Origin of the sequence: Staphylococcus gallinarum (genome assembly GCF_029774255.1) — a bacterium.
Classification (GTDB): domain Bacteria; phylum Bacillota; class Bacilli; order Staphylococcales; family Staphylococcaceae; genus Staphylococcus; species Staphylococcus gallinarum.
Map to the genome: position 1 here is coordinate 1,038,086 of NZ_CP069082.1, position 57,671 is coordinate 1,095,756.

Sequence of the window (57,671 nt, forward strand, 5' to 3'; positions counted from 1 at the left end):
AAAAGTTTAAGGTCACCTGTTAGAAATGAAACAGATATCTATAATATCGCTTATAGCCTGTATGCTGAGTTGAAGGACCCTGAAGTACCAATTCGATTAGTTGGTGTAACTGTAGGTAATTTAGAACGCTCAACATACGAAAATATGACTATTTATGACTATATTTAAATTACATTAATGTAAATATAAACAGGCACGAAGCAAATTTTTGCTTCGTGCCTGTTCTGCATATTAATAAACTAATCTTTATCAGTTAAATCTTTTCCATAAATTTTTAACATGCTATCTAAATTTTCATAGTGTTGTAATAATCTGAATGTTATCATAGCGCATGCTTTCGCATCATTTAATGCATCATGATGACCATGGAAATCTAAATTGTAATATTGCATCATATAATTTAGTCCATAGCGATGGTGATTGATTGTTCTTCTGGATAATTGCAATGAACAAAAGTATCTCATACTAGGTGTTTGTTGACCTATTGCCTTTATACTTTCATGCAATACATTCATATCAAACGCAGCATTATGCGCAACAACAGGTAAATTACCAATAAAATCCAACATATGTGGATAGACAAATGCAAAGTCAGGTGCATTTTGAACATCATCTGGTTGAATACCGTGTACTGCTATGTTTTGTTGAGAAAAATAGTCATTCGGATTTACTAATGTGTAAAATGTTTCAGTGATTTGATGATTGACTACTTTAACCATACCAACTGAACAAATGCTTGTGCGTTTACCATTTGCAGTTTCAAAGTCCAAGGCAATAAATGCGTCGTCTTTCATTGTGCAAGTTCCTTTCAAAGTAAAAATATATCGTTTAAATTACTAGCTTCAATTATAAATAATATCCATATTGTTAGTAATATTATTATACACTATATAGTAATATTCATGGCACAACTTGCATAATTAATAGCAGTGATAAAATATAAAAAACCCATTCTTAAATGTGAATGGGTGAGCCGTTATGGAACGATTGAACTTAAGTTTAAAAAATATAGACTGAATTATGAACCTTATTCTTCATTAAATGTACGTGCTGCAAGTTCTTTTTCGTATAAATAAAGTGTATTGCTATCATCACCGATACGTTTCAAGTAATCGATGTGTGTTTCAAACATTGATTCTTCTTCAACTTGTTCATCTAGGAACCAATTTAAAAATGAAATTGTTGCATAATCTTTATCTTTATTTGCTAATTCTGATAAATTATAGAAACGACGTGTAACATCTTGTTCTTGTGCAAGTCCATCTTCAAATGTTTCTAAAATATTTTTGAAATCAGATTTTGGTGCTGAAATAGCTGAGAACACTGCTTTTTCACCACGGTCATTAATGTAATCATAAATTTTTTGACCATGAAATCTTTCTTCTTTAGCTTGTTGGATATAAAAGTTAGCAAAACCTTCATATGAACCATTGTCACAGTATGCTGCCATTGCCATGTATGCATGGGCTGCGTAAAATTCATGGTTCATTTGTTCATTTAATGCGTCTAACAATTCTTTGTTTAACATAAGTAATAGCCTCCATATATCATTTTTTTTAGTATAACAAATCTATTCTCATTAGTAAATAATAATTATTATAATCTAGAGATTGGGTATGATAATTCTTAATGAGAATTGTTTGGAATACAACTTAATCATGTTATAATATTTTAAGTGAAGAAGTAGAGGAGGAACGACATGAGACGTTGGACTGCGACACGACTAGCAAAAGTAGCAAGGCAAGCGAGCAGAGCTGCAGGGAAAAAGGGCACTGACTTGCCAGGTCAAATTGCTAGAAGAGTAGATAAAAATATATTAAGAAAATTAGCTTCTCAAGTGGATGAAATTGTATTTATAAGTGGTACAAATGGGAAAACAACCACTTCAAATTTAATAGGTCATACTTTAAGAGCCAATGATATTAAAATCATACATAATAATGAAGGTGCGAACATGGCAGCTGGCATCACTTCGGCATTCATTTTACAAATCAAACCAGCAACAAAGATTGCTGTTATTGAGATTGATGAAGGATCGATACCAAGAGTGCTAAATGAAGTAACGCCGACAATGATGGTATTCACAAACTTCTTCCGAGACCAAATGGACCGCTTTGGTGAAATTGATATTATGGTTAACAATATTGCTAATGCTATTAGTAATAAAGGTATAAAGTTGTTACTAAATGCTGATGATCCATTTGTAAGTAGATTGAAGATTGCAAGTGATACAGTTGAATATTACGGTATGAAAGCTCATGCACATGAATTTGAACAAAGTACAATGAATGAGAGCAAGTATTGTCCTAATTGCGGACAACTATTACATTATGATTATATCCATTATAACCAAATTGGGCATTATCATTGTAATTGTGGCTTTAAGCGTGAAGCAACGAAATACGAAGTATCTCACTTTGATTTAACCCCTTTTATTAATATATCCATTGAAAATGAAATGTTTAATATGAAAATTGCAGGCGATTTTAATGCTTATAATACAATTGCAGCATATACAGTTCTGAGAGAATTAGGATTAAATAATGATGCGATACGAAGAGGATTTGAAACATACACATCAAATAATGGACGTATGCAATATTTCAGAAAAGATAGTAAAGAAGCAATGATAAACCTAGCTAAAAATCCTGCCGGTATGAATGCGAGTCTTTCAGTAGGTGAACAATTAGAAGGACGTAAAGTATATCTAATGAGTTTAAATGACAATGCTGCTGATGGAAAGGACACATCCTGGATTTATGATGCCGACTTTGAAAAGCTAACACGTCAGGATATTGAAGCGATAATCGTTACAGGGACTCGTGCGGAAGAGTTACAATTGAGATTGAAATTGGCTGAAGTAAATGTACCAATCATATTAGAGAAAGACATTTATAAGGCCACTGCTAAGTCAATGGAGTTTAAAGAGAGTTTTACTGTGGCGATACCAAACTATACTTCATTAACGCCAATGCTTAGTCAGTTAAACCACTCTTTTGAGGAGGGGAAAGATAAATGAACGAATTAACGGTTTATCACTTTATGCCAGATAAATTAAACCTTTATAGTGATATAGGGAATATCATTGCATTAAAGCAACGTGCCAAGCTGAGAAACATTAAATTAAATGTCAGAAATGTAAATGAAACTGAAGGTGTAACATTAGATGACTGTGATATTTTCTTTATCGGTGGTGGTAGTGATAGAGAACAATCATTAGCTACTAAAGAACTAAGTAAAATTAAAGAAAAATTAAAAACTGCAATTGAAGACGGTATGCCAGGCTTAACAATTTGTGGCGGTTATCAGTTTTTAGGCAGTAAATATATTACACCTGATGGTACAGAATTAGCAGGTTTAAACATTTTAGACTTTTATACTAAATCACAAACTGACCGACTGACTGGTGATATAGTAATTGAAAGTGAGACATTTGGTACAATTGTTGGTTTTGAGAACCATGGTGGAAGAACGTATCATAATTTTGGTACGCTAGGTAAAGTCGTGCATGGTTTTGGTAATAATGATGACGATGCAAAAGAAGGGATTCATTATAAAAATTTATTAGGTACTTATTTACATGGGCCAATTTTACCTAAAAATCATGAAATAACGGATTATTTATTGGAGAAGGCATGTGAGAGAAAGAATATTCCATTCGAGCCGAAACAATTAGATAATACGGAAGAAGAAGCGGCAAAGCAAGTTATTGTCGACCGTGTTTCAAAGTAACAGGTATAGCATAATCCTATTCTTATAGGTTTAATAAAGATATAACTAAAACTGCCAATACAGTGCGTGCACTGTATTGGCAGTTTTTATATGGAAATATTCTGTTTTGATTTGATGATTTCTTAGAAACAATCATTTAACCAGTGACTAAACGAGGTCTATCACGTTATCAGGTACTTTAGCAATGTACTAAATATAATAAACAAAGTCTAGACAATTACCAATAAAGACTTTAAATGAACCTTGGTTTGAAACTGTATGACAAGAAGAGTAAAGTGTTTAAAATCGATTGTAACCATTTAGGCAAATCGATGATCTAATATACGATAGATTAATAATATTTCGTAAATAATATGGCTCTTTATTTGATTGTCATCAAATTCATCTAACCCTTTAACAGATGCTTTTAACACGGAAGCAGCACGTTGTTGTCTTTCGAAATGTCCGGTTTTATGAATTTCACTAATACTATGTGCAATATTAAGTATTGCAAGGCGTTCCTCGCAAGTAAACACTTCATATGTATCCTTAGGTAAATAAACAAGGTTAGAAAGATGTGTGATAAATAATCTGTTAGTGTGTGAGCGTGTCGTTAATGATTTAAGTCTGATCCATTCATCGTCATGGTGTTTATGGTAACTGAGTTCGTCTTTTTGATAGGATAGCAGTGTTTCTACCTTTTGGTTTAAATCTAACAATGCGTTCAATTGATTGAAGGGTGCTCCTTTAGTAAACTTCCCAAGTAACAGTTGTTTCATGCGTGTGTTGAATAAATCATACATCAAAGATTCCGTTAAATTAATATTGTCTTCAAGTTGATCATAATACTTGGGTGGTAAGACGATGAAGTTGACTAACCCAGCAGTGACCAATCCGATAATGGCAGTCAATAAACGCGAAAAGAAATTGAAATAGTATGCTTCATGTATACCTGGAATCATCGCCATCGCTGTAAGCGTTGCTACCGTGGTACCAACATGTAAATTAAGTTTAGTACATAAAATAATAGTAAATGTTGCACTAAAGGCGTATGAAAATGGCGACTGGTCACCAAAGATAAAGGTGAATACAACAGAAAATAATGCACCAATTACAGTTGCAGGCAAACGTTTGTAGCCTTTTTTTAATGATGCTTTAGCAGTTGGTTCTATTGTTACGATAGCTGTTAATATTGCGAAAATAGGATTTAAATCTAAGGCTAAACAAAAAAATGCAGTTAAAAATGTAGCTAAACCTGTTTTAATTGTTCTTGCACCGATAATGCGTTTATACCAATTATCATTCATTAACAAAACTCCTAGTAGATTAAAAAATCAAACGTAGTATATAAACAAAAGTTGCCGTATGATTCATTCAAGTATAGTGTTAAACTGTACTTGTTGAATTTTTCTAATTTATTATATCAAAAAAAATCTGCTATAATAAGAAAGAATATAAATTTTAAAAAGGAACGGGATAAAATGATTGTAAAAACAGAAGAAGAATTAATTGCGTTAAAAGACATTGGTTACATCTGTGCTTTAGTTCGCGACAAAATGCAAGCTGCTACAGTACCTGGTATCACAACTAAAGAATTAGATGATATTGCAAAGGATTTATTTGAAGAACATGGTGCAATTTCTGCACCTATCCATGATGAAAACTTCCCAGGGCAAACATGTATTAGTGTAAATGAAGAAGTTGCTCATGGTATCCCTGGTAAACGCACAATTAAAGAAGGCGACTTGGTAAATATAGATGTTTCTGCATTAAAGAATGGTTATTATGCAGATACTGGAATTTCATTTGTAGTCGGAGAATCAGATAATCCATTAAAGCAAAAGGTATGCGATGTGGCTTTAGAAGCATTTGAAGCGGCAATGACTAAGGTGAAACCAGGTACTAAATTAAGTCAAATCGGGAAGGCTGTACACGCAACAGCACGTAAAAATGATTTGACAGTAATCAAAAACCTAACGGGGCATGGTGTTGGCCAATCATTACACGAAGCACCAAACCACGTAATGAATTATTATGATCCAAAAGATAAAACATTATTAAAAGAGGGCACTGTAATAGCAGTAGAGCCGTTTATTTCAACAAATGCTACATTCGTTACAGAAGGTAAAAATGAATGGGCATTTGAAACAAATGATAAAAGTTTTGTTGCACAAATTGAACACACAGTGATTGTGACAAAAGATGGACCTGTTTTAACTACTAAAATAGATTAAAAGGTGTTTCGGTCTAAAGTCCTAATATAAGATGGTTCCGGAGCCTATTACAATGGCTCCGGATATTTTTTATAATAGAATCTAATCAAGCATGAGGTGATTCTATGAATTATATTACGTTATATTTAGAAAAAGTTACGAGAAATACATTTTATAGCAGTTTAGTAGAATACAGAGATGCATTAGATAAAAAATTAAGAAGCATCGAATTATATATCAAATACTTAATTGAAAGAAAAGCATATTTAGAAGAATTAATTGACAGTTTAACTTTAACCTTAGAGAATAAATATATCGATAAAATAGAGGAAAAACATATTTATTGCGCTAAGGAAATCGATGATAATGAAATTGAAAATATTAAAAATAAATTAAATGGAATGGAAGCAGACTACGCGAGAATTGAAGCCGATTTATCACATCAAGCTACAGAGAAAGCGAATGTAGAAACAGAATGTGATTTAATCGAACGTATTAGTTTAGTCGCTTGAAGAAAGGTGGCGAAACATGACTCATAAATATATATCAACTGAAATGTTGATCATATTTACAGCTTTAATGATCATAGCCAATTTTTATTACATTTTCTTTGAAAAGATTGGCTTCTTATTAGTGTTATTACTAGGGTGCATTTTAGTTTATGTAGGTTACTTATATTTTCATAAAGTAAGAGGACTATTGTCTTTTTGGATAGGAACATTATTAATTGCCTTTACATTACTCTCTAATAAATACACTATTATAATTTTATTTATCTTTTTAATTGTCTTAATTGTGAGATATATTATTTATAGATTTAAACCATTAAAAGTTGTTGCAACGGACGAAGATGTAGAGTCACCCGAGTTTATTAAGCAAAAATGGTTTGGTGAACAACGTACACCAGTTTATGTATATAAATGGGAAGATTTACAGGTTCAACACGGCATTGGTGATGTCCATATAGATATGTCAAAAGCAGCAAATATTAAGGAAAATAATACAGTTGTTGTGAGACATATTTTAGGTAAAGTACAAATCATTGTTCCGCTTAATTATAATATTAAATTAAATTTCACCACTTTATATGGTAATGCTTATATTAATGATAAGTCTTACAAAGTGGAAAACAATAATATAAAGGTTGAAGAACAGACTAAAGCTGAAAATTATGCTGTGAATATCTTTGTTTCAACATTCTTAGGTGATGTTGAGGTGATTTATAAGTGAATCACTATATAAGAGCGATTGGCTCGATGTTAATATTAGTTTATAGTACATTTTTTGCAATCTTTTTTATAGATAAAGTGTTTGTAAATATCATGTATTTCCAGGGCATGTTTTACACACAAATATTTGGTATTCCAGTATTACTTTTTCTAAATTTACTAGTAATATTGTTATGTATCATTGTGGGTTCTGTTTTAGCTTATAAAATAAATCAACAAAATCATTGGTTACAAAACCAAATAGAACGCTCAATTGAAGGTCAAACAGTAGGGATTAATGACCAAAATATTGAACTGTACAATGAAACGATAGAATTGTACCAAACGTTAGTGCCACTTAATCAAGAGGTACATAAACTGCGTATGAAGACGCAAAATTTAACAAATGAGTCATACAATATTAATGACGTTAAGGTTAAAAAAATAATAGAAGATGAAAGACAAAGGTTAGCTAGAGAATTACATGATTCTGTAAGTCAGCAATTGTTCGCTGCGAGTATGATGCTTTCAGCTATTAAAGAATCGAACTTGGAGCCACCTTTAAACCAACAAATTCCAGTCCTAGAAAAAATGATTCAAGATTCACAACTAGAAATGCGTGCTTTACTCTTACATTTGAGACCAATTGGTTTAAAAGATAAATCATTAGGTGAAGGTATTAAAGATTTAGTCGTTGATTTACAAAAGAAAGTACCTATGAAGGTTGTACATGATATTGAAGAATTTAAAGTACCTAAAGGTATCGAGGATCATTTGTTTAGAATAACGCAAGAAGCTATTTCTAATACATTAAGACATTCTAAGGGAACTAAAGTTACGATTGAATTATTTAATAAAGAAGATTATCTTTTATTACGTATTCAAGATGATGGGAAAGGCTTTAATGTTGACGATAAATTAGAGCAAAGTTATGGGTTGAAAAATATGCGAGAACGTGCACTTGAAATTGGCGCGACTTTCCATATTGTATCGTTACCTGATGCAGGTACAAGAATTGAAGTGAAAGCACCGTTAAATAAGGAGGAGTCTAATGACGATTAAAGTATTATTTGTTGATGATCATGAAATGGTTAGAATAGGAATTTCAAGTTATTTATCAACACAGTCAGATATTGATGTGGTAGGAGAAGGTAAATCAGGAAAAGAAGCTATTGAAAAGGCACATGAACTACAACCAGATTTAATCTTGATGGATTTACTCATGGATGACATGGACGGTGTCGAAGCTACCGAGCAAGTTAAAAAGGACTTACCTCAAATCAAAGTAGTTATGTTAACAAGTTATATAGAAGATAACGAAGTATATCGAGCACTAGATTCAGGGGTTGATAGTTATATTCTAAAGACAACAAGTGCAAGTGATATTGCTGAAGCAATTAGGAAAACACATGCTGGTGAATCTGTTTTTGAAGCAGAAGTACTAGTGAAAATGCGTAATAGAATGAAACAACGTGCAGAATTATATGAAATGTTAACAGAGCGTGAAATGGAAATCTTATTACTTATAGCTAAAGGTTATTCAAATCAAGAAATCGCGAGCGCATCACATATAACAATTAAGACCGTTAAGACACATGTTAGTAATATATTGAGTAAACTTGAAGTTCAAGATAGAACACAGGCTGTTATCTATGCCTTTCAACATAATTTAATTCAATAATAAAAAGGACAATCGATTATTTCGATTGTCCTTTTTATTATTAATTTTATATTTATATATTCTGTTGATTATTGATTTCTGCTAATGTTTGTTCTTCTGGTGTTTTACCGGCGATTACTTTTCGTTGATGCATAATTGCATTAATTTCAGCGCCAATAATGATAATAAAACCAGTAATGTATAACCAAAGCATTAATATGATAACCCCGGCGATACTACCATATGTTTTAGAATAGTTGGCAAAATTAGAAATATAAATACTAAATAGGTAAGTCCCACCTAAAAATACAATTGTTGCAAAAATAGCACCAGGTATAACAGATTTCATTTTAATCTTCACATTAGGTGCTAATGTGTACAATACAACAAAAGCTATAAACACAATAATGAGAGGTAAAATAAATCTCACTAAGTTAAAAATAATCTTAACTTGTTCACCAAGACCGAGTGGACCAAATAGCAGTGCACCAATTTGCTGGCCAAATGTTGGTAAAATCATTGCAATTGGGAAGATAATAACCATTGCTAGTGTGAAAAGTACACTGAGTAATTTAGAGACGATAAAGTTCCTACTGTCTTCAACATCGTATGCAACGTTAAATGAATTCATGATTGCGGTCATACCATTAGAAGCTGACCACAATGCCATTATTAAACCGATTGAAAGTAAGCCACTACTTGCGTTGCCCATGATATCTCCAATTATAGATGATACTTGGGGTGCGTAATCTGGTGGTACATGTTCTTTAATCATAGAACGAATCGTCGACTGTTTTATACCTACCATAGGAACTATAGACAATAAGAATAGTAACATTGGAAAAAGTGATAGCATAAAGTAATATGATAATTGTGCAGATAGACCTGATGCATCATCTTTACCAATACGATAAATTAAATATGAGAAAAAATTAGAATCCTTGGTATACTTTACAGGTTTATTAATGCGAGATACAAAAAATGTTTGATTTTCTTTCTTTGCTGACTTTGATTTGAATTGATCAGGTGTGATATAAGTTCGATCACGTTTCGATTTACTTTTATGTTCATTTTGAGTATGTGTTTCTTGTTCTTCCTCTTTAATTTCATTAAGGAATTCAGAAGTACTTCGTTTTTGTTTAGACATATCAAAGCTCCTTATGTATTATATTTTCATATACCACTTTAATATACTGTAAAAATTGTTTTTGGTAAATATGTGTTACGTGATTCTTTCTATAAAACTCTAATTTATCTTTTTTAAAAATATTGTTTAGACTTTTGATTGTATAAAAAAACAATACCAGAGCAAATGCACTCTAGTATTGTTTGCAAAGTGGTTAAATAAAGTTAACCATTTAAACGATTATTTTTACGGTCTACAAATGTATCCTTTGCATCCTTTAATGAACGTTCTAATTCAGGATTGTTGCGTCTAATTTCTTCAACTACATCTTTCCAGTAAAGTACTTCATCTTTAATATTCCCAATTTTTGAAGGTTTTTGTGAACGATTACCTTCTTTAGCATCTTTAATTGATTGTTTTAATGATTGGCGTGTTGATTTATCTGCTAAAGTTATAGTGCCTCCAATCACGGCACCTAATAAAATTCCCGGTATTAATTTGTTTTGCATGTCGTGTTACCCCTCTCCTAAATTTGAATCTTTAAGTATAAAATCAATTAAATTATCACAAGATGATTGTACCATTTTATATACACCTTCGAAATTATTTGTATAGTATGGATCAGGGACATCTGTTTCCTCCATATCACTAAACTCTAATAGTTTAAACAATTGTCCTTTGATATTTGGGTTGATGTTACGTATGTTTTCAACATTACTTTGATCCATTGCAATGATATAATCGAAATCATCTGTAGATGTGAATAACTCACTAATCATTCCATCAATCGAAATATTATTTCGTGATAGTATGTCTTGCGTACCTTCATGTGGTGGTTCACCGAGATTCCATTTACCTGTACCTCGTGAATACACCTTTATGTCGGTAATGTTGCGTTCTTGTAATCTTTGTCTCATGATGCCTTCAGCCATAGGTGAACGACAAATATTTCCAAGACAAACAAATGCTACTGAAATCATTGTGTACCTCCAAATTGTATAATCCTAATTCCCATTTTAAAGCTTTTTTAATCATTTCTAAAGGGCATTTATGATAAAAGTTTAACAAGATAGGTAATTTTGATAAAATAAAACGTAAAAAGAGGTGAGTACTGTGACAACAAGAAATGAACAAATGATTGAAGAAATTCGTGAAAAATTAAACTTGGTTAATCAAAGTTTAATTGATCCAGAAAAATATAAGACTGCGAATGAAGAAGAAGTGCAAGAAATCCATGAGTATGTTACTTCTAAAGATTCTTTTACTCCAAGTGAAACAGCGGCTATTGCAGATGCACTTGGACAACTTCGCAAATAAACAAAGGAGCGTGTTAATATGACAAATTTACAAGATAAGTTACAGCAATATGCGCAATTACTCGTAAATGTAGGTATGAATGTACAAAAAGGGCAACCGGTATTTATTCGTTCAAGTGTAGACGCATTAGAATTGACACATTACATAGTTGAAGCTGCTTATGAAAGAGGAGCTTCAGATGTTAAGGTTGAATATAGTGATGATAGGTTAACACGTTTGAAATTTGAACATGAATCGTTAGACCATTTTGAGAATAATGAAGTTAAAGCATATGAAGTAGAAAAAAGAATGGATTATGTTAATAGAGGTGCAGCAAACCTTGCGTTAATCACTCAAGATCCAGACTTATTGAACGGAATTGATAATGATAAATTAGGAACTTTCCAACGCGCATATTCAATTGCGTATAAAGGCTATATGGAAAAAAGTCAGAAAAATGAATTTCCATGGTGTGTTGCCGCATATCCTTCTAAAGCTTGGGCGAAACGTGTATACCCTGAGTTAAATGAGGGTGATGCATATGAGAAATTTATTGATGAAGTGTTAGATATTGTTCGTGTAGATGGCAATGATCCGGTTGAAAATTGGAAAAATCATGTTGCTAACTTAAGTAAACATGCAGAAAAATTACAAAGTAAACAATATAAAGCGTTACAATATATCTCTGAAGGTACAGATTTAGAAATAGGATTACCTGATGGCCATATCTGGGAAGATGCGACAAGCTATACAAGTAAAGGACAAAAATTTGTTGCCAATATTCCTACTGAAGAAGTGTTTACTGCACCACATAGAGCGAAAGTAAATGGTTATGTAACGAATAAATTGCCATTAAGCCATAATGGTAATATTATAGATGGCTTTAAACTTACGTTCAAAGATGGTGAAGTTATAGATTTTGAAGCAGCTCAAGGAGAAGCGGTATTAAGAGATTTATTAAATACCGATGATGGTGCCAAACGTTTAGGTGAAGTTGCATTAGTACCTGATGATTCCCCAATTTCAAATAGAAATACGATTTTCTATAATACGTTATTTGATGAAAATGCATCATGTCATGTTGCATTAGGTGCTGCATATGCATTTAACCTTCAAGGTGGTACAGAAATGACTACTGAAGAGAAAATAGAGAATGGACTAAATGATTCATTAATACATGTTGACTTTATGATTGGAAGTTCGGACTTAACAATATATGGCATTACACAAGATGGTAAAAAGGAATTAGTATTTGAAAATGGTAATTGGGCATAAATTCTAATAACTGAGATATAAACGATGATGAAAATTATAATGGGAAAAATTGAATTAAATCTTGTTTGTATAAATAATTTACAGATAGGTCATACGACTTAAAGAGGGGATATGAGTATATATGGGAAATCGAAAGAGTAAGCCAATGTCAGAAGGACGAAGTGTGAAGGCGTTACAAGTTTTTCCACAAGACACTAACCACCATCACACAATGTTTGGTGGAACTATGATGGCTAATATTGATCAAATTGCTGCTATTACAGCTATGAAACATAGTAATGCACAAGTGGTGACAGCGTCTACGGATTCTGTAGACTTCTTGAAGCCAATAAAAACAGGAGATGTTGTATCTTACGAAGCGATGGTCACATTTGCAGGCACATCATCTATGGAAGTATGTGTACAAATTATAATTGAAGATGTATTGAATAATGAACGTCATTTAGCAGCACTTAGTTTTTTAACATTTGTTGCATTGGATGATCAAGGTAAGCCTGTTGGAGTCCCAGACGTATATCCTGAATCTGAAACTGAAAAATGGTTCCATGATACGGCGCCTGCTCGCGTTAAACGACGTAAAGAACGTCGAACAGAGAGTAAAAACACAATAGAATTTTTGTCGAATGTACAAAAAATAGAATAAAGTATAGGTGTTAAATTCTTAAATGATGAAACTATCTACAGAACATTATTGTTTTGTAGGTAGTTTTTTTATATGTTGTGTTGTAAATCATTGTTTCGTAAAGCTCATCAAAGATTTTTGATCTTTAATGGGCTTGTTATTGATCGCTTATCTAGGGGGGGATGGGTCGAGCATTGGTCTTGGCACTCATCCTAATCCCTCAGGTGTCTCGAAAACAAGACGAAGTGCATATATGTCATTTCTACAAAAAAGAAGACACTTCGTATAATTTAATAAACATACTAAACTAAATTAACGAGGTGTCTTATGTATAAAAATTTTAAATATATCTCAATTAACTCTACCAATGGAAACTGTAATACTTATACCTAAAACCGACATCGCACCTATTGAATATCATTTAGGAGAAACAATTCCACAAAAATGTATGCAACCATTTCTATGGTGCTTCTTTTTATCATCCTAAAAGGATGTTAAAAGTCATCGAATTTATTTTAATCTGTAAGACGAATGTCTAGGCTCATGTAATATATTCACTTATAAATACTTATTACATATGATTTTATGTCATTGAATATATACGGTGCATTTGACGTTCTTTTTCTTTAAAGTCAGTGTTAGGGTAATACATATTTTTTACTAATACATTTGGACCCAAACAATTAAATTCTGAACAATGACAATTTAATGATTGTGCTAAAGGTGTTTGTAACCATTGATTAAAGACATCTGGTAATTTATCTGATTTGATATTAGAAATAGTTCCATTTTCATCACCAAAGTCAGTCACAATGACATTACCAGTAAACACATTGACATTTAATCTGTTTCGTCCGTCAGGATCATTTCTCATAGTAACATTTTCAGTATCACGTAATCGTTGAAGTAATGCTTGGTCTTGTTCATCATTGATACAAGGGTAAATAGGCAATGTACCAAATAACATCCAAGTATTAGGATCACGAAAGTCTAATAAATGATGAATTGCTTTTTTCATATCAGCTAATGGTAAGACTTCTAATTGACTGGCAAAATCAGCAGGATACATCGGATGTATTTCATGGCGACTACATTTCATATCATTTACAATTTCTTGATGTATTTTTTCTAAATGGGGTAAGGTACTTTGGTTTAACATTGTTTCTGCAGATATAAACATACCTTGTTCAGACAATGTACGTGCATTAGTAATCATTTGATCGTATAACTTTAATTTAGCTTTGATTGGTGGTTGTTTTTCCATTGCTCCAAAGCCAACATCGGTGAATGTATCAATTGTTCCCCAATTGTGAGAGATGTGCATTACATCAATATATTCTGCAATGTCTAAATATCTATCTAATGGCAATGTTAAGTTTGAGTTCATTTGGACATAGATGCCACGATCGTAGGCATATTTTAACAATGGTTTAACAACATTTCTTATAGATTTTTTAGAGAACATTGGCTCTCCACCAGTAATTGACATCGTTTTTAGGTGTGGGATTTCATCTAATCTGCGATAAATCAAATCCATTGGTAATGGGTCAGGGTCCGTTGTTTGTAATGTATAGCCTACAGCACAATGACTGCAACGCATATTACATAAATTAGTTGTCGTAAATTCTATATTACTCAACGTCAATTGATTATGTGCCTGAATATCGTTATATGCCTCCCAAGGGTCGTTAGTGATCGTGATAGGTTTTTTAGTATTCACACTATAGGTGTTTAGCATTATTAAAACTTCCTTCTTTTTGCTTTTCTATATTTAAATGAATTGATTAGCGGTTATCATGTACAGATTGAACATTTATCATTACTAATAGCTACTTATAATGAATTAAATTTTATGTAGTAATCATTATAGGTATATAAATGATTATGATAATAGTACTAATTCTTCTATTTTACTATAAATATTATTCAGACTATACCTATTTTTGTCAAATTCATGTTAGGATTAACATATCTTAAATAAAGGAGTTCCTTACAAAATGAATGAAAACCAAACAATTGATCAAATTAAAACAAGATTAGAAAAATTCATTGATGACATTGATCATGTAAACCCTGATGAAGTTAGAGTGGAAGATATTGATGAATGGATCGGACTTTTAGATCAATTAGAGGAAAAAGTTAAAACAGTATCTAAATCAAATGATCAATAGTATCTATAGGTATTCAGATTTGTTTAATAATGTTTAAATCACTTTACTTTTGTCTATATAAAATATAGAACATAAAAGAGAAAGGTGATATTACATGGCTAAAAAAGTAGCAGTTATTGTAACTGATGAATTTGAAGATATTGAATTAACAAGTCCACAAGAAGCAATTGAAGAGGCAGGTCATGAAGTCGTTATTATTGGTGATGAAGCAAATAGTGAAGTCGTTGGGAAACATGGCGCAAAAGCCACTGTTGATTTAAGTATTGCCGATGCAAAACCAGAAGACTATGATGGTTTATTAATCCCAGGTGGTTTCTCACCAGACCATTTACGTGGTGATTCTGAAGGTAGATACGGTACATTTGCTAAGTACTTCACTAAAAATGACGTGCCAACATTTGCTATATGCCATGGTCCACAAATCTTAATTGACACAGATGATTTAAATGGTCGTACACTTACTGCTGTATTAAATGTACGTAAAGACTTATCTAACGCTGGTGCGCAAGTAGTCGATGAATCAGTAGTAGTTGATAAAAATATCGTAACAAGCCGTACACCAGACGATTTAGACGATTTCAATAGAGAAATCGTTAATCAACTAAATGACTAGTTATAACGTAAACACAGTGTTTGATAATTATTTAAGTCATCACTTTTAAATCAATTTGAGTCTGGGACATAAATGCCCAGCATTAAGCTCATCAAAGATTTTTAATCTTTGATGGGCTTGTTATTGCTTGCATACCTTGATAACTTGGGGCTGGGTCAATCCTCGGTCTCGACACGCATCCTACTACCTCAGGTATCTCGCAAACAATACGCAGTTCTTATATGTTGTTACTACAAAAAATAAGACACTTTATATTGAAGTAATTGAGACAGAAATTATCACTGAGATAAACTAAGTATTGAAAAAACGAGTTAAGTAATGAAGAATTAAGTAAAATTACAAATCATTTAACAGTAAAAATTATCGATTTTAATTTAGTCTGAAAGACTAATGTCCTAGACTGTTTTATTAATTAATTTGATTAAAGCAAAAATGTTATTTTCTATTAAATAGTAGAGAGTGACATTTTTTTATTTGCTCACTAAGTAAAAATAACTATTTATTTGAAGTAAATCTATTCATTTGAAAGCTTTTTAAAACTTGATATTGAGATATTCATACACCTTGCGACTGATTTTTGTACTTTCTTGTAGATAAACGTTTAAACTCTTGTTAAACTCACTTATAATATAGTGAGAGCAATATAAAGGAGCTGCCGCATGAAAAGAAGCGATCGTTACAAGCAATCCACAATGCAGTCAAAAGAGAAAAATTATAATCAGCCCTATCACAACACTTATGTTCAACCGGTGAGTAAACCGCAGAAAAAGAAAAAAGGTAGGGGTTTAATATTCAAAATATTATTACCAATCGTATTAATCTTCGCAATTTTTATAGGTGTTATGTATGCCTTATCTTTGCAAGCAAATGTTGATGACTTAAAGAGTATAGAAGATAAATCAAGTTATGTATCTGCTGCAGACATGCCTGACTACACTAAAGGTGCATTTGTAGCAATGGAAGATGAACGCTTTTACAAACACCATGGCTTTGATTTCAAAGGTACTTCTCGAGCATTATTTTCAACTTTAAGTGACAATAATGTTCAAGGTGGTAGTACATTAACACAACAAGTTGTTAAAAATTATTTTTATGATAACGAACAATCCATCACACGTAAAATTAAAGAATTGTTTGTAGCGCATAGAGTTGAAAAGACATATGATAAGGATCAAATTTTAAGTTTTTACGTAAATAATATTTACTTTGGAAGTAATCAATATACAGTTGAATCAGCCGCTAATCATTATTTTGGCACAACAACGAATAAGAATAATTCAAATTTACCGCAAATTACTGTGTTACAAAGTGCAATGTTAGCCAGCAAGGTGAATGCACCTAGCGTATATGATTTAAATGATATGTCAGATAATTTTATTAATAGAGTTAAAGTTAATTTAGAAAAAATGAAACAGCAAAACTATATTACTGAAGAGCAATATCGTACAGCTATTGAACAATTAGGTGTATAAGTAGAAACTCAACATCTCACGTAGGTGTTGAGTTTTTTGTATCAATAATTTCAATATATAAAATTGTAATTTATAATAGGAAAGGTGGGACAGTATATATAGCTAATGAGGTAATATTTTTTTGAAATAAAGCTTAAAAAAACATTATAATAGTCACTATAATTCCATTCATATGTGATATAAGTTATTCTTATTAAGTGGAGTGAGTAAAATGCCGAAAATCACAAAAATAGAAGTGCAAAAAAACAATAAAGAACGATTCAATTTATACTTAGATGAAGCATTTGAAATGGGAATAGATGTTGATACTTTTGTCCAATTCAATTTGAAAAAAGGTCAAATCTTAGAAGCGAGTGATATGGAAAAGATTCAAAAATACGAGTCATATCGACAGGCTTTAAATGCAGCAATACAATACCTTTCTTATAGAAAAAGAACTGAATTTGAAGTACAACAATATCTAGTTAAGAAAGAATTTTCTGAAATGGTAATAGCTAAAGTAATTGATTATTGTCATAAAGAAAAGCTAATTGATCATAATGATTTTGCAAATAGTTTAAAAAATACAATGATTTTGACTACTGACAAAGGTCCTGGGGTATATAAACAGAAGTTGCATCAATCTGGTATTGAAAAATCAATTATAGATGAATACGGCCAACTATATGAAGCGGAACAACCTTTGGAAGATATTCTGAAATTAGCTAATAAAATTTGGAATCAAAAAAAGGGACCAAGTATTAAAAGAAAAGAAAAATTAACGCAATCACTATTACAAAAAGGCTATTCCTTTGAAAAGATAAAAGAAGTTATGTCTGAAATGGATTTTTCACAATCTGAAGAAGAGGTTGATCTATTAATACAGAAAGATTTAGAAAAAGTTTATAATAAAAATACGAGAAAATATACGGGTAGTCAATTGATCAATAAGACAATAGAAGGTCTTATGAGAAAAGGTTATACCTATGATAAAATCAAGTCAAAGTTAGAAGAGAGTGGTATCAATAGTGGAACAGAAGAAATTGAGTGAGATGAGTGAAATTGAATTAAGACATGAAATTCAAGGTTATAAAGAAAAAATGAGAAAAGCTGAGATGAATGGCATTTTAAATGAATATGACGTCTATCAAAGTAAAGTCATTGTGGCCGAAAGCTATTTAGTTGATAGAACTAAAATAGAAATAGGTAAAATTTATAAATTAAATGATGGTACAGATAGTTATTTTAAGGTGGAACGTCTAAAGGGCATATTTGCATGGGGATTTAGAATTAATAGTTCAGAACCTGAAGAAGGATTGCCAGTAGCATTATTAAAATTGTAGAAGGATGACGATAGAATGGGTAGTTCAATTATTTTAAAGTTACTTAATGTAACGCATTATTATAGAAATAAACAATCTAAAAAATGGTATCTACCTTTTGGTTATGATGCTGAAGATATAGAATTGAATAATATTAACCTACATATCTATCAAGGTGAGGCTTTAGGTATTATTGGTGAACCAGAATCTTCTAAAGAACGTGTCGGTCGTATTTTGAGTGGTGAAATTAAACCTGATAAAGGTAAGGTTGTAAGAAAGACTGATTTATTTTATGCAGATATGCAAGATAGGTCGATGCAAGATAATACTGTACTTGATTATGTGAAAAATGCGGTATTATTATTTCCATATAAAGCATCTGAACATAAAGTGGAACAGATTTTAAAATATGCTCATTTAACAGAAGCGGAAACGACGAAGATAAATGAATTAACGGATGAAGCATATGCGCGTCTATTATTTACGTTGGCGCGTACATCTAATGCTAGTATTCTTATCTTTAACCAAGTTATCACACATTTGGATGAGACATTTTTTGAGCGTGCAATTGAATTAACGGATGAATACATAAGCAAGAGTTTAACTATGGTCATGATAGAGGATGATGTCGAGCGTGTTGCAAGAACGAGTAATTATATAGCTTGGTTCTCACATGGTCAATTAAGAAAGGAAGGCTCACTGAAACAAGTCCTACCGCTTTATAGAGATCATGAAATTGATCGTACTTCTTTAGAGACAGCTGAGGAAAAAGAAAATTTTGATGTGGACTGGAAAAAATCTAGGGCACGTATACCTGAATTAACATATAACTTTAGACGCGTTGAACGTTATAATCATGTAAGACCACCAGTTTCGTTTTATAGATTTTGGAGTTTAATCAGTATATTTTTTATAGGGCTGATCATAATGGCTCTTTTAATGTTCAATGACATTGGTAAATTAAATATTAACCAAAATATTGATCAGTCTACAATTCAAAACCAACATAAAAACCCATATGAAGAAAAGCTAGCGTATGGAATTGTACTTGCTGATTCTGTGAAATTAGATAGCATGCAGAATACTGCTGCAAAGACAGTTGCTAAATATGGATTTGTTACGATAACAGGAGAAAATACAAAATATTACCGTGTGGTAGTAGATAACAAGAATTATAGAATTGCGAAAAACAAATTACGTTATTTTGATCCAGCAGGTTTGTTTGAATCACATAGTTTTAAAAGTATAGCACCATATATGCATAAAAATTATAGTAACTATAATGAATTTTTTAACAGTCACTTACATAAAAAGCATGGCAAAGTGACAGATTCGTTAGTACCAGAAACTGATAAAGATAATCGATTTGTTGTACCAATTGTACAACAGCCAATAGCAATGATTTTCAATGATCAAAATAAATTAACAGGCTTTACTATTCCGATAAAGGATAAAGATAAATTGAAAAAGAAATTTGATATTGAAGGTGACTTCTGGATTACTAAATCAGGTGACGGTTACTATATGGCAGATTTAAAAAATAATAAATGGTTATATATTGAATTGTAGGTGTGAATAATGATAGATAGTTTGATTAATTTTTATAAAAATATACCATATCTGTTAAAACATGTTTTGGTACGTTTTAAAGAAAGATGGATATGGTTTGTTGCGCCATTCGTTGCTAGCATTATTATCTTATTAATTATGATGTTGGTATTTAAAATGAATAACACAGAAGAAATAAAACAAGCGCGTGCGTATTATCGATTAGCAGCACTTACAAGCTTTTCTTTTATGTGGATAACGATTTACCAAGTTTATTTGATTTATAAGAAAGATTACTTCATTAGTAAGTTATATAATATAAATCCGATTTTCCAAAATATTATTATTACTATAGCGTCTAGTATCTTAATGTTTATTTCACTTATTATTATCATTTTTGCGACGCCAGTTAATATAGAAAGCTCTGTTATTTCTACATTATATTATGTGATAATGGCTTTAATATTCATGGTTGTTGTATCAACTATTATGGGTTTAATTTCTATATTAACGACGAAATTAAATTTAATATATTACATTATTTCAGCGATAACATTTTTTATTGTGCCAATTATTTTTATTCCAACTACAAATGAAGGTATTGTGACACATATTTTAATGTTAAACCCGGTATATTATCTTATTGAGGGCGTTTCCCAGTCAGTCGTTTTAGGCGCGTTGAGTTTAAATAATTTACCATATCATATTTACTTCTATTTATTTATTGGATTGTTATGTGTCATTATATATGCTTTGTATCGTACAATTGCTAATAAAAAATATATATTTTTTACACGTAAACAACAAAAAATATCTAGCCAAACTGAAATTAATGATGAAGATTCTGAAGTAGTTCAAAATTCAAATCCTTCTTAATAGATACGTAATTAAAAAAATAACCCTTAGCTATCATTGTCAACGACTTAGACAAGATAGTTAAGGGTTATTTTAATTGCAAAATCTAACTTAGCATTCTAAAACAAATAGCAAATTGTTATTTTGCAAAAAGTTTTTTTTGCAGTTTATCTTCACTAAATACCCAACCAATATAGGAATGATCGATATTATTTTCCGAATCTAGATGTGCAATGGCAACAAAAGAATAATGTCCGTTTTTTAAATAACGTAAATCAATCAAACGAATTTCAGTAGTACCATCATCATTTGTAGTCGCTTGCCAACGATAAATAGAAGAAAAGTTTAAAAAAGTTTTAATGTTTTTATCGTTTTTTACATAGTCCATTAAATCGTCACTTGGAAAAGGATGACGTTTTGATTTATCACTAAATACAATGTTTCTACTAAAACTTCGACCAACGTAATCATATGACTCTGTTTGAATAGCCACGCGCCACTCAAAAAATTTCATGGTAGGTGCAACGAATACTTTGACCGGTTGATGCTCTTGTTGTATTTGTTGCAGTGCACGTTTTTTAATAATTGCTTGCATTCGAAACCGAATTATATAATATATAACAAGTACGCCAATTAAAGGGAAAAACACAGCAAAAGGATGTAATCCAATTACCCAAAGTGCAATGCCAATACACCATATTACAAAAATAATTGGATCGAATGTATTAATGACGCTAAGTTGAATCCATTTATTCGTAATAGGTCTCAATGCCTGTGTACCATATGAGTTGAATATATCTACAAATACATGTAAAAAAACTGCGAGTTGCGCCCATAACCATATGTGAGTGATATCAACATTTTTAAAGAATGTGAAGATAAATAATGCTATTAATAGAGGCCATAATATTGTAAAAGGGATTGAATGTGTGATACCTCTATGATTTGATATATAAGTTGCATTATCTTTTAGCTTTAGCACTGTATCACCGTCAGGGATGAGGGAGCCGACTACTAAAGTTGTTGCAGTTGCTGCAAAAGACCCAGCCATTGCAGGATCTTGAGTTGCTAAAGCGGTTAAGCCTATGCCCATGACAATATGTGTAGCTGTGTCCATAATGTTTCACTCATTTCGTATCAATGTTACATTTATTATAATCGAATTTTTAAAATAATAAAAATATCCCAACTAATTACAAGAAAAAAATTACGTGAAAAATAGAAAGAGATGTGTGTGATGTTTAAAGAAAATGAATTTAAAACGAATTTAGTTACATGGTTTGATGAAAATCAACGTGAAATGCCTTGGAGAGAAACATCCAATCCATATTATATATGGTTGAGCGAAGTGATGTTACAACAAACACAAGTAAAAACAGTTATAGATTATTATCTTAGATTTACGAAAAGGTTTCCCACAATTGAAGATTTAAGTAACGCACATGAAGATGATGTATTAAAATACTGGGAAGGATTGGGCTACTATAGTAGGGCTAGAAATTTTCATACAGCAATTAAAGAAGTCGCTGATAAATTTCAGGGGAAAGTGCCTGATGACCCACAACAATTTGCCGATTTAAAAGGTGTAGGACCATATACACAAGCTGCGGTTATGAGCATTGCATTTAACCAACCATTGGCGACGGTTGATGGAAATGTCTTTAGAGTTTGGTCTAGGTTAAATAATGACTACAGGGATACCAAATTACAGTCAACAAGAAAAGCATTTGAACAAGAATTATTACCATATGTACAAAATGAATCTGGTACATTTAATCAAGCGATGATGGAATTAGGGGCACTCATTTGTACACCTAAAGCGCCTCTCTGTCTATTTTGTCCGGTTCAAACACAGTGTGAAGCATTTGAGAAAGGGACTGTATTGGAATTACCTGTCAAAACAACAAAAGTAAAGAAAAGACATATAAAGCAACATGTTTATATCGTAAAAAATGAAAATAATGAATATTTAATTGAACAACGAACACAAAAATTACTTAATCAAATGTGGGAATTTCCAATGTATGAGGCTGAAAGTAATGAAAGTATACAGCAAACGTTAGGACAGGAAATTTCATTTAATGAAAAACCTGTATATACATTAAAACATCAATTCACTCACATTACATGGGATATATCAGTGTTTGTTGCAGAATCAACGATAACGAAAAATTCACTTGTATTACCTGAAAATATGACCTGGATGAAACTTACAGATAAAGCATCATATAACTTTCCAGTAAGTATGACTAAAATTTATAATCATATTTGTCAGTCAGAGTAGGTCTAAACTCGTTGCAAGAAACAAAGATATGTTATAATTTAACTTGTGAAATCTAAGAAAAGGTGGTGTGGAGCATGGTTAAAGAATCCATACCTAAAGAAGGACAGACGATAAAGATTCAAAGTTATAAACATGATGGTAATATTCATCGTGTGTGGTCTGAAACTACTATATTAAAAGGTACGGATCATGTTGTTATCGGTGGAAATGATCATACTTTGGTCACTGAAAGCGATAGTAGAACATGGATAACGAGAGAACCAGCGATTGTTTATTTTCATTCTGAATATTGGTTTAATGTGATATGTATGTTTAGAGAAGATGGTGTATATTACTATTGCAATCTTTCGTCACCCTTTGTGTGTGATGAAGAAGCGTTAAAATATATCGATTATGATTTAGACATAAAGGTTTATCCAAATGGCAAATATCATTTGCTAGATGAAGATGAATATGAACAACATATGAAACAAATGAATTATTCATCTGATATTGATGAAATATTAAGACGTAATGTCGATATTTTACAACAATGGATAGAACAAAAGAAAGGGCCTTTTGCTCCCGACTTTATCAAAGTGTGGCGTGAAAGATATAAGAAAGTAAGAAATTATTAAGCATATTTAATGAGATAAGTTAGATAATCATTTATAGTAATATAGGTATGTCTTACAAAATGTAGTTATGCTATATTTTGTGAAAAATATAACTGTAATCGCTAGCGTAATGATTAACTAACTAAGATAATGCGTTTACAACAGCCTTAGTTGAATTTCAACTTGGGCTGTTTCATTTGTAATAATATTTTTGGGGGGAAATGTATTATGATTCGCAGATATTTAAAGTTTGTGCAACCATATAAATGGCGAATCATTGCTACAATTATTATTGGTATTATTAAATTTGGTATCCCTATGTTAATTCCGTTATTAATTAAATTTGTTATTGATGATGTAATAAATAACGGTGACATATCGACACCAGAAAAATTCACAAGATTATCTATTGCTCTGGGTATAGCAGCATTTATTTTTGTGATTGTCAGACCACCAATAGAATTTTTAAGGCAATATTTGGCACAATGGACAAGTAACAAAATTTTGTACGATATTAGAAAGAAATTATATAACCATTTACAAGCATTGAGCGCTCGTTTTTATGCTAATAACCAAGCAGGGCAAGTTATTTCAAGGGTGATTAATGATGTAGAACAGACAAAAGATTTTATACTTACTGGCTTAATGAATATCTGGCTAGACTGTATAACAATTGTGATTGCACTCAGTATTATGATGTTTTTAGATGTGAAATTGACATTGGCAGCAATCGTAATCTTCCCGTTCTATATTTTAACTGTTTATTTTTTCTTTGGCCGTTTGAGAAAGTTAACACGTAAGAGATCTCAAGCACTAGCAGAGGTTCAAGGATTTTTACATGAACGAGTTCAAGGAATGTCTGTCATTAAGAGTTTTGCTATTGAAGATAATGAAGAGAAAAATTTCGATAGACATAATAGACACTTTTTAGATCGTGCGTTTAAACATACTAGATGGAATGCCTACTCATTTTCAGCAATTAATACTGTGACAGATATTGGTCCAATTATCGTAATCGGCGTGGGTGCGTATTTTGCGATTACAGGAAATATTACAGTTGGTACTTTGGCTGCATTTGTGAGTTACTTAGAACAACTATTTGGACCGCTCCGTCGATTAGTTTCTTCATTTACAACATTAACTCAAAGTTTCGCGTCTATGGATCGTGTATTTCAATTAATGGATGAAGGATACGATATAAAAAATAAAAAAGGCGCATTACCAATTGAAATTAAAAAAGGTCATATCGAACTAGATCATGTTAGTTTCAAATATAACAGTGATGAATCTACTATATTAAACAATATAAACCTTGATATTAAACAAGGTGAAACAGTAGCATTTGTTGGTATGAGTGGTGGAGGTAAATCAACCTTAATTAATTTGATACCGAGATTCTATGATGTTTCTGATGGTGAAATCCGCATTGATGGTACAAATATTAAGTCTTATCTTACGGGTAGTTTAAGAAACCAAATTGGTTTAGTGCAACAAGATAATATATTATTTTCTGATACAATCAAAGAAAATATTTTACTTGGGCGACCAGATGCAACTGATGAAGAAGTGATAGCAGCAGCTAAAATGGCGAATGCTCACGACTTTATCATGGATTTATCTGAAGGATATGACACTGAAGTTGGTGAAAGAGGCGTAAAATTATCAGGTGGTCAGAAGCAAAGAGTTTCAATTGCACGTATATTCTTGAATAATCCACCAATTATTATTCTAGATGAAGCGACAAGTGCATTAGATTTAGAAAGTGAAGCCATTATTCAAGATGCGTTAAACGTATTAAGTAAAGATCGTACAACGTTAATTGTGGCTCATAGATTATCTACCATTACACATGCTGATAAAATTGTGGTTATTGAAAATGGAGAAATTGTTGAAGTTGGTAATCACGAAACCTTATTGAGTAAAAAAGGTGCGTATGAACATTTATACAGTATACAAAATCTTTAACAATATATAGAAGAAACCCCAAACACTAATAGTTAAGTTAGTGTTTGGGGTTCTTTTGTTATAAGTCAAAATCTTCTGCCTCAATATCAATTTCATTGTCATTACGATGATAAGAAAAGAAACTGATACGCAATCGGTCGAGATGTTCGAGTATATATCGGTATTCTTCGATTGCTGCAATGATTTGCATTATATTTGCATATGAATATTCTGTTTGATAAGGCGATTTAATAATTTCCTTCTGAAAGGCATCCATTAAATCTTTCTTTTGTGGATTTTCAATTTGACTATCTAATTGACCTACATCATATCTTGCTCTTTTGGATAGACTGACAAATATTTGCTCATGATATGCAATAAGCGTATCAATTTCTAACTTTATTTGTAGTAATAATTCGTGGTTGAGATTGTGCAAGTCATTTTGATAGCGATTCATTCTCTTTAATACTTCATACGCTTGTCTAGTACTACGAACGACTTCTTTAAATAGTATCTTCTTCCTATTTTGCGAAAAGACTTGCTTCTTGGTCCATGGATTTTCCTCTTCGTAATAACCAAATACCTGTTCTAATCTATTGATACGCTTACTAATCAATCCTCTATCTTCTTTAATGTTCTGATATTCAGAAGTATCATTCAAGACTAATTTAAACCACACGAATATGTCAGAGCATATGTTTTGAGAATTATAGTATATTTTCGATTCAAACTTTGGTGGTAAAAATAACAGATTAACAACAGATGAACTTAAGACGCCAATCATAACAAGTACGAAACGATAAAATGCAGATATATAAAAGTTTCCAGTGTGCTGTCCCATAATTATCAATGCTGTCACACTCGCTAAAGTCGCCACATGTGCGAGGTTAAATCGGAATAATATAGCTATTAATAAGATGACAGTGACTCCTAATATGACTACGTTATTACCAAACACTGTAACCATAGCTACAGCTAATAAAGCTCCTACTACATTACCAAGTGCTTGTTCTGATACAATCTTTAGCGATCGATAGACACTTGGTTGCATTGCGACTACTGCACTGACTCCAGCAATTGCTTTTAATCCAGCTTCATTAGGTAGTAGAGAAGCGATAAACAAAGCAAGTATAATAGCTATACCTGTTTTGAGAATACGAGCTCCTAATTTCAAATGTACCGCTCCTTCATCATAAAATATTATTTTTTATTTATACTTGTTATACAACGATTGTCGATAAAATTCAAGTTTATTTCATTTGGCTAAATGCATAGTCAGCAGCAGCTAAAGTTTGGTCAATTTCTTTTTCAGTATGTTCTGTAGTTAAGAACCATGCCTCAAATTTGGAAGGTGCTAAATTAATCCCTTGATTCAACATTAATTTAAAGAATTTTGCAAAGGCTTCTCCATCTGAATTCTCTGCTTGATCATAGTGTGTTACTTTTTCATCTGTAAAATAGAGTGTCAATGCGCCATAGACTCTATTTACTGTTGCAGTAATGTTATGTTTACTAATTAATTCATTTAATCCATCTTCTAATCTTTTACCTAAATTATCAAGGTGTTCATAAACACCATCTTGTTCAAGAACTTCTAATAAAGCTATGCCAGCTTTCATTGAAAGAGGGTTACCTGCCATTGTACCAGCTTGATAAGCAGGGCCTAAAGGTGCAACTTGCTCCATAATGTCTTGTTTACCACCATATCCGCCGATAGGAAGTCCGCCTCCGATGATTTTTCCAAAAGCAGTTAAATCAGGATAAACTTTATATAAATCTTGGGCACCGCCGTAATGGAATCTAAATGCTGTGATAACTTCATCATAAATTACTAAACTACCATTATTATGTGTAAGTTCATTAACTTGTTCTAGAAAACCTGGTTTTGGTTCCACCATACCAAAGTTTCCTACTATTGGTTCAACTAATACACAAGCTATATCATCTCCCCAATATTCCAATGCTTCTTTATATGATTCAATATCATTGTAAGGAACTGTAATTACTTCCTTTGCAACACTTTCAGGAACACCTGCAGAGTCAGGGGAACCTAATTGGGATGGCCCACTACCAGCAGCTACTAATACTAGATCTGAATGTCCATGATATTGACCAGCAAATTTCACAATTTTATTACGCTTAGTATATGCTCGAGCTACTCTGATTGTGGTCATCACAGCTTCTGTTCCAGAATTAACAAATCTTATTTTTTCTAAAGAAGGAATTGCATCGCGTAATTTTTTAGCAAAATCAATTTCTAGTTCTGTAGGGGTACCATATAACACACCAGAAGCAGCCTGTTCTTGAATTGCTTTAGTAATATGTGGATGTGCATGACCAGTAATGATAGGTCCGTATGCCTGTAGATAGTCAATATATTTATTTCCATCAACATCAAATAAGAAAGGACCTTGTCCAGAACGCATCATTACAGGAGCGCCACCTCCAACGGCTTTATATGAGCGAGAAGGTGAGTTCACCCCTCCTAATATATATTCATTAGATGCTTGTTGAAGTCTTTCACTTTCAGTAAAATTCATTAATATCAACCTCTTTTAATTTAATATTTTCGCCTATTATCGTATCATAAAATTAATAATAAACAGAATAGGGTGAGTTTGATGTTGAAAAAAGGCGATATATTTCCACAATTTAACTTAGAAAATCAAAATGGTGAAGTTATTTCTAATGAAACAATTAAAGGTAATAAGACAGTACTTTACTTCTATCCGAGAGATAATACACCTACTTGTACTACGGAGGCTTGTGACTTTAGAGATAACTTGGCTAGCTTTAATGAACTAGGTGTTAATGTATTTGGTATTAGTGGTGATAGTAAGAAAAAACACCAAAACTTTATTGAAAAATTAGGGTTAAATTTTGATTTGCTAGTTGATGAAGATTTCCAATTATCCAAAGCTACAGGTGTTTATCAATTGAAGAAATCATTCGGTAAAGAATCTATGGGAATTGTTCGAACAACATTTATATTAGATGAAGAAGGAAAAGTCATAGATGTTATTGAAAAAGTAAAAGTAAAAACACAGATGGAAACACTTAAGAATATTTTGGGGTGATGTTAGGTGAAAGTCGTAAGTTTGAAAAGATTAGGAGATTTGGAACAAGAGCTGACAAATCGGTTTCCAGATGTCGAATTTCTTTTTACTAAAGGTGTAAATGAAATTGCTAAATCTGATAGATCAACGCTCGATATTTTAATTGGCTATGATAGCAACTTAGATGAAAGCTTTTTAACTGAATGTCCAAACTTAAAATGGATAGCATGGTATGCAACGGGTGTTAATAAACTGCCGTTAAATTATATAGCTAATCAAAATATTTTACTGACAAATGGTAAAGGAATTCATGCAAAACAAATGGCAGAGTTTATTACTGCCTTCATCTTAGATGATTATAAAAAAATGAGAACTTCATATATAAACCAACAAAATAAAGTATATGATTCCAAACTAACAGCTGATAGAGTGGGTAAACAAACCGTACTTTTTTTAGGTACAGGAACAATTGCTCAAAGAACAGCGCATGTGTTACAAGCTTTAGATATGAATATCCTAGGTATTAATACTACAGGGCATAAAGTAAATGGCATTAATAAGACCTATGCATTAAAGGAGTTATTGAGTGTATTACCGGAAGCGGATATAGTAGTTAACACATTGCCAGAAACAGCGAACACGATTCATCTATTAACAAGTGAGCATTTCTCACAAATGAAAAATACAGCATTATTTATAAATGTTGGTAGAGGATCCATTGTTAAAGAAGATATATTGATTAAAGTGTTAAAGGATAGCGTAATAAGACATGCTTATCTGGATGTTTTTGAGAAAGAGCCTTTAACGCAACAAAATGAGCTGTTTAATTTATCAAATGTAACTATAACTGCTCATATAACAGGCAATGGAAAGGAAAACTTCCAAGAAGCTACAGATTTATTTACAAAGAATCTAACTCATTTTCTCAATAACAACCATCTAATTGAGAATGAAGTTGATGCGAAACAAGGTTATTAATGGATTATAATGTTTGTATATTGACATATTCCTTAATTAGAAGTTATATTTATATTAAGTAATAATAATTATTAAATAGAAAGATGGTGAACGATATGAGTGCAGAGATGGACACAATTGAACATGAGTTAGAAGATTCAATAGCATCTTTAAGAAATGCAGGGATTAGAATCACACCTCAAAGACAAGCAATATTAAAGTATCTTATTGCATCAGAGACACATCCTACTGCTGACGAAATTTATCAAGCACTTTCACCTGATTTTCCAAATATTAGTGTTGCGACAATATATAATAACTTACGTGTCTTTAAGGATATTGGACTCGTTAAAGAATTGCCTTATGGTGATTCCTCTAGCCGATTTGACTTTAATACACATAATCACTACCATGTGATCTGTGAGAGTTGTGGTAAGATTGTAGACTTCCATTATCCACAGTTAGATGAAGTGGAACAATTAGCACAACATGTAACAGACTTTAATGTTACGCATCACCGAATGGAAATTTATGGACTATGCAAAGATTGCCAAGATAAAAAGTAAGAGTAACATCGTTATAAATAACTAATTATAGAAGAAACACGTCTCAATTTGATTGATTCGTGTTTTTTTTTAATTTCAAAATTTATAGCAATTAAAGTTGCTGCTGAATTAAACAGGGTAGTGATTTTGAATATTTATAATACGAAAATTAAAACCTTTTTAAAATAATGATGCTTAAAATCATGAAAATGAGGTAAAATATAAGCAATATAGCCACAAATATTTACACTATTTTAAATCTATGTACATATTATCGATAATTAGTAATTACAAAGGTGAAATTAAACCTAAAAATATTGATAAATATGATTGACGATTACGAATTCTCTTGATATTATATAAAAGTCGTCAAAACAAGGCGGCGAACGAATTTAACTTCTCAAACAAATATTTAAAAAGTGTAAATTTGACACTTGTTAATGTGATTGAAAGGTTATACAATATTAAATGTTGAGTTAACAAACGCAACAAACTTAATAAAATAAAAAAAGAAATTTATTCTTGACTTAATAAAAACTTAATGTTAAAATAAATTCTTGTAACACATTAATGAACATTGAAAACTGAATCGCAATATGTCAACGTTAATTCCGAACACAACGATAATCGTTGGTTCAAAAAACGTGTTAATGATAACACAAATTAGTATTTTATGAGCTAATCAAACATCATAATTTTTTATGGAGAGTTTGATCCTGGCTCAGGATGAACGCTGGCGGCGTGCCTAATACATGCAAGTCGAGCGAACAGATAAGGAGCTTGCTCCTTTGACGTTAGCGGCGGACGGGTGAGTAACACGTGGGTAACCTACCTATAAGACTGGAATAACTCCGGGAAACCGGGGCTAATGCCGGATAACATATAGAACCGCATGGTTCTATAGTGAAAGATGGTTTTGCTATCACTTATAGATGGACCCGCGCCGTATTAGCTAGTTGGTAAGGTAATGGCTTACCAAGGCGACGATACGTAGCCGACCTGAGAGGGTGATCGGCCACACTGGAACTGAGACACGGTCCAGACTCCTACGGGAGGCAGCAGTAGGGAATCTTCCGCAATGGGCGAAAGCCTGACGGAGCAACGCCGCGTGAGTGATGAAGGGTTTCGGCTCGTAAAACTCTGTTATTAGGGAAGAACATATGTGTAAGTAACTGTGCACATCTTGACGGTACCTAATCAGAAAGCCACGGCTAACTACGTGCCAGCAGCCGCGGTAATACGTAGGTGGCAAGCGTTATCCGGAATTATTGGGCGTAAAGCGCGCGTAGGCGGTTTCTTAAGTCTGATGTGAAAGCCCACGGCTCAACCGTGGAGGGTCATTGGAAACTGGGAAACTTGAGTGCAGAAGAGGAAAGTGGAATTCCATGTGTAGCGGTGAAATGCGCAGAGATATGGAGGAACACCAGTGGCGAAGGCGACTTTCTGGTCTGTAACTGACGCTGATGTGCGAAAGCGTGGGGATCAAACAGGATTAGATACCCTGGTAGTCCACGCCGTAAACGATGAGTGCTAAGTGTTAGGGGGTTTCCGCCCCTTAGTGCTGCAGCTAACGCATTAAGCACTCCGCCTGGGGAGTACGACCGCAAGGTTGAAACTCAAAGGAATTGACGGGGACCCGCACAAGCGGTGGAGCATGTGGTTTAATTCGAAGCAACGCGAAGAACCTTACCAAATCTTGACATCCTTTGACCACTCTAGAGATAGAGCTTTCCCCTTCGGGGGACAAAGTGACAGGTGGTGCATGGTTGTCGTCAGCTCGTGTCGTGAGATGTTGGGTTAAGTCCCGCAACGAGCGCAACCCTTAAGCTTAGTTGCCATCATTAAGTTGGGCACTCTAGGTTGACTGCCGGTGACAAACCGGAGGAAGGTGGGGATGACGTCAAATCATCATGCCCCTTATGATTTGGGCTACACACGTGCTACAATGGACAATACAAAGGGCAGCTAAACCGCGAGGTCATGCAAATCCCATAAAGTTGTTCTCAGTTCGGATTGTAGTCTGCAACTCGACTACATGAAGCTGGAATCGCTAGTAATCGTAGATCAGCATGCTACGGTGAATACGTTCCCGGGTCTTGTACACACCGCCCGTCACACCACGAGAGTTTGTAACACCCGAAGCCGGTGGAGTAACCATTTATGGAGCTAGCCGTCGAAGGTGGGACAAATGATTGGGGTGAAGTCGTAACAAGGTAGCCGTATCGGAAGGTGCGGCTGGATCACCTCCTTTCTAAGGATATATTCGGAACATCTTCTTTAGAAGATGATAAGAGGAATAACATTGACATATTGTATTCAGTTTTGAATGCTCATTAAAGTATTCATTTTCGAAATGGGCCTATAGCTCAGCTGGTTAGAGCGCACGCCTGATAAGCGTGAGGTCGGTGGTTCGAGTCCACTTAGGCCCACCATTTCAAATTTAATATTGGGGGCTTAGCTCAGATGGGAGAGCGCCTGCTTTGCACGCAGGAGGTCAGCGGTTCGATCCCGCTAGTCTCCACCATGTTTAAATTTTGTACATTGAAAACTAGATAAGTAAGTAAAATATATAGATTTTACCAAGCAAAACCGAGTGAATTAGAGTTTTAAAAAAGCTTGAATTCAAAAAGAAATAATCGCTAGTGTTCGAAAGAACACTCACAGATTAATAACATTTTGGGTTTTCAAACAACGACGTTGTATTGGAAAACAAAAAGATTAAGTTATTAAGGGCGCACGGTGGATGCCTTGGCACTAGAAGCCGATGAAGGACGTTACTAACGACGATATGCTTTGGGGAGCTGTAAGTAAGCTTTGATCCAGAGATTTCCGAATGGGGAAACCCAGCACGAGTTATGTCGTGTTATCGATATGTGAATACATAGCATATCTGAAGGCAGACGCGGAGAACTGAAACATCTTAGTACCCGCAGGAAGAGAAAGAAAAATCGATTCCCTGAGTAGCGGCGAGCGAAACGGGAACAGCCCAAACCAACGAGCTTGCTTGTTGGGGTTGTAGGACACTCTATACGGAGTTACAAAGGAATAAATTAGACGAATCATTTGGAAAGATGAATCATAGAAGGTAATAATCCTGTAGTCGAAAGTTTATTCTCTCTTGAGTGGATCCTGAGTACGACGGAGCACGTGAAATTCCGTCGGAATCTGGGAGGACCATCTCCTAAGGCTAAATACTCTCTAGTGACCGATAGTGAACCAGTACCGTGAGGGAAAGGTGAAAAGTACCCCGGAAGGGGAGTGAAATAGAACTTGAAACCGTGTGCTTACAAGTAGTCAGAGCCCGTTAATGGGTGATGGCGTGCCTTTTGTAGAATGAACCGGCGAGTTACGATTTGATGCAAGGTTAAGCAGTGAATGTGGAGCCGTAGCGAAAGCGAGTCTGAATAGGGCGTTGAGTATTTGGTCGTAGACCCGAAACCAGGTGATCTACCCATGACCAGGCTGAAGTTCAGGTAACACTGAATGGAGGGCCGAACCGACTTACGTTGAAAAGTGAGCGGATGAGTTGTGGGTAGCGGAGAAATTCCAATCGAACCTGGAGATAGCTGGTTCTCTCCGAAATAGCTTTAGGGCTAGCCTCAAGTGATGATTATTGGAGGTAGAGCACTGTTTGGACGAGGGGCCCTTCTCGGGTTACCGAATTCAGACAAACTCCGAATGCCAATCAATTTAACTTGGGAGTCAGAACGCGGGTGATAAGGTCCGTGTTCGAAAGGGAAACAGCCCAGACCACCAGCTAAGGTCCCAAAATATATGTTAAGTGGAAAAGGATGTGGCGTTGCCCAGACAACTAGGATGTTGGCTTAGAAGCAGCCATCATTTAAAGAGTGCGTAATAGCTCACTAGTCGAGTGACACTGCGCCGAAAATGTACCGGGGCTAAACATATTACCGAAGCTGTGGATTGTCCGTAGGACAATGGTAGGAGAGCGTTCTAAGGGCGTTGAAGCATGATCGCAAGGACATGTGGAGCGCTTAGAAGTGAGAATGCCGGTGTGAGTAGCGAAAGACGGGTGAGAATCCCGTCCACCGATTGACTAAGGTTTCCAGAGGAAGGCTCGTCCGCTCTGGGTTAGTCGGGTCCTAAGCTGAGGCCGACAGGCGTAGGCGATGGATAACAGGTTGATATTCCTGTACCACCATAATTCGTTTTAAGCGATGGGGGGACGCAGTAGGATAGGCGAAGCGTGCTGTTGGAGTGCACGTCCAAGCAATGAGACTGAGTATTAGGCAAATCCGGTACTCTTAAGGTCAAGTTGTGATGGGGAGAGGAAATTGTTTCCTCGAGTCGTTGATTTCACACTGCCAAGAAAAGCCTCTAGCTAGAAGTGTGGTGCCCGTACCGCAAACCGACACAGGTAGTCAAGATGAGAATTCTAAGGTGAGCGAGCGAACTCTCGTTAAGGAACTCGGCAAAATGACCCCGTAACTTCGGGAGAAGGGGTGCTCTTTAGGGTTAACGCCCAGGAGAGCCGCAGTGAATAGGCCCAAGCGACTGTTTATCAAAAACACAGGTCTCTGCTAAACCGTAAGGTGATGTATAGGGGCTGACGCCTGCCCGGTGCTGGAAGGTTAAGAGGAGTGGTTAGCTTCTGCGAAGCTACGAATCGAAGCCCCAGTAAACGGCGGCCGTAACTATAACGGTCCTAAGGTAGCGAAATTCCTTGTCGGGTAAGTTCCGACCCGCACGAAAGGCGTAACGATTTGGGCACTGTCTCAACGAGAGACTCGGTGAAATCATAGTACCTGTGAAGATGCAGGTTACCCGCGACAGGACGGAAAGACCCCGTGGAGCTTTACTGTAGTCTGATATTGAAATTCGTCACAGCTTGTACAGGATAGGTAGGAGCCGTTGATACGTGAGCGCTAGCTTACGTGGAGGCGTTGGTGGGATACTACCCTCGCTGTGTTGGATTTCTAACCCGCACCATTTATCATGGTGGGAGACAGTGTCAGATGGGCAGTTTGACTGGGGCGGTCGCCTCCTAAAGAGTAACGGAGGCGCTCAAAGGTTTCCTCAGAATGGTTGGAAATCATTCATAGAGTGTAAAGGCATAAGGAAGCTTGACTGCGAGACCTACAAGTCGAGCAGGGTCGAAAGACGGACTTAGTGATCCGGTGGTTCCGCATGGAAGGGCCATCGCTCAACGGATAAAAGCTACCCCGGGGATAACAGGCTTATCTCCCCCAAGAGTTCACATCGACGGGGAGGTTTGGCACCTCGATGTCGGCTCATCGCATCCTGGGGCTGTAGTCGGTCCCAAGGGTTGGGCTGTTCGCCCATTAAAGCGGTACGCGAGCTGGGTTCAGAACGTCGTGAGACAGTTCGGTCCCTATCCGTCGTGGGCGTAGGAAATTTGAGAGGAGCTGTCCTTAGTACGAGAGGACCGGGATGGACATACCTCTGGTGTACCAGTTGTCGTGCCAACGGCATCGCTGGGTAGCTATGTATGGACGGGATAAGTGCTGAAAGCATCTAAGCATGAAGCCCCCCTCAAGATGAGATTTCCCAACTTCGGTTATAAGATCCCTCAAAGATGATGAGGTTAATAGGTTCGAGGTGGAAGCGTAGCGATACGTGGAGCTGACGAATACTAATCGATCGAAGACTTAATCAATTTTATAAACCGTTTTGATTGGTAATTATATTTTACTTACTATCTAGTTTTGAATGTATAATTTAATACATTTCATTGTCTGGTGACAATGGCAAGGAGGTCACACCTGTTCCCATGCCGAACACAGAAGTTAAGCTCCTTAGCGCCGATGGTAGTCGGACTTACGTTCCGCAAGAGTAGGACGTTGCCAGGCAGTTATATTCGGAGGATTAGCTCAGCTGGGAGAGCATCTGCCTTACAAGCAGAGGGTCGGCGGTTCGAACCCGTCATCCTCCACCATCTTAATAAGCCGGCCTAGCTCAATTGGTAGAGCAACTGACTTGTAATCAGTAGGTTGGGGGTTCAAGTCCTCTGGCCGGCACCATTATTTAAGAGCCATTAGCTCAGTTGGTAGAGCATCTGACTTTTAATCAGAGGGTCAGAGGTTCGAATCCTCTATGGCTCACCATTTTAATCATATATCGCGGGTGTGGCGGAATTGGCAGACGCACTAGACTTAGGATCTAGCGCCTTACGGCGTGGGGGTTCGACTCCCTTCACCCGCATATGCAGAAGTAGTTCAGCGGTAGAATACGACCTTGCCAAGGTCGGGGTCGCGGGTTCGAATCCCGTCTTCTGCTCCATTATATGTGCCGGGGTGGCGGAACTGGCAGACGCACAGGACTTAAAATCCTGCGGTGAGAGATCACCGTACCGGTTCGATTCCGGTCCTCGGCACCATATTTTTTAAATAGCGCCTGTAGCTCAACTGGATAGAGTGCTTGACTACGGATCAAGAGGTTATGGGTTCGACTCCTATCAGGCGCGCCATTTAAAGATAATTACTTCACCCAATTATAAACGGGAAGTAGCTCAGCTTGGTAGAGCACTTGGTTTGGGACCAAGGGGTCGCAGGTTCGAATCCTGTCTTCCCGATAACCCAATGAATAATGGGGGCTTAGCTCAGATGGGAGAGCGCCTGCTTTGCACGCAGGAGGTCAGCGGTTCGATCCCGCTAGTCTCCACCATTTTTACTAAAGAAACTAAATTACAACGGCGGTGTAGCTCAGCTGGCTAGAGCGTACGGTTCATACCCGTGAGGTCGGGGGTTCGATCCCCTCCACCGCCACTATTATTAGTTGTAAATTATATTTAGGACCTTTAGCTCAGTTGGTTAGAGCTAACGGCTCATAACCGTTCGGTCGCAGGTTCGAGTCCTGCAAGGTCCATATAATTTTTGGAGGAATACCCAAGTCCGGCTGAAGGGATCGGTCTTGAAAACCGACAGGGGCTTAACGGCCCGCGGGGGTTCGAATCCCTCTTCCTCCGCCATTTTTAAAATTAAAATTAAATATAATTTATTACCTAATATTTTTGGAGGAATACCCAAGTCTGGCTGAAGGGATCGGTCTTGAAAACCGACAGGAGCTTAACGGCTCGCGGGGGTTCGAATCCCTCTTCCTCCGCCATTAATATTAACGCGGGATGGAGCAGTTCGGTAGCTCGTCGGGCTCATAACCCGAAGGTCGGTGGTTCAAATCCGCCTCCCGCAATTTTATCTTTTTGGTCCCGTAGTGTAGCGGTTAACACGCCTGCCTGTCACGCAGGAGATCGCGGGTTCGATTCCCGTCGGGACCGCCATTATGGTTCAGTAGCTCAGTTGGTAGAGCAATGGATTGAAGCTCCATGTGTCGGCAGTTCGACTCTGTCCTGAACCATTTTATTATACAAGCCGGCCTAGCTCAATTGGTAGAGCAACTGACTTGTAATCAGTAGGTTGGGGGTTCAAGTCCTCTGGCCGGCACCAGTTTTTGGAGGGGTAGCGAAGTGGCTAAACGCGGCGGACTGTAAATCCGCTCCTTCGGGTTCGGCAGTTCGAATCTGCCCCCCTCCACCATTTATTTTTTATAGGGACATAGTTCAACGGTAGAATAGAGGTCTCCAAAACCTTTGATGTGGGTTCGATTCCTACTGTCCCTGCCATGGCGGCTGTGGCGAAGTGGTTAACGCATCGGATTGTGGTTCCGACACTCGTGGGTTCGATTCCCATCAGCCGCCCTTAATATTATTAATGGGCTATAGCCAAGCGGTAAGGCAACGGACTTTGACTCCGTCACGCGCTGGTTCGAATCCAGCTAGCCCAGTTAGTATTGGCGGCATAGCCAAGTGGTAAGGCAGAGGTCTGCAAAACCTTTATCACCGGTTCAAATCCGGTTGCCGCCTCCATGAATATGCGGGAGTAGTTCAACTTTTAGAACACATTCCTTCCCGGAATGAGGTATAGGTGTAAGTCCTATCTTCCGCTCCATATTTATAATCCCATGCGGGAGTAGTTCAACTTTTAGAACACGTTCCTTCCCGGAACGAGGTGTAGGTGTAAGTCCTACCTTCCGCTCCATATTTATAATCCCATGCGGGAGTAGTTCAACTTTTAGAACACGTTCCTTCCCGGAACGAGGTGTAGGTGTAAGTCCTATCTTCCGCTCCATTTTTTCTTCCAGATATGGGAGTTTTTTTTTACCCTTTTTTAAGTATACATAGTTTAGAAAATATATATTGAAATTTAGAGAATGGAAATATTTATGTATTTGTGTTGTTTTACTTTAATGATGTTTTTGTACGATTGTGAATTGGTAATTTATGGGAATTAATGATTTTATTGTGGAATTTCTCTTAATTTATGATCGATTTAAATGCACTCAATAAGACATTGAACAACGTTTCGTTGAAAATGTTGGTGGTATTATATGATAGTCGCCGATACTTGTAACTACGAAAAAGTAATATGAAATAGGAGAGATTAAATAATGATCAGAACATTAATGAATTCAAAGATACACCGAGCACGAGTAACTGAATCTAATTTGAATTATGTAGGTAGTATTACTATTGATAAAGATATACTTGATGCTGTTGATATATTAGCTAATGAAAAAGTAGCCATTGTGAATAATAATAATGGTGCTCGCTTTGAAACATATGTAATAGAAGGGGAAAGAGGAAGTGGAAAAATTTGTTTAAATGGTGCTGCTTCACGATTAGTTGAAGTTGATGATGTCGTTATCATCATGACATATGCTCAATTAAACGAAGAAGAAATTGAACATCATGAACCAAAAGTAGCCGTTTTAAATGAATATAATGAAATTACTCAAATGTTACATGAAAAAGAAAATCAGACTATTTTAGAATAATTTATTTGAATCACACTTGTAAATTTTTAAGTGTGATTTTTAATTTGTTAAAAGGTGACATTAAAATAACTTATAATGGTTAAAAATACATCAAAAGTGTTATTATTATGCTATTTTGTTTTGTTTACTATTGACGACAAAAGCTTAGCGTAATATAATATATTTATGCTATTTCGAGTTGATACGTTTTATAATTTGATGTATCAATACCAATTACCTGATAATATCAGGCCGGCGTGGCGGAATTGGCAGACGCGCGGGACTCAAAATCCCGTTCCTTCATTGGAGTGTCGGTTCGACCCCGACCGCCGGTATAACTAGGCTAACATTAGCCATCAACGGTAATAGAGAACCCCTTAACAAAGGGGTTCTTTTTTTATACATTGCTTTACTATAAATAAAATTCAAATATTTTGGTCACTTTATGGATATAAGAGCTATTTTATAATGCTTTAGTCTGATTTATTTTTATCACAACTCAGTTAATATAATAATTTGAGGTGACAGCTTATGATGAGAACATCTATGATAACCGGTTATTTTTTATTAATATTTATAATTGTGTTGTTATTTATATTTTTACTAGATGATAAATCTACAATCTATTATGGTAAGGTTGAAAATAATCAGGGCATTGTTAGTAATTTAGTTAGTGACAAAGGAGATATTATTGAGCATCTAAGAGTGTCTGATGATTTGCAAGAAAGTATGCATGTGGGCGATTATATTTCTGTTAAACTTTCGAATAAAAAGAACAATATAATTAATGAACAACTAGTTGATGACTCACAATTATCTTCGAAGATACTATATCGTTTAAATATATAATGTTGAAGTGAGATTTTTTTAAATCCTTTTAACTTCAATTGAAATCTATTTTAAATAATGCTGATCTACTCAAGTAGATCGGCATTTTATTTGTTGTATAGCTGGATTTTTCACATTAAATTAATCTTAAAAGTAAATATTGTGGTTTGATGTAAAATATAATATTATAAGTCTATTGTTATATTTGGAGGAAGAATATTAGATGGGAAAAAATATGTCAAAACAAACGAGTAATCATAGTGGAAAACAGTTTTTTAGTAATATATTACAGGCTGTAGGTACTGGTGTTGTTATTGCATTAATACCAAATGCCTTATTAGGTGAATTACTTAAATTCTTTAAAGAAGGTAATCAATTATTAGAAAGTATTTATCAACTCGTTGTATTAATACAGTCTTTTATGGCATTTATTATTGGTATTTTGGCAGCGCATCAATTCCGATTTAATGGTCCTGGAGCAGCTATGATAGGTGTTTCAGCAATGTTAGGTAGTGGTGCTGTTAAAGTTACTTCAAATGGTTTCGTTTTAAATGGTATAGGGGATATTATTAATACGATTTTAGTAGTTATTGTAGCGTGTTTTTTATATTTAATTTTACAAAATAAACTAGGATCACTAGAGATGTTGATACTCCCAGTTTTGATTCCTGTAATTAGTGGAGTTGTAGGACTTTATACATTAGGCTATGTTTCAAAGGTTACAAAGGGTATTGGCCATGTTGTTAGTACATTTACTGAATTTAATCCTTTGATTATGTCTATATTGATATGTGTTACTTATTCATTATTAATGGTTACACCAATTTCTGTTGTTGCTATTGCAACTGCGATAGGTTTATCTGGATTAGGTAGTGGAGCAGCAAATATGGGTATTGTAGCAGCATGTGTGACGTTTTTATTTGGATCATTGAGAGTAAATGCTGCCGGTGTAAATTTAGTACTAATCATCGGAGCAGCAAAAATGATGATTCCTGTTTACTTTAAACATTTAATCATTGCAATACCTTTAATCATAAACGGCGTTATAGGTGGTATTGTAGCTTACTTTATTGGAATAAAAGGAACACCTATGTCGGCAGGATTTGGATATACTGGTTTAGTAGGTCCGATAAATGCTTTTAATAGGATGTCTGGAGACCCAACAATGAATATTGTGTTATTAATCTTTGGATACTTAATAATTCCTTTTGTTTCAGCATTCTTTGTACATGAATTATGTAAAAAGTTTATTTATAGCTATACAGATGAAATATATAAATTTGAAATTCCTAAAAGTTAGTATTATAAGGTCTAATTTAATAAATTAGACCTTTTTTTATACACAAATATTGCATATTAACTCATTTTTATTTTATATAGGCTGTAGTTAGCGTTAATTAAAAATTAATATTGAATAATATTACGTTAATGTGTATAATAATAAATTATATAGAGAGGGGTTTAGAATATGAAACAACTAGGGAAGCTTATGTTAGTCTTTGTTGTATTCGTAAGCGCAATTTTTACCTACATAAATCCTGAGGCACAAGCAGCACAAGATGATCATTGGGAAAAAATTAAAAAGCGTGGAGAATTAAGAGTGGGGCTATCTGCAGACTATGCGCCATATGAATTTGAACATAATGTAAATGGCAAAAGTGAATATGCAGGAATTGATATAGAATTAGCAAAGAAAATAGCAAAAGATAATAATTTAAAATTAAAGATTGTAAATATGCAATTTGATAGTTTATTAGGTGCTATCAAAACAGGGAAAATTGATTTAATTATTTCTGGGATGACACCAACACCGGAGAGAAAGAAAGAAGTGGATTTTTCTGATCCTTATATGTCAGTTACTCAAAAGATGATTATTAAAAAGTCAGAAGCTGATCATCTTAAAACGATAGATGATTTTGCTAATAAAAAGATAGGTGTGCAAAAGCAAACACAGCAAGAAACAATTGCTCAAAATGAAATTGAAAATGCGCAAGTACAATCATTAACAAGAGTACCTGAAGTTATCATGTCACTTAAAAGTGGGAAAGTTGATGGTATGGTAATCGAAGGACCAGTAGCTGAAGCTTATTTGAAACAGAATAATGATTTACAATTTGCTGATGGAGTCAAATTTAATGAAGGAACGAAGAATACAGCTATTGCAGTTCCAAAAAATTCACCAGTATTAATGAATAAATTAAATAGTTCAATAAAAGATGTTAAAGATAAAGGATTAATTGCAGATTATAAAGAAAAAGCAGCAGAAGCTATGAAAAAAGATGATGGGAACTTCATTACAAAATATGGTAGTTTCTTCCTAAAAGGGATTAAAAATACAATATTAATATCAATTGTAGGAGTGTTGTTAGGTACAGTATTTGGAGCAATGATTGCGTTGCTTAAATTGAGCAAAGTGAAACCATTAAGATGGTTAGCTTCTACGTATATAGAATTTTTAAGAGGTACACCTTTATTAGTACAAGTATTTTTAGTGTATTTTGGTACTACTGCAGTATTAGGCTTAGATATTTCAGCTTTAATTTGTGGGATGATTGCGCTAGTGATTAACTGTTCAGCTTATATTGCAGAAATTATTAGAGCAGGTATCAATGCAGTTGATAAGGGACAAACTGAAGCAGCACGTAGTTTAGGGCTTAGTTACGGTCAAACAATGAAGTCCGTTATTTTACCTCAAGCGATAAAGAATATATTACCTGCATTAGGTAACGAATTTGTAACTGTTATTAAAGAATCATCAATTGTATCAGTAATTGGTGTTAGTGAGATTATGTTTAACGCACAAGTAGTTCAAGGTGCATCATTCGATCCTTTCACACCTTTAATTGTAGCAGCTATCTTATACTTTATACTTACGTTTACGTTATCTAGAGTAATGTATTTCTTCGAAGGGAGATTGAAAGTCAGTGATTAATATTAAAAACTTATATAAATCTTTTGGAAAAAACGAAGTATTAAAAGGTATTGATTTAACAATAGATAAAGGTGAAGTTGTAGCGATTATTGGTCCCTCTGGTAGTGGTAAAAGCACTTTGTTACGTTGTATGAATTTATTAGAGACACCAACGAGTGGAGATGTACTTATTAAAGAAAATAAATTAAATAGTAAACATACAGAATTAGAAAAATTAAGACAACAAATGGGTATGGTGTTTCAAAACTTTAATTTATTTCCACATAAGAAGGTCATAGATAATATAATTTTAGCACCTAGTTTATTAAAAAAAGGTTCACAGGCCAATTTGAAACAGGAGGCACAAGCATTATTGAAAAAAGTTGGATTAGAAGATAAAGCAGATGCTTATCCAGCACAATTGTCAGGTGGACAGAAACAAAGGGTAGCTATTGCGAGAGCGTTGGCAATGAATCCAGAAGTATTATTATTTGATGAACCAACATCAGCCCTCGATCCAGAAGTAGTTGGTGATGTGTTGAAGGTTATGAAAGATCTAGCAAAAGAAGGCATGACTATGGTTGTTGTAACGCATGAGATGAACTTTGCAAGAGATGTCAGTGATAAAGTAGTCTTTATGGCTGATGGTGTCATCGTCGAATCAGGTAATCCACATGAAATATTTGAAAATCAGCAGCACGAACGAACTAAAAACTTTTTAGCGCGTGTTCTATAAGTTAAATAAAAAGTAGTTAATACACAGGTTTAATTCTAGACCAAGTATTAACTATTTTTTTATTATAAATTTTAATAAAGTGAGATTTATAGACGTTCAATTTGATACGATTATGTTAAAATGTAGGATGTATGTTTTGATGTGGGGTGTAAAAAATCGATTTAAAGCAATTAAAGCAAGATGTTATTGACTATGCACATTCAATTGGTATAGATAGTATAGGATTTACGACGGCAGATCCTTTTGATGAACTGAAACAAAAGCTTGTAGATTACCATGCTAAAGGTTATGCATCTGGGTTTGAAGAATCAGATATTAATTTAAGAACAGAACCAAAGTTAACGTTACCTACTGCAAGATCTATCATTGCGATTGCTGTTGGATATCCAAATAAATTAAAAGGTGCTCCAAAAAGTGTTCGAGGAGATCGAAGAGGTATGTTTGCACGCGCATCTTGGGGACAAGATTATCATTCTATTATGCGTAATAGGTTAGATAAATTATCGGAATATTTACAGTCAAGAGTGAAAGATGTAGAAATCAAATCAATGGTTGATACGGGTGTCTTATCCGATAGAGCAGTTGCAGAAAGAGCAGGCTTAGGTTACGTTGGTCGAAACGGTTTTGTTATTAATCCTGATTTGGGTACTTGGACTTATTTAGGAGAAATGTTAGTTAGTATTCCATTTGAACCTGATGATCCACTGCTAGACAGTTGTGGCGAATGTACGCTATGTGTTGATCGATGTCCTACTGGTGCACTTGTAGGAGACGGACAGCTGAATAGTCAAAAATGTATCAGCTTTTTGACTCAAACAAAAGGTTATTTGCAGGATGAATATCGTTATAAAATAGGTAATCGCTTATATGGTTGTGATACGTGCCAACAAGTTTGTCCTAGAAATAGAGGCATTAATACACAGCATGATGATATTGTGCTAGAACCAGAAATATTAAAGCCTAGACTTGTACCGTTATTGAAAATGAGTAATAAAGAATTTAAAAATACTTATGGTCATCTAGCTGGAGCGTGGAGAGGTAAAAAACCAATACAAAGAAATGCAATTATTGCATTAGCACATTTTAAGGAAGAGTCTGCTATACCTGAATTACAAGATGTTGCGCTTGAGGATCCAAGACCAATGATTCGTGCAACGGCATATTGGGCGATTGGCCAAATACAAGGAGAACTAGCTAGACCTTTTATAGAAGCACATTATGACAAAGAAATTGAAGAAGTCCAACAAGAAATGATAAAAGGACTGGAAATGAGGAGCGAATAACAGAATGACAAATCATATTGTATTATTTCAACCAGAAATACCAGGTAATACAGGGAGTATTGCAAGAACTTGTGCTGGTACGTACACAAACTTACACTTAATTAAGCCATTGGGATTTAGTACAGACGATAAAATGCTAAAGCGTGCAGGGCTTGATTATTGGGATTCAGTCAATATTACTTATCATGAAAGTATTGAGGCTTTTTTTGAGTCAACAGAAGGTACATACTATTTAATAACAAAGTTTGGCAAGAAGACGTATTCTGATTTTGACTTTACAGATATTGAAAAAGATCATTTCTTTATTTTTGGAAGAGAAACAACAGGTTTGCCCGATTGGGTTAAGGAAGAATACCATGAAACGGCGTTGCGTATTCCAATGAATGACAATATTAGATCATTAAATTTATCTAATACAGCTTCATTATTAATCTACGAAGCATTAAGACAACAAAATTTTCCTGATTTAATTTAATAATTTTAGTAAATGAATGAAAATATTGCTCGACATTTGTATAATAGACGTAAGACTTTGAAAATTTTTATAAATGAAATTTTTTGAAGGTATTCAAGGTTGTTTATGACTGTAACAACAAGGGTAATAAAAAATAATGCTAGAACGTGTCTGAATAGAATAAGAGGAGTGTAATTACTATGGCAATGAATTTTAAAATTTTAAAAAATGAAAACATTGTAGCTGAATATACAGCAGATATTTTAAGAAAGCAATTTAACAACAATCCTACAACAATTGCAGGTGTACACCTTTCTAAAGATAATTCACCAGTATTAGATGAATTGAAAAAGAATGTAGATAAACATGCAGTTGATTTTAGTCAAATTAATATTTTAGATTATGACAACAATAAATCATTTTATGAAGCTCTAGGCGTACCAGAAGGTCAAATTTATGAAGTATCTTTTAATGAGGATACAGAATCATTTATTGGTGACAAAATTAAAACGAAAGAAAACAAAGGTAAACTTATCACACAAGTATTATCTATTGATACAAATGGTAATTTAGATATTAGTGTTAGACAAGGTTTATTCTCTGCACGTGAAATTATTTTAGTAATAACAGGTAGTGAGAAGCAAGAATTAGTGCATAAACTATATGAAGAAAATGGTAAAACAAGTTTCGAACCTTCAGATTTAAAAGCACATAGAATGGTAAATGTCGTTTTAGATGAAGCGGCAGCTCAAGGTCTACCTGAGGATGTTAGACACTACTTTACTGCACGTTTTGCTTAAAAGTATAAATGGGTGATGGAAATGACCGACAAAAATAAATTTTCAAAAAAACTAGAACATCAAGCAGATAATGAAATGGTTGATGATTACGAAGATGTTGTTGAATTAGGAAAAGAAATGGAACAAATATCTGAACAAAATGATGAAGAGAAGTTAAATCAATCTCATGATTCAAAGGTGCGTTCAGATTTATCTGATGATGCTCATTAATTACTAGTTTAACTGATATTTTGTTAATAAAATGAACTAAATCCTACTAACTTTTATGTTGGTAGGATTTTTATTTGTTGGCTATGACCTCGTTCATTCCTAAAAAAGTTATGCAATGTTAAATTTGAATATGTTATGATTAGAGCAATTCGATTTATTATAAGGAGATACGTACCTATGTTAAGTAAGTATTGGAAAGTTTTTATGATTAGTGCAGCCATTATAAGTTTAATTTCAATTAAAGGGTTTCCTATGGCAATAGGCGCACTATATTTACCAATATTATTCAAAATAATAAAGTTACAAATTAATTTATCAAAGGGATTAGTTGATCAAGTAAATGCTTCAACCTTTGTAAAAAGTAATCAAACTGGAGTCATTATTAGTGTGATATGTTGTATTTTAGTCACTGTGGTTTTATTTAAACCGCTGGGTTCATTTTATAACAGTTTAGATGGAATATTAGGCATGTTAGTCTTGATTAGTCCAGCAACGATGATTATAGGTGCAATATTGTTAATTCTTACTGCGATTGGTGTTATTCAAGCTGCAAAAGCGCATTTTAAAGATATACAAATAGTTAAAGATTAAAGATAGCGAATAAATAAACAGCGTTATTTACATATTCAAATGTAAATAGCGTTTTTTTTTACAGTGAAATCTAGAATTATAGTAATGATTAAATGCAAATTAAAAGTTTATGAAAACGCTATATAATACGATTGCCCCAGTAAATTAAATAATGATATACTACAATTGAACATAGTAAAGATAAAGGGGAGAATTTGTAATGTCAGTAAGAATTGAACATGATACATTTGGTGAAATTGAAGTACCTGCAGATAAATACTGGGGTGCACAAACAGAAAGAAGTAAACGTAATTTCCCAGTAGGTAAAGAGCAAATGCCTATTGAAGTCGTATACGGATTTGCACAACTTAAAAGAGGTGCTGCTTTAGCAAATCACGAATTAGGAAAAATTTCTGATGCTAAAAAAGATGCAATCGTACATGCCTGCGATCGTATTTTAAACAAGGAATTAGATGAACATTTCCCTCTAGTTGTATGGCAAACGGGAAGTGGTACACAAAGCAATATGAACGTCAATGAAGTTGTAAGTTTTGTGGCTAATGCTTATTTAAAAGAGAATGGTAGCGATGAAACAATTCACCCAAATGATGATGTGAATAAATCACAAAGTTCTAATGATACATTTCCAACTGCAATGCATGTCGCATTGTATAATGAAGTTGAAACTAAATTAGAACCCGCTTTAAATAATTTGCGCAACACATTTAAAGAAAAAGAAGAAAAATTTAATGACATTATTAAAATTGGACGCACACATTTACAAGACGCTACACCTATTAGATTAGGACAAGAAATAAGTGGATGGCGTTATATGTTAGATAAATGTGAAACATTGTTAAGTGAGTCAAAAGCTCATATTTTAAATCTGGCAATTGGTGGTACAGCGGTAGGCACAGGGATCAATGCACACCCTGAGTTTGGTGATAAAGTTGCTAAATTCATTTCTGAAAATACAGGCTATCCATTTGTATCATCTGAAAATAAATTCCATGCGTTAACTGCTCATGATGAAGTTGTACAATTGCATGGTTCATTAAAAGCTTTAGCAACAGACTTAATGAAAATTGCTAATGATGTTAGATGGTTAGCATCAGGTCCAAGAGCTGGTTTAGCAGAAATTTCGATTCCAGAAAATGAACCAGGTTCATCAATTATGCCTGGTAAAGTGAACCCAACACAATGTGAAATGTTAACAATGGTATCTGTACAAGTTATGGGTAACGATACTGCAGTAGGTATTGCTAGTTCACAAGGGAACTTTGAGTTAAATGTCTACAAACCAGTCATCTTACACAACACATTACAATCAATTTATTTATTAGCTGATGGTATGCAAACATTTAATGATAATTGTGCTATTGGTATTGAACCTATCGCAGAAAATATTGATAATTATTTAAATCAATCATTAATGTTAGTTACAGCATTAAATCCTCATATTGGTTATGAAAATGCTGCGAAAATTGCTAAAAAGGCACATAGAGAAGGTTTAACGTTAAAAGAATCTGCAATTCAATCTGGCTATGTAACAGAAGAACAATTTGAAGCATGGATAAAACCTGAAGATATGGTTGAACCAAAATAATAACATTATATAGTGTAAATTAAGCTATAACTTTACTAACTTAAAGTAAGAACATAAATAAGTATCGATGAATAATAGAGCAAATCCGAAAATTTGGATTTGCTCTAAATTTTTTGTACAAAAATAATCGACAATTTCTATAGTGTGTTAATAGAAATTGTCGATTATTAATGTTTGAAAATTTATTCTACACAGTAATATTTGAATTTTTATAGGTAATAAATCAATTATAATTCATCATCTAAGCTAATAGAAATTTGTTCTTGTGTAAGTGGATGTGTAAATTCAATTTTGTAACTATTTAGTTGTAATTGTCTCAAAGTAGAGTCACCATATAATGGATCGCCGATTACTGGATGACCAATTTCAGCAAGATGAACACGAATTTGGTGTGTTCTCCCGGTATCTAGTTTTAATTCTAATTCACAAACACCTTCTTTAACCATTTTAGAGCTTAAGATATGTGTGATAGCACGTTGCCCAGTTGGTGAAACACGACGTCGATTTGAATGAAATTTATCTTTACCAATAGGTTTATCTATCGTTTGTGGCTTAATTGGTAATAGACTGTGAACATTTGCTTTATAAATACGATTAATCTCATTTTCTTCTAACATGCGATCAAGAATTTTCTTCATTAATGGATTTTTAGCAACAATTAATAATCCTACTGTTTCTTGGTCCAATCTATGTATAGGCTCTACATAGTCACTTTTGATAGTATAAATAACATGATTCATCAATGTGTTACTTTCTTTTAAATCATTTGGATGTGTTTTAACACCTTTAGGTTTCATAACAATTGCAATATCATCATCCTCAAAATAGATTTGAGCAAAGCGATAACTAGGTACGTAATTACTCTTTTCTTCTGGTGTAGGAATATAAGCGATATCACCAGTTTGTACCTTAGTCATTAAGGTTGCTGCTTCACCATTTAGTGTTATTTCTTTTGACATATTTAAATTATGCAAATCTTTTTTCGGTAAATGCAAACTTTGGAATATTTCTCTTAATGTTAATGCATTATATTTACTTGGGATTTCAAATTTCATAGTATCCTCCTCAATTTATCACTATTAATCATACCACATACGACTATTTAAAAATATTGTTCTTTTCAATTTCTCAAAATCTATTAATTTAAACGCTATGCTTGTGTAAATTTCAAGTCATAGCATAAAATAGGTAATATAAGTGATTTCGTAAAAAGAGGAATGGTTAAATGGAAAAACCAACGAGATTGGCATTATTAAAGGAAATTGCAGAGTTTTTAAATGAAGAAACTGAAACATATACGATGCTAAATGGTGCGCTAAAGTCACTAATAAATGGTAGTGATTTTACTACTGGATGGATTTTCTTTATTGATGAATCAGGACAACATGAATTAGTTTCAGATATTGAATTACCGGGAGCATTATCCAAACATAATTGTAAATATATGAAGGAAGGTTCATGTTGGTGTGTAAAAGCTTATCATAATAAGCGCTTAACTAAGGCTTCAAATATTATAAATTGCTCAAGAATTAATCTTGCGAATCATGCATACCATGAAGAAACCAATGGTATTACACATCATGCTACAGTGCCTTTAAGGTCAGGTGAAGAATTATTTGGATTATTAAATGTTGCAACACCACATACAAGTCATTATAGTGAGGAAGACTTGGAATTATTAGAATCTGTAGCTTTTCAAATTGGTTCTGCAATTAAGCGTATACTATTGACAGATCAAGAAAAAGAAGCGGCTAGAGTGAGTGAACGTAATAGATTAGCAAGAGATTTACACGATTCGGTAAATCAAATGTTATTCTCAGTAAAGTTAACAGCACATGCAGCCAATGAAATGAGCCAAGAATCTGTTTCAAAACAAGCTTTTAAAGTTATAGAAGAAACGAGTCAACAAGCTGTTAATGAGATGCGAGCATTAATTTGGCAATTAAAACCAGTTGGATTAGAACATGGATTAATTAAAGCGTTGAAAAATTATAGTGATATATTACAAATTGATTTACAGGTCCATGTTGATGGTTTAATTAATTTACCTAATATGATTGAAGAAAATTTATATAGAATTATTCAAGAAGCAATAAACAATACTCAAAAGCATAGTAAGTCTAACATTGTAGAATTAATACTAAATCAACAAGGCGATTATATTGTTGTGACAGTGAAAGATAATGGTTGTGGCTTCGATGTACAATCCACAAATATATACCAGTCTCATGGAATAAGTAATATGAGACAGAGGGCCAAAGTAATTGATGGCAAATTAAATATTATTTCTGAACCCAAAGTAGGAACTACGATAGAAATCAATGTTCCTTTGACGAATGTGAAAGGAAGTTAGACATGTACCGTATAATATTAGTAGATGATCATCATATTGTAAGACAAGGATTAGAATTTTTACTGTCTACAGTTGAAGATATAGAAGTAATTGGTGGATTTTCTGATGGAAATACATTTTTTAAGTATCTGGAGGAAAATGAATTACCAGATCTAGTGTTGTTAGATCTGGTAATGCCTGAAATGAATGGTATTGAAATTACCGAAATTATGAAACAACAATATCCAGAAGTTAAAATTCTGGTATTGACGAGTTATGTAGATGATGAACATGTAATTTCAGCAATCGATAAAGGCGCAGATGGATATGAAATGAAAGATGTAGAACCAAAACAGCTAATTGAAACGATTAAAAGTGTTATAGCTGGAGAAAAAATAATTCATCCTCAAGCACAGAGTGTTATTGAATCAGTAAGGAAAAAACCACATTTTACAAATAAGTTATCAAACAGAGAGTCAGAAGTGTTGAAGGAAATGGTTAAAGGTAAAACAAATAAGGAAATTGCAGAAACCTTATTTGTTTCAGAAAAGACTGTAAAAACACATGTTAGTCATATATTTAGTAAATTAGAAGTAGGAGACCGAACACAGGCTGCCATTTATGCAATGCAAAATAATTTGATTTAAAGTACAAATTATACTTGTTAAAAGTTGTTCTATATTTTATAAAAAATAATATTCAGTAAGTGAAAGCGAAAAAGTAGTAATCCATCAATGTTTATACGGATTACTACTTTTTGTTGGTTATTCGATTTAGTTTCCAATTACTTATTAGTAAGGAAATGAGATAAATAAAAATATTAATGCTTAAAATTTTTCACTATATTCTAGAGGATCAATTTCAGTTTTTCTTATACTGGACCCTTTTTCATATAGAAAAATAATCGAAATCATTAAAATTATAAGTGCAATAATTGCAAAATTTTTACCTAAATTAGTTAAGTTAAATATTGATAATAATACAATAATTGCAATAACTAAACAAAATAGTAAAAATGCTAAAATCATCAATGTTAATCCCATATTAGTTACTTCCTCTTAATTTTATAATTAAGATTATATAACTTTGCAAAACATATTGCATTTGAAAATTTGAAAATAGTATATAATTACTATTATTTTTTGTGGAATAATATACTGAATTCTATCATGCTGTTCAAACATTGATAGTAATAGGAATAGGTGTAATAGCATGATGTTAGTTTTAATTTTTAAATTATAGTGTTAGTAAATGAAAAATAGCAACATGCAATTTTATTTTTTTAATTTTCTGAAAAAATACTTTAATTTGTGTATATTTACTATATAATGAAGAGTAATAAAGCAAAGGGGATGTTGCTATGAAAACAAAAAATCTTTCATTAAGGATTGTTATTGCTTTGGTATTAGGTATCACTGCAGGATCAATTTTTAATATGTTTGAAGGTTCAGCATTTGTAACTAATATTGATAAGTACTTTTTTAATGTTATTGGACAAATCTTCTTGAATTTAATATTTATGTTAGTTGTCCCAGTCGTATTTGTTTCTATTGTATTAGGTGTAGTTGGAGTAGGGGATCCAAAGTTATTAGGTGGTATTGGATTAAAGACTATAACATTCTTTTTAACCACAACTGCGCTTGCAATTATTATTGGTATCGCACTTGCACTTATATTTAAACCAGGAGCAGGGAAGTCTGAATTATTGAAGAGTGATGATGTTTCAAGTTATCAACAAACATTAAATAAGCAAAATGAAGCACAAGATTCACCAGCGAAGCAAACTTTTGATCAAACATTAATTAATCTGTTTCCAAAAAATCCAATTCAGGCCATGACTGATGGAAATATGTTGCAAATTATAACTTTTGCGATATTTATAGGTATAGGAATAATTATGGTAGGTTCTAAAGCTGATGCGGTTTACCGGCTATTTGATCAGACAAATGAAGTCTTGATGTTTATAATTACAATGATTATGAATTTATTTGCCCCAATTGGGACGTTTGGTTTGGTTGCTCATGCATTCACTGGTGCAGGTTTCGGTGCAATTCAACAACTCGGCATGTATTTCTTTATCGTGTTGTTAGCATTAGCAATTCATTTCTTTGTCGTTTATGGTGCAGCGGTAAAATTCCTTGGAAAGTATAGTCCTGCCAAGTTTTTTAAAGGTTTTATACCTGCTATTACACTTGGATTTAGTGCTTCAAGTTCGAATGCTGCCTTACCAGTTTCCATGAATTGTACGAAAAAAATGGGAGTTAGACCAGAAATCGCTTCATTTGTACAACCACTTGGAGCTACAATCAACATGGATGGTACCGCAATTATGCAAGGGGTCGCAACAATATTTATTGCACAAATTTCAGGTGCCAATTTAACATTCGGACAATTAATTACTGTTGTTATTGTGGCAGTAGTGGCATCAATTGGTACAGCCGGCGTACCAGGGGTGGGTTTAATTATGTTAGCGATGGTATTAAACGCAGTCGATTTAAACCCTGCAGCTATCGGTATAATATTAGGTATCGACAGATTGCTTGATATGACACGTACATCAGTAAATATAACTGGGGATGCAGCTTGTGCGTTAATCGTATCTAACTCTGAAGAAAAGAAACTAGCTAAAGTAAAAGGCACTGCTAAACCATAATTAACTTTTGCTAGTAGCATATTAAGTTAACAATTGAAAGTATTTTAAAATGTTATCCAAGAATAACAGCAAAGCTAACTATGAAACAAACTTTAAACAGACTATGATGTTAAAATATCATAGTCTGTTTTTTTTTAAAATTAAGAAATTCACGTTGAAATCTACCTTGATTAAACAGAGATATAAGTGGGTAGCGTAAAGTGAGGTGATGTACGATGTTTGAAAAATTATTAAGTTCTTTTGGCGTTAGTAACTTAAAGGTTGATACTAAAGTAAAAGGGGATAAATTTAATATACATGGCCAATTAACTGGAACAATATATATTAAAGGAGGGTCAACTGAAGAAGTGATTGATAAAATTGAACTGACTTTAATTGAGAAAATAGAGAATAGCGATGCTACGAGTGATTTTCAAATTTTAGAAAATGAGGTTGAACGGTTTGAAATTAAAGAGTTAATTAAAATAGGTGAAAAGGAAAACTATAAGCAATCATTTACCTTTAAAGTAAATACTAACGATTTAAAACATCATCCTAAAAAATTAGTGTTAAAAACACATGTCTATCTTGTGAGTTCAATAGATAATTATGATGAAGATGAAATAAAAGTTGTATATCGTTAGTTCAGTTTAAAAAATAGAAAAAGCGGCTTAATCCAGTAAATGAATTAAGTCGCTATTTTGTGTTTAGTTGTTTTAGTATAAATTTTTATATATCGTAATTTGTGATAAGTTGATGCCTTGAGCCAAAACACTTACATAAAATCAGCAAAATGGTCTCTATAACGCATGTGTAATAATGATCCTACAATAAACAAAATAAGTACTAACACTACATTGTAAATAGCGATATGCCAATGAGTCAGAAAGTACCATTCATGGTGTAATACAGCAGCTCTATAGCCTTCAGCTAAAAAGTAAATAGGATTAAATTGCATTACCTTTTCAACAATTACATTATTAGGTAAGTATAATATAGACGATACAAAGAAAATTATTCGCATCAGAGACTGCATAACCATTTGAGTATCTCTAATAAGTACTCCTAAAGTAGATGTAACTAATGCAATTGACATAGTCAATAATAAAGAAAATGGAACATAGAGTAATAACTGTAATGTATAAATACTAGGGTGATAACCTCCAAAGAAACATATCATCATTACCAATATTAGTAGGCCAAGATGTCCATAAAATCGACTGACTACGATATAACTAGGTATGATTGAAATAGGAAAATTCATTTTAGCAACATGATTGAACTTTGAAGCAATTGCTTTCGTTCCTTCCAATACACCTTGATTTACAAAGAACCACATACTAATACCAACTATTAGCCAATAAATAAACGGCACGCCTTCCATAAGACGATTACTTCTAAAGCCTAAACCAAAGACAAACCAATATACAGCGATTTGCATAGCCGGATTTATCAGTTCCCAAGCAATGCCTAAATAATTACTGTGATTAGATATACGTAATTGAAATTCTGCTAATCTTTTTATTAAGTAGACATTTTGAAAATGTTCTTTAAAAACAGTCCAAACTGCATTCATTGTTAAAAACTCACTTTCGTTTAACTTCATAAACAATTATATTATAAAAAATCAATAATTGAAATTAGAGTTCATTTTAGTTAACCATTTATATACAAATTTGCATCGTATTAACTAAGTGTATTTATAAATAAAAGGATAAACTTATAGTGATTAAGTTAATTAGTCATTAACTTTTTATATTGAGTAATAAAGTGCTGTGCATCTGATTTATTTATTTGTTTAAACCGCCATACATCATTTTCGTTATCTATAATAACCAATTTATGTAAAATAATGCCTCTTTGTAGTTGTATTTCATTAATTTCACTCAACAAGAATGTATCTTTAACTTCATTACCTTCAACCATTCCAGAAGCTTTAAACTTAATATGATCCGAATATAAAATTAATTCTCCAGGAATAGCTTGGGTCGTAAAAATTTGAAGTGCTACATAGATTGAAATAATTGGTTTATTCGTCATCATCACTTAATCAACTCCATTCTTTATTCAACATTATAATTTATTATGTAAGTAATGCAATGTAAAAATAATATATATTACGTCATTTATTTATAAAAATATAAAGACGTTCAAAGGTTGTTCCTATTAAAGTGTAAGATTATAATATGATTATTATATAAAAAGTGAAGGGGCATAAAGTGTGAAAAAACAACATATTCGTAATGAATTTAGTAATAAAGGACAACATAATTATGAAAAGCAAAGACATTCGAAAAACAGTAATTCCGTAACTAAATTAGTAATGATTATTCTTGCAAGTCTTTGTTTTTTTCTGATTGTAATTGGCATTTTATTTGGCGCATACCGGTTTGTAGCAGGTAGTTTAAATCATAATAATGAAGATACTAAGCATCATACTCCAAAGAGGAAAGTAGCATCACCAAAAATTGATGTACTTTCTCAAGATTTTCATGATAATTATATGAATCGTAATCATGTAAAAGGATATAAAGGCTTTGAAATAGGCGCAAGTAAAAAATCAATTGTAGCGAAATATGGTAAGGGTGAAAAAATAGGTAGAATAAATGATCAAAATGTATTGAAATATGGAAATTTAGGTGTGTCATATAAAGATAATAAAGTTGGACATATTTTTGTAATTCCTAAAGAGACAACGATTCAATCATTTATTAGTTACCACGGTCAAGCTACTAATATAAATAATTCCGGTATATATACATTTGACGACAATAAGCAAAATGATTTTATGATCAAAGTATATGTCGAAAATAATAAAATTAAAGGTATTGAAAATATTAAGGCAACAGATAATCAAGTAGATTTTAGTGATGGTGTTAAAAATGAATCAGAAGCAAAAGCTGTTGCAAAAAGAGTGTTAGGATTTAGAAATATTAATATTAATGTAGGTTCGGTTAAAGATGATGGCTCTGTATATAAAGTGAAATATGGTAAAGAGGATGAAGCGGACCAAAATAGGGTCTTAACTATTAGGAAAACAGATGGTCTAACAACAGGTGACACAACTGCTAGTAATTAATAGTAGGTATAATATTAACGTTAAATATAATTACATGTCTGTAATGGTGTATTCTATGAGCTATGACACGATAAAAATATGCTTTATTTTCTTTGTTATTGTTAAATAATTACAAAAAGGAAATAGAGTAGATACCAATAATTTTGATCAAAGTATTAGCTAAATATGGAAATAATAGTATTTAACATGTTTTTGTAATAAAGCTACTAGAGAACTTGTCAGTAAGTGAGTTTATATTAACTCATTTACTGGCTTTTTTTATTAGACTTTGTATTGACTAGCAAGCATACCAAGGGCTAAGTCGAACCAAAGTATTGATACACATCCAATACTGAGAACTAATTCGAAGCAAGTGTAGAAATCTCATACTTTTGTTCCACAAAAATAAATTTTCTAAGATTGTAAAGCGCTCTTGAGTACGAAATGTTAAAGTACTCATAATTTTAATAACAATGAAAATTACGCTCCGTTGAGTAAAAACTAACGATATAATTTAAAGTTGTAACTTGGCAAGATAAATGGATGTAAATCAATGATTTAAAATAGTCAGGTGATGTAAAAACCTTATCAACACAATAAATTGCAGTGTGAGGAAATGTTACGCTCATTTATTTATGAAACGCTTATGTCAAAAAATATTACAATTTATGTTATATATATTCACACAAATTTTATTTTTACATATTTTTAATATATGATGTATTCAATAAAGATAAAATCTTTATTAATAGCTTTTTATAGTAAAAAAATACCTGTTTCAAAGATTAAGGGAGGTAGTTCTATGACAGTTATTAAATCTTGTCTCTTTTCATTATCGCAAAATAGTAATATAAATAAATTAGCCACTAAAATGGGACCAAAAATAGGAATTAAATCATTTATAGCTGGCACTACTTTAGATGAATTAGAAATGAATATTGTGCGCTTAAATAAACAAAATATAGCGGTAACTGTTGATAATCTAGGTGAATTTGTCTATTCAGAGTC

55 protein-coding genes, 28 tRNA genes and 3 rRNA genes (2 of these 86 running past the window's edge) are annotated in these 57,671 nt (G+C 33.4%); 72 read left to right on the forward strand and 14 right to left on the reverse strand.

Annotated features, from left to right (window positions below; all coding sequences use genetic code 11):
- Positions 1-168, forward strand: partial view of a DNA polymerase IV gene (dinB, locus tag JN168_RS04700; protein ID WP_042739185.1) — the 3' portion only. It extends 903 nt beyond the left edge of the window; the window shows 168 of its 1,071 coding nt (coding positions 904-1,071); the start codon falls outside the window, past its left edge; the stop codon is at positions 166-168.
- A gap of 71 nt (positions 169-239) precedes the next feature.
- Here the strand turns inward: dinB and JN168_RS04705 are convergent, their stop codons facing one another.
- Together JN168_RS04705 and ftnA are read right to left on the reverse strand one after the other, a co-directional pair.
- Complete coding sequence (locus JN168_RS04705; RefSeq protein WP_107526959.1) at positions 240-794, reverse strand: 3'-5' exonuclease; 555 nt, start codon at positions 792-794, stop codon at positions 240-242.
- A gap of 233 nt (positions 795-1,027) precedes the next feature.
- Positions 1,028-1,528 carry an H-type ferritin FtnA gene (gene ftnA / locus JN168_RS04710; RefSeq protein ID WP_042739183.1) on the reverse strand — a complete coding sequence of 167 codons (501 nt, stop codon included), beginning with the start codon at positions 1,526-1,528 and terminating at the stop codon, positions 1,028-1,030.
- A gap of 171 nt (positions 1,529-1,699) precedes the next feature.
- Between ftnA and murT the strand changes: the two genes are divergently transcribed.
- Positions 1,700-3,019, forward strand: a complete 1,320-nt coding sequence (gene murT / locus JN168_RS04715; protein ID WP_107590090.1) for a lipid II isoglutaminyl synthase subunit MurT — start codon at positions 1,700-1,702, stop codon at positions 3,017-3,019.
- A complete protein-coding gene (gene gatD / locus JN168_RS04720; RefSeq protein ID WP_042739181.1) occupies positions 3,016-3,732 on the forward strand; it encodes a lipid II isoglutaminyl synthase subunit GatD in 717 nt (238 codons plus the stop codon). The genes murT and gatD overlap by 4 nt, the downstream gene beginning before the upstream one ends.
- 299 nt (positions 3,733-4,031) lie before the next feature.
- Here the strand turns inward: gatD and JN168_RS04725 are convergent, their stop codons facing one another.
- The gene (locus JN168_RS04725) at positions 4,032-5,018 is read right to left on the reverse strand and encodes an FUSC family protein (protein WP_229366878.1); all 987 of its coding nucleotides are present in this window, start codon (positions 5,016-5,018) and stop codon (positions 4,032-4,034) included.
- 174 nt (positions 5,019-5,192) lie between these two features.
- On the opposite strand from JN168_RS04725, the gene map reads away from it, so the two are divergent.
- The 5 genes from map (at position 5,193) to vraR (ending at position 8,813) form a co-directional block, all read left to right on the forward strand.
- Positions 5,193-5,945 carry a type I methionyl aminopeptidase gene (map, locus tag JN168_RS04730; RefSeq protein ID WP_042739179.1) on the forward strand — a complete coding sequence of 251 codons (753 nt, stop codon included), beginning with the start codon at positions 5,193-5,195 and terminating at the stop codon, positions 5,943-5,945.
- 104 nt (positions 5,946-6,049) lie between these two features.
- On the forward strand, positions 6,050-6,436 hold the full coding sequence (locus JN168_RS04735) for a hypothetical protein (protein ID WP_042739178.1): 387 nt from the start codon (positions 6,050-6,052) through the stop codon (positions 6,434-6,436).
- Between the two features lie 16 nt (positions 6,437-6,452).
- Positions 6,453-7,154, forward strand: coding sequence for a cell wall-active antibiotics response protein VraT (gene vraT / locus JN168_RS04740; protein ID WP_042739177.1), 702 nt, complete (start codon positions 6,453-6,455; stop codon positions 7,152-7,154).
- Positions 7,151-8,194, forward strand: a complete 1,044-nt coding sequence (gene vraS, locus JN168_RS04745; protein WP_042739176.1) for a sensor histidine kinase VraS — start codon at positions 7,151-7,153, stop codon at positions 8,192-8,194. Before vraT ends, vraS begins: the two co-directional genes overlap by 4 nt.
- The gene (gene vraR, locus JN168_RS04750; protein WP_042739175.1) at positions 8,184-8,813 is read left to right on the forward strand and encodes a response regulator transcription factor VraR; all 630 of its coding nucleotides are present in this window, start codon (positions 8,184-8,186) and stop codon (positions 8,811-8,813) included. The genes vraS and vraR overlap by 11 nt, the downstream gene beginning before the upstream one ends.
- A 52-nt stretch (positions 8,814-8,865) precedes the next feature.
- Here vraR and JN168_RS04755 read toward each other — a convergent pair whose 3' ends face one another.
- The 3 genes from JN168_RS04755 to JN168_RS04765 form a co-directional block, all read right to left on the reverse strand.
- Positions 8,866-9,939 (reverse strand): YihY/virulence factor BrkB family protein, encoded by a 1,074-nt coding sequence (locus JN168_RS04755; RefSeq protein WP_042739174.1) that lies wholly within the window; start codon positions 9,937-9,939, stop codon positions 8,866-8,868.
- 203 nt (positions 9,940-10,142) lie between these two features.
- On the reverse strand, positions 10,143-10,427 hold the full coding sequence (locus tag JN168_RS04760; protein ID WP_042739173.1) for a magnesium transporter CorA family protein: 285 nt from the start codon (positions 10,425-10,427) through the stop codon (positions 10,143-10,145).
- Positions 10,428-10,433: 6 nt separating this feature from the next.
- Positions 10,434-10,898: a low molecular weight protein-tyrosine-phosphatase gene (locus JN168_RS04765; RefSeq protein ID WP_042739172.1), complete on the reverse strand. Its 465-nt coding sequence runs from the start codon at positions 10,896-10,898 to the stop codon at positions 10,434-10,436.
- A 154-nt stretch (positions 10,899-11,052) separates the two neighbouring features.
- Here JN168_RS04765 and JN168_RS04770 point away from each other — a divergent pair, with 154 nt between their 5' ends.
- The 3 genes from JN168_RS04770 to JN168_RS04780 all read left to right on the forward strand — a co-directional run bounded on the left by JN168_RS04770 (position 11,053) and on the right by JN168_RS04780 (position 13,132).
- A complete protein-coding gene (locus JN168_RS04770; RefSeq protein ID WP_082039199.1) occupies positions 11,053-11,235 on the forward strand; it encodes a DUF1128 family protein in 183 nt (60 codons plus the stop codon).
- An 18-nt stretch (positions 11,236-11,253) separates the two neighbouring features.
- On the forward strand, positions 11,254-12,489 hold the full coding sequence (locus JN168_RS04775; protein WP_229366879.1) for an aminopeptidase: 1,236 nt from the start codon (positions 11,254-11,256) through the stop codon (positions 12,487-12,489).
- Between the two features lie 121 nt (positions 12,490-12,610).
- The gene (locus tag JN168_RS04780) at positions 12,611-13,132 is read left to right on the forward strand and encodes an acyl-CoA thioesterase (RefSeq protein ID WP_042739169.1); all 522 of its coding nucleotides are present in this window, start codon (positions 12,611-12,613) and stop codon (positions 13,130-13,132) included.
- 562 nt (positions 13,133-13,694) lie between these two features.
- Here JN168_RS04780 and yfkAB read toward each other — a convergent pair.
- Positions 13,695-14,849, reverse strand: a complete 1,155-nt coding sequence (gene yfkAB, locus JN168_RS04785; RefSeq protein WP_107513200.1) for a radical SAM/CxCxxxxC motif protein YfkAB — start codon at positions 14,847-14,849, stop codon at positions 13,695-13,697.
- Between the two features lie 259 nt (positions 14,850-15,108).
- Between yfkAB and JN168_RS04790 the strand changes: the two genes are divergently transcribed.
- The 7 genes from JN168_RS04790 (at position 15,109) to JN168_RS04820 (ending at position 21,092) form a co-directional block, all read left to right on the forward strand.
- On the forward strand, positions 15,109-15,282 hold the full coding sequence (locus JN168_RS04790; protein WP_107513199.1) for an SE1561 family protein: 174 nt from the start codon (positions 15,109-15,111) through the stop codon (positions 15,280-15,282).
- Positions 15,283-15,376: 94 nt separating this feature from the next.
- Positions 15,377-15,895, forward strand: coding sequence for a type 1 glutamine amidotransferase domain-containing protein (locus tag JN168_RS04795; protein ID WP_042739167.1), 519 nt, complete (start codon positions 15,377-15,379; stop codon positions 15,893-15,895).
- Between the two features lie 659 nt (positions 15,896-16,554).
- A complete protein-coding gene (sgtB, locus tag JN168_RS04800; RefSeq protein WP_042739166.1) occupies positions 16,555-17,367 on the forward strand; it encodes a monofunctional peptidoglycan glycosyltransferase SgtB in 813 nt (270 codons plus the stop codon).
- Between the two features lie 211 nt (positions 17,368-17,578).
- Entirely contained in the window at positions 17,579-18,397 is an 819-nt protein-coding gene (gene recX / locus JN168_RS04805) for a recombination regulator RecX (protein ID WP_042739165.1), read from the forward strand.
- Entirely contained in the window at positions 18,375-18,689 is a 315-nt protein-coding gene (locus tag JN168_RS04810; protein WP_042739164.1) for a YfhH family protein, read from the forward strand. Before recX ends, JN168_RS04810 begins: the two co-directional genes overlap by 23 nt.
- A gap of 15 nt (positions 18,690-18,704) precedes the next feature.
- On the forward strand, positions 18,705-20,237 hold the full coding sequence (locus JN168_RS04815) for an ATP-binding cassette domain-containing protein (RefSeq protein WP_279526207.1): 1,533 nt from the start codon (positions 18,705-18,707) through the stop codon (positions 20,235-20,237).
- 9 nt (positions 20,238-20,246) lie between these two features.
- Positions 20,247-21,092, forward strand: coding sequence for a sugar ABC transporter permease (locus tag JN168_RS04820; RefSeq protein WP_279526208.1), 846 nt, complete (start codon positions 20,247-20,249; stop codon positions 21,090-21,092).
- A gap of 118 nt (positions 21,093-21,210) precedes the next feature.
- On the opposite strand, the gene JN168_RS04825 is transcribed toward JN168_RS04820, so the two are convergent.
- Positions 21,211-22,188, reverse strand: a complete 978-nt coding sequence (locus JN168_RS04825) for a metal-dependent hydrolase (protein ID WP_279526209.1) — start codon at positions 22,186-22,188, stop codon at positions 21,211-21,213.
- Positions 22,189-22,308: 120 nt separating this feature from the next.
- Here JN168_RS04825 and mutY point away from each other — a divergent pair, with 120 nt between their 5' ends.
- The 3 genes from mutY to JN168_RS04840 all read left to right on the forward strand — a co-directional run bounded on the left by mutY (position 22,309) and on the right by JN168_RS04840 (position 25,916).
- Positions 22,309-23,355 carry an A/G-specific adenine glycosylase gene (mutY, locus tag JN168_RS04830; RefSeq protein ID WP_042739160.1) on the forward strand — a complete coding sequence of 349 codons (1,047 nt, stop codon included), beginning with the start codon at positions 22,309-22,311 and terminating at the stop codon, positions 23,353-23,355.
- Between the two features lie 74 nt (positions 23,356-23,429).
- Complete coding sequence (gene ntdP / locus JN168_RS04835; RefSeq protein WP_042739159.1) at positions 23,430-23,972, forward strand: nucleoside tri-diphosphate phosphatase; 543 nt, start codon at positions 23,430-23,432, stop codon at positions 23,970-23,972.
- Between the two features lie 207 nt (positions 23,973-24,179).
- Positions 24,180-25,916: an ABC transporter ATP-binding protein gene (locus JN168_RS04840; protein WP_042739158.1), complete on the forward strand. Its 1,737-nt coding sequence runs from the start codon at positions 24,180-24,182 to the stop codon at positions 25,914-25,916.
- Between the two features lie 58 nt (positions 25,917-25,974).
- Here JN168_RS04840 and JN168_RS04845 read toward each other — a convergent pair whose 3' ends face one another.
- Positions 25,975-27,069, reverse strand: a complete 1,095-nt coding sequence (locus JN168_RS04845; protein ID WP_042739157.1) for an FUSC family protein — start codon at positions 27,067-27,069, stop codon at positions 25,975-25,977.
- A 76-nt stretch (positions 27,070-27,145) separates the two neighbouring features.
- Complete coding sequence (locus tag JN168_RS04850) at positions 27,146-28,435, reverse strand: glutamate-1-semialdehyde 2,1-aminomutase (protein WP_042739156.1); 1,290 nt, start codon at positions 28,433-28,435, stop codon at positions 27,146-27,148.
- Between the two features lie 81 nt (positions 28,436-28,516).
- Between JN168_RS04850 and bcp the strand changes: the two genes are divergently transcribed.
- The 45 genes from bcp to fumC all read left to right on the forward strand — a co-directional run bounded on the left by bcp (position 28,517) and on the right by fumC (position 48,641).
- A complete protein-coding gene (gene bcp / locus JN168_RS04855) occupies positions 28,517-28,972 on the forward strand; it encodes a thioredoxin-dependent thiol peroxidase (RefSeq protein WP_107527636.1) in 456 nt (151 codons plus the stop codon).
- Between the two features lie 6 nt (positions 28,973-28,978).
- Complete coding sequence (locus tag JN168_RS04860; protein ID WP_042739154.1) at positions 28,979-29,929, forward strand: phosphoglycerate dehydrogenase; 951 nt, start codon at positions 28,979-28,981, stop codon at positions 29,927-29,929.
- 95 nt (positions 29,930-30,024) lie between these two features.
- The gene (perR, locus tag JN168_RS04865; protein ID WP_042739153.1) at positions 30,025-30,474 is read left to right on the forward strand and encodes a peroxide-responsive transcriptional repressor PerR; all 450 of its coding nucleotides are present in this window, start codon (positions 30,025-30,027) and stop codon (positions 30,472-30,474) included.
- Between the two features lie 677 nt (positions 30,475-31,151).
- A 16S ribosomal RNA gene (locus JN168_RS04870) occupies positions 31,152-32,704 on the forward strand.
- A gap of 104 nt (positions 32,705-32,808) precedes the next feature.
- Positions 32,809-32,885: transfer RNA gene (locus JN168_RS04875), tRNA-Ile, on the forward strand.
- 16 nt (positions 32,886-32,901) lie between these two features.
- Positions 32,902-32,977, forward strand: a tRNA-Ala gene (locus JN168_RS04880).
- A gap of 192 nt (positions 32,978-33,169) precedes the next feature.
- A 23S ribosomal RNA gene (locus tag JN168_RS04885) occupies positions 33,170-36,091 on the forward strand.
- 78 nt (positions 36,092-36,169) lie between these two features.
- Positions 36,170-36,284 (forward strand): 5S ribosomal RNA (gene rrf, locus JN168_RS04890).
- Together the 16S, 23S and 5S rRNA genes with 27 tRNA genes alongside form the textbook arrangement of a ribosomal RNA operon.
- A gap of 10 nt (positions 36,285-36,294) precedes the next feature.
- Positions 36,295-36,370: transfer RNA gene (locus JN168_RS04895), tRNA-Val, on the forward strand.
- Between the two features lie 9 nt (positions 36,371-36,379).
- A tRNA-Thr gene (locus JN168_RS04900) sits at positions 36,380-36,455 on the forward strand.
- Between the two features lie 8 nt (positions 36,456-36,463).
- Positions 36,464-36,539 (forward strand) — tRNA-Lys (locus tag JN168_RS04905).
- A 15-nt stretch (positions 36,540-36,554) separates the two neighbouring features.
- A tRNA-Leu gene (locus JN168_RS04910) sits at positions 36,555-36,636 on the forward strand.
- Positions 36,637-36,639: 3 nt separating this feature from the next.
- Positions 36,640-36,714: transfer RNA gene (locus tag JN168_RS04915), tRNA-Gly, on the forward strand.
- Positions 36,715-36,722: 8 nt separating this feature from the next.
- Positions 36,723-36,811, forward strand: a tRNA-Leu gene (locus JN168_RS04920).
- A gap of 13 nt (positions 36,812-36,824) precedes the next feature.
- Positions 36,825-36,901 (forward strand) — tRNA-Arg (locus tag JN168_RS04925).
- A 31-nt stretch (positions 36,902-36,932) separates the two neighbouring features.
- Positions 36,933-37,006 (forward strand) — tRNA-Pro (locus JN168_RS04930).
- A 16-nt stretch (positions 37,007-37,022) separates the two neighbouring features.
- Positions 37,023-37,098, forward strand: a tRNA-Ala gene (locus JN168_RS04935).
- A gap of 27 nt (positions 37,099-37,125) precedes the next feature.
- Positions 37,126-37,199: transfer RNA gene (locus JN168_RS04940), tRNA-Met, on the forward strand.
- 26 nt (positions 37,200-37,225) lie between these two features.
- Positions 37,226-37,299 (forward strand) — tRNA-Ile (locus JN168_RS04945).
- A gap of 10 nt (positions 37,300-37,309) precedes the next feature.
- Positions 37,310-37,402, forward strand: a tRNA-Ser gene (locus JN168_RS04950).
- Positions 37,403-37,446: 44 nt separating this feature from the next.
- Positions 37,447-37,539: transfer RNA gene (locus JN168_RS04955), tRNA-Ser, on the forward strand.
- A gap of 10 nt (positions 37,540-37,549) precedes the next feature.
- Positions 37,550-37,623 (forward strand) — tRNA-Met (locus tag JN168_RS04960).
- A gap of 12 nt (positions 37,624-37,635) precedes the next feature.
- A tRNA-Asp gene (locus JN168_RS04965) sits at positions 37,636-37,711 on the forward strand.
- A 4-nt stretch (positions 37,712-37,715) separates the two neighbouring features.
- Positions 37,716-37,788: transfer RNA gene (locus tag JN168_RS04970), tRNA-Phe, on the forward strand.
- A gap of 13 nt (positions 37,789-37,801) precedes the next feature.
- Positions 37,802-37,877 (forward strand) — tRNA-Thr (locus JN168_RS04975).
- Positions 37,878-37,883: 6 nt separating this feature from the next.
- Positions 37,884-37,967: transfer RNA gene (locus tag JN168_RS04980), tRNA-Tyr, on the forward strand.
- Positions 37,968-37,979: 12 nt separating this feature from the next.
- A tRNA-Trp gene (locus tag JN168_RS04985) sits at positions 37,980-38,053 on the forward strand.
- A 2-nt stretch (positions 38,054-38,055) separates the two neighbouring features.
- Positions 38,056-38,128 (forward strand) — tRNA-His (locus tag JN168_RS04990).
- 14 nt (positions 38,129-38,142) lie between these two features.
- Positions 38,143-38,214 (forward strand) — tRNA-Gln (locus JN168_RS04995).
- A gap of 8 nt (positions 38,215-38,222) precedes the next feature.
- Positions 38,223-38,296 (forward strand) — tRNA-Cys (locus JN168_RS05000).
- Between the two features lie 7 nt (positions 38,297-38,303).
- Positions 38,304-38,378 (forward strand) — tRNA-Gly (locus tag JN168_RS05005).
- A 15-nt stretch (positions 38,379-38,393) separates the two neighbouring features.
- Positions 38,394-38,468 (forward strand) — tRNA-Gly (locus tag JN168_RS05010).
- 15 nt (positions 38,469-38,483) lie between these two features.
- A tRNA-Gly gene (locus JN168_RS05015) sits at positions 38,484-38,558 on the forward strand.
- 319 nt (positions 38,559-38,877) lie between these two features.
- Complete coding sequence (panD, locus tag JN168_RS05020) at positions 38,878-39,264, forward strand: aspartate 1-decarboxylase (RefSeq protein ID WP_042740060.1); 387 nt, start codon at positions 38,878-38,880, stop codon at positions 39,262-39,264.
- A gap of 230 nt (positions 39,265-39,494) precedes the next feature.
- Positions 39,495-39,578: transfer RNA gene (locus JN168_RS05025), tRNA-Leu, on the forward strand.
- Positions 39,579-39,774: 196 nt separating this feature from the next.
- Positions 39,775-40,092 carry a hypothetical protein gene (locus tag JN168_RS05030; RefSeq protein ID WP_229366469.1) on the forward strand — a complete coding sequence of 106 codons (318 nt, stop codon included), beginning with the start codon at positions 39,775-39,777 and terminating at the stop codon, positions 40,090-40,092.
- Between the two features lie 214 nt (positions 40,093-40,306).
- The gene (locus tag JN168_RS05035) at positions 40,307-41,371 is read left to right on the forward strand and encodes a PTS sugar transporter subunit IIC (protein WP_229367389.1); all 1,065 of its coding nucleotides are present in this window, start codon (positions 40,307-40,309) and stop codon (positions 41,369-41,371) included.
- Positions 41,372-41,539: 168 nt separating this feature from the next.
- On the forward strand, positions 41,540-43,003 hold the full coding sequence (locus tag JN168_RS05040) for an ABC transporter substrate-binding protein/permease (RefSeq protein WP_229366468.1): 1,464 nt from the start codon (positions 41,540-41,542) through the stop codon (positions 43,001-43,003).
- Complete coding sequence (locus JN168_RS05045) at positions 42,996-43,718, forward strand: amino acid ABC transporter ATP-binding protein (RefSeq protein ID WP_279526210.1); 723 nt, start codon at positions 42,996-42,998, stop codon at positions 43,716-43,718. Before JN168_RS05040 ends, JN168_RS05045 begins: the two co-directional genes overlap by 8 nt.
- A 155-nt stretch (positions 43,719-43,873) precedes the next feature.
- Complete coding sequence (gene queG, locus JN168_RS05050) at positions 43,874-45,001, forward strand: tRNA epoxyqueuosine(34) reductase QueG (protein ID WP_107513354.1); 1,128 nt, start codon at positions 43,874-43,876, stop codon at positions 44,999-45,001.
- 4 nt (positions 45,002-45,005) lie between these two features.
- Positions 45,006-45,476: a tRNA (uridine(34)/cytosine(34)/5-carboxymethylaminomethyluridine(34)-2'-O)-methyltransferase TrmL gene (trmL, locus tag JN168_RS05055; RefSeq protein WP_042740005.1), complete on the forward strand. Its 471-nt coding sequence runs from the start codon at positions 45,006-45,008 to the stop codon at positions 45,474-45,476.
- A 179-nt stretch (positions 45,477-45,655) separates the two neighbouring features.
- Entirely contained in the window at positions 45,656-46,255 is a 600-nt protein-coding gene (locus JN168_RS05060) for a sugar phosphate isomerase family (RefSeq protein WP_042740006.1), read from the forward strand.
- A 21-nt stretch (positions 46,256-46,276) separates the two neighbouring features.
- The gene (locus tag JN168_RS05065) at positions 46,277-46,465 is read left to right on the forward strand and encodes an SAS053 family DNA gyrase inhibitor (RefSeq protein ID WP_042740007.1); all 189 of its coding nucleotides are present in this window, start codon (positions 46,277-46,279) and stop codon (positions 46,463-46,465) included.
- 177 nt (positions 46,466-46,642) lie between these two features.
- On the forward strand, positions 46,643-47,056 hold the full coding sequence (locus JN168_RS05070) for a hypothetical protein (RefSeq protein WP_107642580.1): 414 nt from the start codon (positions 46,643-46,645) through the stop codon (positions 47,054-47,056).
- A 199-nt stretch (positions 47,057-47,255) separates the two neighbouring features.
- Entirely contained in the window at positions 47,256-48,641 is a 1,386-nt protein-coding gene (gene fumC, locus JN168_RS05075; RefSeq protein ID WP_042740009.1) for a class II fumarate hydratase, read from the forward strand.
- A gap of 227 nt (positions 48,642-48,868) precedes the next feature.
- Here the strand turns inward: fumC and JN168_RS05080 are convergent, their stop codons facing one another.
- Complete coding sequence (locus JN168_RS05080; protein ID WP_042740010.1) at positions 48,869-49,696, reverse strand: RluA family pseudouridine synthase; 828 nt, start codon at positions 49,694-49,696, stop codon at positions 48,869-48,871.
- A gap of 170 nt (positions 49,697-49,866) precedes the next feature.
- Between JN168_RS05080 and JN168_RS05085 the strand changes: the two genes are divergently transcribed.
- Positions 49,867-50,994 (forward strand): GAF domain-containing sensor histidine kinase, encoded by a 1,128-nt coding sequence (locus JN168_RS05085; protein WP_229367369.1) that lies wholly within the window; start codon positions 49,867-49,869, stop codon positions 50,992-50,994.
- A gap of 2 nt (positions 50,995-50,996) precedes the next feature.
- Positions 50,997-51,620, forward strand: a complete 624-nt coding sequence (locus JN168_RS05090; RefSeq protein ID WP_042740012.1) for a response regulator — start codon at positions 50,997-50,999, stop codon at positions 51,618-51,620.
- Positions 51,621-51,800: 180 nt separating this feature from the next.
- Here JN168_RS05090 and JN168_RS05095 read toward each other — a convergent pair whose 3' ends face one another.
- Entirely contained in the window at positions 51,801-52,016 is a 216-nt protein-coding gene (locus JN168_RS05095) for a hypothetical protein (RefSeq protein ID WP_042740013.1), read from the reverse strand.
- Positions 52,017-52,333: 317 nt separating this feature from the next.
- Between JN168_RS05095 and JN168_RS05100 the strand changes: the two genes are divergently transcribed.
- Positions 52,334-53,626, forward strand: coding sequence for a dicarboxylate/amino acid:cation symporter (locus JN168_RS05100; protein WP_232155091.1), 1,293 nt, complete (start codon positions 52,334-52,336; stop codon positions 53,624-53,626).
- Between the two features lie 215 nt (positions 53,627-53,841).
- On the forward strand, positions 53,842-54,249 hold the full coding sequence (locus tag JN168_RS05105) for a sporulation protein (RefSeq protein ID WP_107580368.1): 408 nt from the start codon (positions 53,842-53,844) through the stop codon (positions 54,247-54,249).
- A gap of 131 nt (positions 54,250-54,380) precedes the next feature.
- Here the strand turns inward: JN168_RS05105 and JN168_RS05110 are convergent, their stop codons facing one another.
- Together JN168_RS05110 and JN168_RS05115 are read right to left on the reverse strand one after the other, a co-directional pair.
- Positions 54,381-55,181 carry an ABC transporter permease gene (locus tag JN168_RS05110; RefSeq protein WP_107513468.1) on the reverse strand — a complete coding sequence of 267 codons (801 nt, stop codon included), beginning with the start codon at positions 55,179-55,181 and terminating at the stop codon, positions 54,381-54,383.
- A gap of 158 nt (positions 55,182-55,339) precedes the next feature.
- Positions 55,340-55,651, reverse strand: a complete 312-nt coding sequence (locus tag JN168_RS05115) for a hypothetical protein (protein ID WP_143565182.1) — start codon at positions 55,649-55,651, stop codon at positions 55,340-55,342.
- Positions 55,652-55,826: 175 nt separating this feature from the next.
- Here JN168_RS05115 and JN168_RS05120 point away from each other — a divergent pair, with 175 nt between their 5' ends.
- Both JN168_RS05120 and JN168_RS05125 read left to right on the forward strand, forming a co-directional pair.
- Positions 55,827-56,684, forward strand: a complete 858-nt coding sequence (locus JN168_RS05120; RefSeq protein ID WP_232138552.1) for a hypothetical protein — start codon at positions 55,827-55,829, stop codon at positions 56,682-56,684.
- A gap of 781 nt (positions 56,685-57,465) precedes the next feature.
- A protein-coding gene (locus tag JN168_RS05125; RefSeq protein ID WP_042740017.1) for a proline dehydrogenase family protein crosses the window boundary here: on the forward strand, positions 57,466-57,671 show its 5' portion. 724 nt of this gene lie beyond the right edge of the window; only the first 206 of its 930 coding nucleotides appear in the window; the start codon lies at positions 57,466-57,468; its stop codon lies beyond the right edge, outside the window.

Bases quoted from the DNA above. Each gene is read 5' to 3' on its own strand.
- JN168_RS04705 (WP_107526959.1), bottom strand. From the start codon at position 794: ATGAAAGACGACGCATTTATTGCCTTGGACTTTGAAACTGCAAATGGT.
- ftnA (WP_042739183.1), bottom strand. From the start codon at position 1,528: ATGTTAAACAAAGAATTGTTAGACGCATTAAATGAACAAATGAACCAT.
- murT (WP_107590090.1), top strand. From the start codon at position 1,700: ATGAGACGTTGGACTGCGACACGACTAGCAAAAGTAGCAAGGCAAGCG.
- gatD (WP_042739181.1), top strand. From the start codon at position 3,016: ATGAACGAATTAACGGTTTATCACTTTATGCCAGATAAATTAAACCTT.
- JN168_RS04725 (WP_229366878.1), bottom strand. From the start codon at position 5,018: ATGAATGATAATTGGTATAAACGCATTATCGGTGCAAGAACAATTAAA.
- map (WP_042739179.1), top strand. From the start codon at position 5,193: ATGATTGTAAAAACAGAAGAAGAATTAATTGCGTTAAAAGACATTGGT.
- JN168_RS04735 (WP_042739178.1), top strand. From the start codon at position 6,050: ATGAATTATATTACGTTATATTTAGAAAAAGTTACGAGAAATACATTT.
- vraT (WP_042739177.1), top strand. From the start codon at position 6,453: ATGACTCATAAATATATATCAACTGAAATGTTGATCATATTTACAGCT.
- vraR (WP_042739175.1), top strand. From the start codon at position 8,184: ATGACGATTAAAGTATTATTTGTTGATGATCATGAAATGGTTAGAATA.
- JN168_RS04755 (WP_042739174.1), bottom strand. From the start codon at position 9,939: ATGTCTAAACAAAAACGAAGTACTTCTGAATTCCTTAATGAAATTAAA.
- JN168_RS04760 (WP_042739173.1), bottom strand. From the start codon at position 10,427: ATGCAAAACAAATTAATACCGGGAATTTTATTAGGTGCCGTGATTGGA.
- JN168_RS04765 (WP_042739172.1), bottom strand. From the start codon at position 10,898: ATGATTTCAGTAGCATTTGTTTGTCTTGGAAATATTTGTCGTTCACCT.
- JN168_RS04770 (WP_082039199.1), top strand. From the start codon at position 11,053: ATGATTGAAGAAATTCGTGAAAAATTAAACTTGGTTAATCAAAGTTTA.
- JN168_RS04775 (WP_229366879.1), top strand. From the start codon at position 11,254: ATGACAAATTTACAAGATAAGTTACAGCAATATGCGCAATTACTCGTA.
- JN168_RS04780 (WP_042739169.1), top strand. From the start codon at position 12,611: ATGGGAAATCGAAAGAGTAAGCCAATGTCAGAAGGACGAAGTGTGAAG.
- yfkAB (WP_107513200.1), bottom strand. From the start codon at position 14,849: ATGCTAAACACCTATAGTGTGAATACTAAAAAACCTATCACGATCACT.
- JN168_RS04790 (WP_107513199.1), top strand. From the start codon at position 15,109: ATGAATGAAAACCAAACAATTGATCAAATTAAAACAAGATTAGAAAAA.
- JN168_RS04795 (WP_042739167.1), top strand. From the start codon at position 15,377: ATGGCTAAAAAAGTAGCAGTTATTGTAACTGATGAATTTGAAGATATT.
- sgtB (WP_042739166.1), top strand. From the start codon at position 16,555: ATGAAAAGAAGCGATCGTTACAAGCAATCCACAATGCAGTCAAAAGAG.
- recX (WP_042739165.1), top strand. From the start codon at position 17,579: ATGCCGAAAATCACAAAAATAGAAGTGCAAAAAAACAATAAAGAACGA.
- JN168_RS04815 (WP_279526207.1), top strand. From the start codon at position 18,705: ATGGGTAGTTCAATTATTTTAAAGTTACTTAATGTAACGCATTATTAT.
- JN168_RS04820 (WP_279526208.1), top strand. From the start codon at position 20,247: ATGATAGATAGTTTGATTAATTTTTATAAAAATATACCATATCTGTTA.
- JN168_RS04825 (WP_279526209.1), bottom strand. From the start codon at position 22,188: ATGGACACAGCTACACATATTGTCATGGGCATAGGCTTAACCGCTTTA.
- mutY (WP_042739160.1), top strand. From the start codon at position 22,309: ATGTTTAAAGAAAATGAATTTAAAACGAATTTAGTTACATGGTTTGAT.
- ntdP (WP_042739159.1), top strand. From the start codon at position 23,430: ATGGTTAAAGAATCCATACCTAAAGAAGGACAGACGATAAAGATTCAA.
- JN168_RS04840 (WP_042739158.1), top strand. From the start codon at position 24,180: ATGATTCGCAGATATTTAAAGTTTGTGCAACCATATAAATGGCGAATC.
- JN168_RS04850 (WP_042739156.1), bottom strand. From the start codon at position 28,435: ATGAATTTTACTGAAAGTGAAAGACTTCAACAAGCATCTAATGAATAT.
- bcp (WP_107527636.1), top strand. From the start codon at position 28,517: ATGTTGAAAAAAGGCGATATATTTCCACAATTTAACTTAGAAAATCAA.
- perR (WP_042739153.1), top strand. From the start codon at position 30,025: ATGAGTGCAGAGATGGACACAATTGAACATGAGTTAGAAGATTCAATA.
- panD (WP_042740060.1), top strand. From the start codon at position 38,878: ATGATCAGAACATTAATGAATTCAAAGATACACCGAGCACGAGTAACT.
- JN168_RS05030 (WP_229366469.1), top strand. From the start codon at position 39,775: ATGATGAGAACATCTATGATAACCGGTTATTTTTTATTAATATTTATA.
- JN168_RS05035 (WP_229367389.1), top strand. From the start codon at position 40,307: ATGTCAAAACAAACGAGTAATCATAGTGGAAAACAGTTTTTTAGTAAT.
- JN168_RS05040 (WP_229366468.1), top strand. From the start codon at position 41,540: ATGAAACAACTAGGGAAGCTTATGTTAGTCTTTGTTGTATTCGTAAGC.
- trmL (WP_042740005.1), top strand. From the start codon at position 45,006: ATGACAAATCATATTGTATTATTTCAACCAGAAATACCAGGTAATACA.
- JN168_RS05060 (WP_042740006.1), top strand. From the start codon at position 45,656: ATGGCAATGAATTTTAAAATTTTAAAAAATGAAAACATTGTAGCTGAA.
- JN168_RS05065 (WP_042740007.1), top strand. From the start codon at position 46,277: ATGACCGACAAAAATAAATTTTCAAAAAAACTAGAACATCAAGCAGAT.
- JN168_RS05070 (WP_107642580.1), top strand. From the start codon at position 46,643: ATGTTAAGTAAGTATTGGAAAGTTTTTATGATTAGTGCAGCCATTATA.
- fumC (WP_042740009.1), top strand. From the start codon at position 47,256: ATGTCAGTAAGAATTGAACATGATACATTTGGTGAAATTGAAGTACCT.
- JN168_RS05080 (WP_042740010.1), bottom strand. From the start codon at position 49,696: ATGAAATTTGAAATCCCAAGTAAATATAATGCATTAACATTAAGAGAA.
- JN168_RS05085 (WP_229367369.1), top strand. From the start codon at position 49,867: ATGGAAAAACCAACGAGATTGGCATTATTAAAGGAAATTGCAGAGTTT.
- JN168_RS05090 (WP_042740012.1), top strand. From the start codon at position 50,997: ATGTACCGTATAATATTAGTAGATGATCATCATATTGTAAGACAAGGA.
- JN168_RS05095 (WP_042740013.1), bottom strand. From the start codon at position 52,016: ATGGGATTAACATTGATGATTTTAGCATTTTTACTATTTTGTTTAGTT.
- JN168_RS05100 (WP_232155091.1), top strand. From the start codon at position 52,334: ATGAAAACAAAAAATCTTTCATTAAGGATTGTTATTGCTTTGGTATTA.
- JN168_RS05105 (WP_107580368.1), top strand. From the start codon at position 53,842: ATGTTTGAAAAATTATTAAGTTCTTTTGGCGTTAGTAACTTAAAGGTT.
- JN168_RS05110 (WP_107513468.1), bottom strand. From the start codon at position 55,181: ATGAATGCAGTTTGGACTGTTTTTAAAGAACATTTTCAAAATGTCTAC.